The sequence below is a fragment of the Lujinxingia vulgaris genome, from assembly GCF_007997015.1.
GTDB lineage: Bacteria > Myxococcota_A > Bradymonadia > Bradymonadales > Bradymonadaceae > Lujinxingia > Lujinxingia vulgaris.
Genome location: NZ_VOSM01000010.1, coordinates 57,672 through 115,342, shown reverse-complemented (window position 1 = coordinate 115,342; position 57,671 = coordinate 57,672). Strand labels below are relative to the sequence as shown.

General features: G+C 65.4%; 37 protein-coding genes (2 of these 37 cut by a window edge). 25 read left to right on the top strand and 12 right to left on the bottom strand.

Translation table 11 applies throughout. The features are described from left to right. Window positions 1-61, top strand: partial view of a type I restriction endonuclease subunit R gene (locus tag FRC98_RS17145; RefSeq protein WP_146982653.1) — the final stretch only. The gene continues 3,137 nt to the left of window position 1, outside the view; 61 of the gene's 3,198 nt are visible here — the last part of the coding sequence; its start codon lies off the left edge, out of view; the stop codon is at window positions 59-61. Between the two features lie 455 nt (window positions 62-516). Here FRC98_RS17145 and FRC98_RS17140 read toward each other — a convergent pair whose 3' ends face one another. Next, entirely contained in the window at window positions 517-1,371 is an 855-nt protein-coding gene (locus FRC98_RS17140; protein WP_146982652.1) for a DUF6261 family protein, read from the bottom strand. Window positions 1,372-1,717: 346 nt separating this feature from the next. Between FRC98_RS17140 and FRC98_RS17135 the strand changes: the two genes are divergently transcribed. Next, a complete protein-coding gene (locus tag FRC98_RS17135; protein ID WP_146982651.1) occupies window positions 1,718-2,650 on the top strand; it encodes a DUF808 domain-containing protein in 933 nt (310 codons plus the stop codon). Between the two features lie 9 nt (window positions 2,651-2,659). Here FRC98_RS17135 and FRC98_RS17130 read toward each other — a convergent pair whose 3' ends face one another. Beyond that, entirely contained in the window at window positions 2,660-3,913 is a 1,254-nt protein-coding gene (locus FRC98_RS17130; protein WP_146982650.1) for a helix-turn-helix transcriptional regulator, read from the bottom strand. Window positions 3,914-4,199: 286 nt separating this feature from the next. Between FRC98_RS17130 and FRC98_RS21695 the strand changes: the two genes are divergently transcribed. The 4 genes from FRC98_RS21695 (at window position 4,200) to FRC98_RS17105 (ending at window position 11,788) form a co-directional block, all read left to right on the top strand. Next, window positions 4,200-5,258, top strand: a complete 1,059-nt coding sequence (locus FRC98_RS21695; RefSeq protein ID WP_230467726.1) for a hypothetical protein — start codon at window positions 4,200-4,202, stop codon at window positions 5,256-5,258. 255 nt (window positions 5,259-5,513) lie between these two features. Further along, on the top strand, window positions 5,514-7,499 hold the full coding sequence (locus FRC98_RS17120; RefSeq protein WP_230467725.1) for an FG-GAP repeat protein: 1,986 nt from the start codon (window positions 5,514-5,516) through the stop codon (window positions 7,497-7,499). A 97-nt stretch (window positions 7,500-7,596) separates the two neighbouring features. After that, window positions 7,597-10,557 carry an immunoglobulin domain-containing protein gene (locus FRC98_RS17115; protein WP_146982648.1) on the top strand — a complete coding sequence of 987 codons (2,961 nt, stop codon included), beginning with the start codon at window positions 7,597-7,599 and terminating at the stop codon, window positions 10,555-10,557. A gap of 91 nt (window positions 10,558-10,648) precedes the next feature. After that, window positions 10,649-11,788, top strand: coding sequence for an ICP22 family protein (locus tag FRC98_RS17105; protein WP_230467724.1), 1,140 nt, complete (start codon window positions 10,649-10,651; stop codon window positions 11,786-11,788). 67 nt (window positions 11,789-11,855) lie between these two features. On the opposite strand, the gene FRC98_RS17100 is transcribed toward FRC98_RS17105, so the two are convergent. The 3 genes from FRC98_RS17100 to FRC98_RS17095 all read right to left on the bottom strand — a co-directional run bounded on the left by FRC98_RS17100 (window position 11,856) and on the right by FRC98_RS17095 (window position 13,295). Further along, window positions 11,856-12,146 carry a hypothetical protein gene (locus FRC98_RS17100; RefSeq protein WP_146982646.1) on the bottom strand — a complete coding sequence of 97 codons (291 nt, stop codon included), beginning with the start codon at window positions 12,144-12,146 and terminating at the stop codon, window positions 11,856-11,858. A gap of 129 nt (window positions 12,147-12,275) precedes the next feature. After that, a complete protein-coding gene (locus FRC98_RS21690) occupies window positions 12,276-12,440 on the bottom strand; it encodes a hypothetical protein (protein ID WP_230467723.1) in 165 nt (54 codons plus the stop codon). An 87-nt stretch (window positions 12,441-12,527) separates the two neighbouring features. After that, the gene (locus FRC98_RS17095; RefSeq protein ID WP_146982645.1) at window positions 12,528-13,295 is read right to left on the bottom strand and encodes an IS4/Tn5 family transposase DNA-binding protein; all 768 of its coding nucleotides are present in this window, start codon (window positions 13,293-13,295) and stop codon (window positions 12,528-12,530) included. A gap of 303 nt (window positions 13,296-13,598) precedes the next feature. On the opposite strand from FRC98_RS17095, the gene FRC98_RS21685 reads away from it, so the two are divergent. Together FRC98_RS21685 and FRC98_RS21680 are read left to right on the top strand one after the other, a co-directional pair. Beyond that, on the top strand, window positions 13,599-14,756 hold the full coding sequence (locus FRC98_RS21685; RefSeq protein ID WP_230467722.1) for a hypothetical protein: 1,158 nt from the start codon (window positions 13,599-13,601) through the stop codon (window positions 14,754-14,756). Between the two features lie 162 nt (window positions 14,757-14,918). Further along, a complete protein-coding gene (locus FRC98_RS21680; protein ID WP_230467721.1) occupies window positions 14,919-16,109 on the top strand; it encodes a hypothetical protein in 1,191 nt (396 codons plus the stop codon). 91 nt (window positions 16,110-16,200) lie between these two features. On the opposite strand, the gene FRC98_RS17080 is transcribed toward FRC98_RS21680, so the two are convergent. Then, on the bottom strand, window positions 16,201-19,872 hold the full coding sequence (locus FRC98_RS17080; RefSeq protein ID WP_146982644.1) for a HEAT repeat domain-containing protein: 3,672 nt from the start codon (window positions 19,870-19,872) through the stop codon (window positions 16,201-16,203). Between the two features lie 253 nt (window positions 19,873-20,125). Between FRC98_RS17080 and FRC98_RS21675 the strand changes: the two genes are divergently transcribed. Together FRC98_RS21675 and FRC98_RS17070 are read left to right on the top strand one after the other, a co-directional pair. After that, complete coding sequence (locus FRC98_RS21675) at window positions 20,126-21,730, top strand: WGR domain-containing protein (RefSeq protein WP_230467720.1); 1,605 nt, start codon at window positions 20,126-20,128, stop codon at window positions 21,728-21,730. A 1-nt stretch (window position 21,731) separates the two neighbouring features. Continuing rightward, complete coding sequence (locus FRC98_RS17070) at window positions 21,732-22,622, top strand: WD40 repeat domain-containing protein (RefSeq protein WP_230467719.1); 891 nt, start codon at window positions 21,732-21,734, stop codon at window positions 22,620-22,622. Between the two features lie 111 nt (window positions 22,623-22,733). On the opposite strand, the gene FRC98_RS17065 is transcribed toward FRC98_RS17070, so the two are convergent. Then, window positions 22,734-24,722 (bottom strand): RCC1 domain-containing protein, encoded by a 1,989-nt coding sequence (locus tag FRC98_RS17065; protein WP_146982642.1) that lies wholly within the window; start codon window positions 24,720-24,722, stop codon window positions 22,734-22,736. A 427-nt stretch (window positions 24,723-25,149) separates the two neighbouring features. On the opposite strand from FRC98_RS17065, the gene FRC98_RS17060 reads away from it, so the two are divergent. From FRC98_RS17060 to FRC98_RS17025, 8 genes are all read left to right on the top strand, one after another. Further along, a complete protein-coding gene (locus tag FRC98_RS17060; protein ID WP_230467718.1) occupies window positions 25,150-27,300 on the top strand; it encodes a hypothetical protein in 2,151 nt (716 codons plus the stop codon). A gap of 54 nt (window positions 27,301-27,354) precedes the next feature. Continuing rightward, window positions 27,355-28,206: a hypothetical protein gene (locus FRC98_RS17055; protein WP_146982640.1), complete on the top strand. Its 852-nt coding sequence runs from the start codon at window positions 27,355-27,357 to the stop codon at window positions 28,204-28,206. Between the two features lie 683 nt (window positions 28,207-28,889). Next, on the top strand, window positions 28,890-29,294 hold the full coding sequence (locus tag FRC98_RS17050) for a YsnF/AvaK domain-containing protein (protein ID WP_146982639.1): 405 nt from the start codon (window positions 28,890-28,892) through the stop codon (window positions 29,292-29,294). A gap of 27 nt (window positions 29,295-29,321) precedes the next feature. Then, entirely contained in the window at window positions 29,322-30,476 is a 1,155-nt protein-coding gene (locus FRC98_RS17045) for a YsnF/AvaK domain-containing protein (RefSeq protein WP_146982638.1), read from the top strand. Window positions 30,477-30,593: 117 nt separating this feature from the next. After that, window positions 30,594-30,983, top strand: a complete 390-nt coding sequence (locus FRC98_RS21670) for a hypothetical protein (protein WP_230467717.1) — start codon at window positions 30,594-30,596, stop codon at window positions 30,981-30,983. Between the two features lie 99 nt (window positions 30,984-31,082). Continuing rightward, window positions 31,083-31,733 carry a peroxiredoxin gene (locus FRC98_RS17035; protein WP_146982637.1) on the top strand — a complete coding sequence of 217 codons (651 nt, stop codon included), beginning with the start codon at window positions 31,083-31,085 and terminating at the stop codon, window positions 31,731-31,733. Between the two features lie 366 nt (window positions 31,734-32,099). Continuing rightward, window positions 32,100-33,062 carry a hypothetical protein gene (locus tag FRC98_RS17030; RefSeq protein ID WP_146982636.1) on the top strand — a complete coding sequence of 321 codons (963 nt, stop codon included), beginning with the start codon at window positions 32,100-32,102 and terminating at the stop codon, window positions 33,060-33,062. A gap of 573 nt (window positions 33,063-33,635) precedes the next feature. Then, entirely contained in the window at window positions 33,636-39,197 is a 5,562-nt protein-coding gene (locus tag FRC98_RS17025; protein WP_146982635.1) for a protein kinase domain-containing protein, read from the top strand. Window positions 39,198-39,323: 126 nt separating this feature from the next. On the opposite strand, the gene FRC98_RS17020 is transcribed toward FRC98_RS17025, so the two are convergent. Then, on the bottom strand, window positions 39,324-40,559 hold the full coding sequence (locus FRC98_RS17020) for a DUF3089 domain-containing protein (RefSeq protein ID WP_146982634.1): 1,236 nt from the start codon (window positions 40,557-40,559) through the stop codon (window positions 39,324-39,326). A gap of 393 nt (window positions 40,560-40,952) precedes the next feature. On the opposite strand from FRC98_RS17020, the gene FRC98_RS17015 reads away from it, so the two are divergent. Then, window positions 40,953-42,314: a DUF8740 domain-containing protein gene (locus FRC98_RS17015; protein WP_146982633.1), complete on the top strand. Its 1,362-nt coding sequence runs from the start codon at window positions 40,953-40,955 to the stop codon at window positions 42,312-42,314. Between the two features lie 16 nt (window positions 42,315-42,330). Next, on the top strand, window positions 42,331-42,642 hold the full coding sequence (locus FRC98_RS17010) for a hypothetical protein (protein WP_146982632.1): 312 nt from the start codon (window positions 42,331-42,333) through the stop codon (window positions 42,640-42,642). 387 nt (window positions 42,643-43,029) lie between these two features. Here the strand turns inward: FRC98_RS17010 and FRC98_RS17005 are convergent, their stop codons facing one another. Beyond that, complete coding sequence (locus FRC98_RS17005; protein WP_146982631.1) at window positions 43,030-43,539, bottom strand: DUF2231 domain-containing protein; 510 nt, start codon at window positions 43,537-43,539, stop codon at window positions 43,030-43,032. A gap of 115 nt (window positions 43,540-43,654) precedes the next feature. Here FRC98_RS17005 and FRC98_RS17000 point away from each other — a divergent pair, with 115 nt between their 5' ends. Further along, window positions 43,655-44,293 carry a helix-turn-helix transcriptional regulator gene (locus FRC98_RS17000; protein ID WP_146982630.1) on the top strand — a complete coding sequence of 213 codons (639 nt, stop codon included), beginning with the start codon at window positions 43,655-43,657 and terminating at the stop codon, window positions 44,291-44,293. A 40-nt stretch (window positions 44,294-44,333) separates the two neighbouring features. Here the strand turns inward: FRC98_RS17000 and FRC98_RS16995 are convergent, their stop codons facing one another. After that, window positions 44,334-44,765, bottom strand: a complete 432-nt coding sequence (locus FRC98_RS16995) for a DUF4385 domain-containing protein (protein ID WP_146982708.1) — start codon at window positions 44,763-44,765, stop codon at window positions 44,334-44,336. A 756-nt stretch (window positions 44,766-45,521) separates the two neighbouring features. Between FRC98_RS16995 and FRC98_RS16990 the strand changes: the two genes are divergently transcribed. Continuing rightward, on the top strand, window positions 45,522-47,234 hold the full coding sequence (locus FRC98_RS16990) for a hypothetical protein (protein WP_146982629.1): 1,713 nt from the start codon (window positions 45,522-45,524) through the stop codon (window positions 47,232-47,234). A 52-nt stretch (window positions 47,235-47,286) separates the two neighbouring features. Here the strand turns inward: FRC98_RS16990 and FRC98_RS16985 are convergent, their stop codons facing one another. Together FRC98_RS16985 and FRC98_RS16980 are read right to left on the bottom strand one after the other, a co-directional pair. Beyond that, entirely contained in the window at window positions 47,287-47,601 is a 315-nt protein-coding gene (locus tag FRC98_RS16985) for a glycerophosphodiester phosphodiesterase (RefSeq protein WP_146982628.1), read from the bottom strand. A gap of 47 nt (window positions 47,602-47,648) precedes the next feature. Continuing rightward, window positions 47,649-48,203, bottom strand: a complete 555-nt coding sequence (locus FRC98_RS16980; RefSeq protein WP_146982627.1) for a hypothetical protein — start codon at window positions 48,201-48,203, stop codon at window positions 47,649-47,651. 637 nt (window positions 48,204-48,840) lie between these two features. On the opposite strand from FRC98_RS16980, the gene FRC98_RS16975 reads away from it, so the two are divergent. The 3 genes from FRC98_RS16975 to FRC98_RS16965 form a co-directional block, all read left to right on the top strand. Continuing rightward, window positions 48,841-51,900 carry a hypothetical protein gene (locus FRC98_RS16975; protein WP_146982626.1) on the top strand — a complete coding sequence of 1,020 codons (3,060 nt, stop codon included), beginning with the start codon at window positions 48,841-48,843 and terminating at the stop codon, window positions 51,898-51,900. Continuing rightward, the gene (locus FRC98_RS16970) at window positions 51,897-52,640 is read left to right on the top strand and encodes an esterase/lipase family protein (RefSeq protein WP_146982625.1); all 744 of its coding nucleotides are present in this window, start codon (window positions 51,897-51,899) and stop codon (window positions 52,638-52,640) included. Before FRC98_RS16975 ends, FRC98_RS16970 begins: the two co-directional genes overlap by 4 nt. A gap of 831 nt (window positions 52,641-53,471) precedes the next feature. Next, a protein-coding gene (locus FRC98_RS16965) for a hypothetical protein (RefSeq protein ID WP_146982624.1) crosses the window boundary here: on the top strand, window positions 53,472-57,671 show its 5' portion. Its footprint extends 102 nt past the window's final position; 4,200 of the gene's 4,302 nt are visible here — the first part of the coding sequence; the start codon lies at window positions 53,472-53,474; the stop codon falls past the right edge of the window.

Sequence of the window (57,671 nt, the reverse complement as noted above, 5' to 3'; positions counted from 1 at the left end):
GGTCTTGCGTTTGCTCAAAGACCCGAAATTTTTGGAGAGCGCGCAGCTGCTCAGCGCCTGATCGCCCCCCATACCCCCCCTCCCCCCCATCGCCATGCCCCCCCGCGCCCTCCCCGGCCACCGAGGGGGGGATCGGCATGGGGGGCGCGGCGCGCGGCTGGCGCAAAATTTGCGCCTTTATGGCGTCTTGAGGCCCCTGAGGCCACCCCACCCCCCATTCACATCCCCCCTGCGCGGCGGCGGTGGCTTTTTTGGGGGCATCTGCATGGGGGGGCCGCAGGGGTCGGGGCCCTGCGGCCGGCATAAAACGCCGGCTTGAGCCCCCCCGGGGGTCTCAAGGGGGCATCGGGATCCCCCTTTTCCGAAAAACGCGGGGGCGCAGGGGGCATCTGGATGGGGTGGCTGGAGGGGTCGGGGCCCTGCGGCTGGCATCCGATAGGAAACGCGCCCCAACGCAAAAACGCCCCGGGCCGCATCGAGCGGTCCGGGGCGCTGTTTGGGTGGGTCTGGCGCGGATTAGAGCGTATCAAGCGCGGGGCTGGGGTCGGCGACCGGCTCCGCCGGCTCCCCCGCGTTCGGGTCGCCCGCCACCTCGTCCAGCACCTCGCCAGTCTCCGGGTCGATCGGAGGGGCGATGCGCCGGCGCTTATAATACGCGCGCACGCGCTGCTCCTGCTCGTCGACCGGGGCCAGGAGCTTCGCGCGGGTGGCCGGGTCGTGCAGGTAGTCGTTCCACACCCGCAGAATCACGGCGAAATACGCCTCCAGCCCGACGCGGTGGGCCTCCTGCACCTGGTCGTAGGTGATGGCGTTGGTTTTGAGCCCCGAGAGACGCTCGGTGTACTCGGCGTTCACCGTGGTCAGCTGCGTGACATAGATCTGCAGGCCCAGCGCGTCGACCTGGCTGGCATAGTCGCTTTGAAGGCGCTCTAAAAGCTCATCGATGGCGGCGTTCTGGTCTTCGTAGCGCAGCGAGGTGGTCACCCCGACGCCCTCGGGGAAGAGCGCGGCCTGCATCGTGCGGGCCATCTGGCGGTTGGGGTGGTCGAGCTCAAGCTCGGCCCAGTTCGCGATGGCGCGCGCCAGCTGGCTGAGCGCGCGGTCGGCGCGGGCGTCGACCTCGGCGATGCCCTCGCGTTGCAGCGGGGCGGTCTGGCGCTGATTTCGCCAGTCGAAGGTCAGCGACCGGTTTTTGGTATTCACGGCGATGGCCTCTTCGACCATGCCTTTGAGCTCCGCATTGTCGATCTCGGCCGGCTGCCCGGCCTGCGGGCTCAGGCGCGCGTGCTGCTTTTGCAGCGCAAAGAGCATCGCGCCGGCGGTGGGTTGGCGATAGTTCAGAAGGTCCGTCAACTGCACATATGCGCTCATGGTTCTCTCCATGCAAAGGGACCGCCCCCACTGGGCGAGTCGACAGGTTTTTACTGCGAGTGGAGATACGTTAGGGCGCTCGGGGGTTCGGCGCAACCGGACTGCGTTGCTCGCCAGGCCTTGAAGCTCGGTCTCCTGGATTACGCGCGGGCGCCCACAAGGGGCGCCCCTACGAAAACGCCTCAAAGGCGCATAAATAAAGGGGATTATCCGACCCTGGGTCGGTCGCGAAGCTGACCCCGGGTCGAAGGCCGCGCCCACGCAGGGGTTGCAGTCTGCGCGACTTAAGGCGAGAGTCTGGCGCGCACGGCATATTTTAAAACGACTTTTTTCAGGATGGACTGCCATGGCCGGAACAAGCCTGCTTACGCTGATCGACGATATCGCCACGCTGCTCGACGACGTCTCGGTGATGACGAAGGTCGCCGCCAAAAAAACCGCCGGACTCATCGGCGACGACCTGGCGGTGAACGCCGAGCAGGTCACCGGCTTTGGTGCCGAGCGCGAGCTCCCGGTGATCTTCGCCGTCGCCAGAGGCGCGATGATCAACAAGGTGATCCTCATCCCGGCCGCCCTGCTGATCAGCGCGTTTTTACCCTGGCTGCTCGTCCCGCTTCTGCTCGTCGGCGGCGCCTTCCTGGCCTACGAGGGGGCGCATAAGGTCCACCACAAGCTCTTTCATAAAGAGGAAGAGGCCCACGAGAAGGAAGAGCTCGTCAAGGCCGCCCGCGACGAGAAGGTCGACCTGGTGGCCTTTGAGAAAGAGAAGATCAAGGGCGCCATCCGCACCGACTTCATCCTCTCGGCCGAGATCATCGTCATCGCCCTGGCCGCCGTCGCCGAACAATCCAGCGATTTTGTCACCCAGCTCGGCGCGCTCATCGCCATCAGCGTGATCGTGGTCGTGGGGGTCTACGGGCTGGTCGCGGGCATCGTGAAGATCGACGACCTGGGCCTCAAGCTCATCAAGAAAAACAATGGCGAGAGCGCCCTGGGCAGCTTCCTGCTCAACGCCTCCCCGAAGATCATGAAGGGGCTGGGGATCTTCGGCACCGTCGCGATGTTTTTGGTCGGCGGCGGGATTTTCTCACATAATATCGCGCCGATTGAGCACCTCTTCCACGACCTGGCGCACGCCGCCGGCCCGCTTGCCGGAGCGCTGCGCTACGGGCTCGACGGCATCCTGGGCGTGATCATCGGCGCGATCATCGTGGCGATTCTCAGCCTGGGGAGCCGGCTCAAGCCCTCCACAGATGAGGCGGCCGACGGCGCGGCGTAAGGCGAGGGCTCAGCTCGATTCGCCGCCGCCAAGCCGTCGCACGAGCTCTTCGCGCGAGTTGAACCCGAGTTTTGTGTAGATCGCGCGCAGCTGGTTGGCCACGGTTCGCACCGAGGTTTTTCGACGCGCGGCGATGGCCTCATTGCTAAGCCCCTCGTAGACCTGACGCGCCACATCGCGCTCGGCCTCGGTGAGCTGCGCCGGCAGATCGCAGGGCCGGTCGGCGAGCGCAAGCAGCGCGCTGTCCTCCATCGGGACGGGGCTCGGCGCTTCAAAGACCGAGCTGACCAGACGAATCAGCCCGGCGCGACCCTCGACATTGAGCTTGAGCATCGCCGAGCGCAGCTGCGAGCGCACCGTCGAGGGTGAGAGCCCCAGCTCATAGGCCACCAGCTTGGTGTGGTGGCCGCGTCCCACAAGATAGGCGACCTGCCGCTCTCGCTCGCTCAGGCGCACGGTGCTGCGCACATCGACGGCGTTCTCCCGCAGGATCGTGTAGGTGCGCCCGTCGCTGTCGACCACATCCAGCAACGACCAGCGCCCGGCCACCAGCCCCTGCCAGAGCGTCATCGCCTCCAGCGGTCGGTGCTCGGCCAGAGCGTCGGCCTGGCGTCGTGCGGCGATCATGGCGCGGATCGTCTCCCGGCGCGCGGCGGGTTTCAGCGTGGTTTCGCGAACCTCCAGGCGGTCGGTGCGAGGATCGTAGATGGCGGCGGCGCCATCGAGATCGGCCCGATCCAGGCGTTGACGCAGCCTGGCGCCGGCGGCGATATGCGCGGCGACATGCTCCCAGAGGGCACGGCGCGCCGGCTCCACACCGGCGACCTCGTCGCGCATCACGCTGAACATCCACCCCTGGCAGCGCGACTCATCGACCCGCAGCATCTCAAAGTCGATCACGTCGCGATCATGGGCCAGCCGCTGCATATCCGAGTCGTCGCGAAGATCCTCTAAGGCCGGGTGGGCCTGCGCGATCTCCGAGAGGCTGCGGTAGCAATAGGGTTGCTCGTAGGCCAGGCGCGCCCGGGTCGGGTCGAGGTTTTGCAACAAGGAACGAAACATCGTCTCGTCACCCTCCCAACCTCCGCGGGTGATGAACTCCTCGGGAATCACTCGCCCCTCTTCCACCCGCCAGCGAAACCCCACAAATCCTCGCCCCCGATCAAGCCGGGGCCCCATCATCTCGACCAGCTCGTTGAGCCACCCCTCGTCATCGCCATCGAGGCGGTAGGCGGCATGGGCAATCTGTACAACGTGACTCAAAACGCTCCTCGCATGATGCCGTAAGCTCGCCGCGCGCTCGTCGAACCACGCGGGTGAAGCTCCAGGGTGCTGTAGGTCCCTCATTATAGGCGTCGGCGGCGGCGCTGACAGCCGACGGCCCCCTGATAGACGAATTGACTATACGCGTGAATGGCCCTTTCGGACGCGCTCATCTGCATGCGGCGGTCGGCTGATGGACACGATGACTATGGCTCGCCAGGCGGCCCCTGCCCTTTGATACGAATTGTCACAACAACCCCAACGACGCTTTGTATCGAGGTGTTTCATGCGTGCAACTCCCTTCACGACCTTCGTTCTTGCGACGAGCCTGCTGCCGCTTCTTCTGCTCGCGCCGGCCTGTGGCGAGGATGCCCCGGCCGACGATGACCCCGCTCCCGTGCAGTCTGATGCAGGCGAAGACGCCGACGCCGGCGAGGACTCGGACGCCGGAGACGATCCCGACGCTGGCGAAGATACCGACGCCGGAGACGATCCCGACGCTGGCGAAGATACCGACGCCGGCGAAAACAACGACTGCACACCGGAGGGCGCGGGCACCTCGTCCTTCGACGCCCCCATCGCCACCGCGGTTGGCGAAGCCATCTCCGGAGTCGCCGACAGCGAGTGGGACTACTACCGCATCGAGGTCCCCGACCCCGAGGGCTTCTGGCAGTTTGAGCTCGTCGCCGACGACGATGACCTCGACGCGGCGGGCATCGAGATCGAACGCGTCGCCGGATACAGCGATGAGGCCGGCGAAGATCCCTACTGGGACAGCGAGGAGCTCGGCAAGACGCCGGAGGGCTCGGCCATCTGGCGAGGCGCCTACGATAACAAGACGTCTCCTGGCTGGTTCGAGCCCTGGTTTGGCGACGACCTGGAGCCCACCTTCATTCGCGTGCGCGCCGCTGAAGGCCAGAGCTGCACCCCCTACGAAATCAACATCACCTTCGACGACACCTACACCTGCTCGTCCAATACCCCCGGCGGCGGCCGCTCCCTCGACGCCGTTCCGCTGCCCGACTCGCCATTCTACGGCAGCTTCTACTCCCCCGACGTCGGCACCGATGACAACGACTGGTACAGCCACTTCGTCCCCTCCGGCACCGCCCGCTACTACGTCGTGCGCTCCCTCGTGCCCTACCGCTTCGCCCTCACCAACGCAGACGGCATCACCCTGGGCGCTGATTTTGGCGTCATCAACGCCCCCAGCCCCCTGACCCTGGGCATCGCCTATACCGAAGAGGGCACCTACGACTACCTGCTGCGCATGGAGCATATCCACAGCAGCTCGTTCGGGTGTGTGCCCTTCATCATCGACGTGATCGACGAGCCCCACCCCTGAGCGTCCGCTTCGTCTCCCCTCATCCTCGCCATCGATCCCGGGTGCCCGATCCCGGGTGCCAGCCGACCGGGGTGAGGGGCGGTGAATGCAAAGCTCGCACGCTCCAGCCCCCCTCGCCCTCCGGAGCCTTACCCTGCTTCGGCATGCCCCCCGCGTGGGATGGTGGGGGGGCTGGACGCAATGACCATTCAGGCCGAGGCGCACACCTGCTTTGATACATCTCGTCACAAAACCAACCTGTGTATGAGGTGTTTCATGCTCCATCCCAAGCCCTCCGGCTCACTCCTTCCGCTGCTCCTGACCGCCCTTCTCACGCTCTCCCCCACGTTGGGGTGTGGCGGCGAGGAGGAGGCCGATACCCCTGATGTTGACGCCGGCGATCCGGGCGACGTCGAAGACGCCTCGGATGGCGATGCGGACGCCGACGCCGGGGAGAACCCGGATGCCGATCCCGACACCGACGCGGGAAGCTCCCCGGATGCGGACGCCGGCGAAAACACCGACACCGATGAAGATTCGGACGTGCTCGATCCTCCCCCCTGTCCGGTTGACGAATACGTCGACGCCGGCACCTGCACCGCCTGCCCCGCGGGCACCACCAACGAAGCCGGCGACGACCCCGGCGGCGAAGACACCTCGTGCGACGCCATCCTCTGCGCCGCCGACGAGCGCGTGGACGCCAACGCCTGCGTCCCCTGCGGCGCCGATCTCACCAGCGTCGAAGGCGCTGACGCCTCCGGTCCCGACACCCAATGCTTCAGCGACGACGCCTGCTTCACCATCCTCGGCGTCGACTGCGACGCCTTCAACGGCACCTACTTCAAGGCCGCCGAACCCAATGGCGACGACCAGTTCGGCCAGGCCAACGCCATCAACGCCGACGCCACCGTCCTCGTCACCGCCGCCCCTTATGACGACGCCCCCGGCGCCACCGGCTTCGATCTCCTCTCTGAATACGGCGCCGTCCACATCTTTACCCGGGACGATGAGACCTGGTCGCTCCACTCCGAGATCACCGCCTCCAACCAGGGCGTGGGCGATAACTTCGGCCTCCACGCCCTCGCCATCGACGCCAGCGGCGACACCCTCATCGTCGGCGCGCCCAATGAGGACAGCGGCCCCGATAACCCCACCGAAAACACCCACCCCGACGCCGGGGCCGTCTACGTCTTTGAGCGTCAGACCACCGGAAGCGGTGATGCCTGGGTCGAGAGCGCCATCCTCAAAGCCTCCGACCTGATCGGCGGCGGCGATCGCTTCGGCTCTGCCGTCGACATCAGCCCCGACGGCAACACCATCGTCGTCGGCGCCCCGCTGGAAGACAGCCTCGACGACCCCGAAGATTTCAACGCCACCGACTCCGGCGCCGCCTACGTCTTCTTCCGCGACGACCAGGCCGACACGGGCTGGCGTGAGGTCGGGTTCTTAAAAGCCGACAACGCCAGCGGCGGCGACGGCTTCGGCGGCTACGTCGCCGTCGACGGCACCACCCTCGCGATCGGCGCGCAGTACGAAGACAGCACCGCCACCGGCGTCAACCCCACCGACACCACGAACCCCGAAGGGTTGGAGTACGACTCGGGCGCCGTCTACGTCTTCAGCTTTGAGCCCGGCGTCTCTTGCTGCACCCAGGAGGCCTATATCAAAGCCTCCAACACCGACACCCGCGACCGCTTCGGCTACCGCGTCGAGCTGGCGGGCGACGTCCTGGCCGTCAACGCCCCCATCGAAAAGAGCAACGCCAGCGGCATCGACGCCGAGCAGATGAACAACGGCCAGCAAAGCGGCGCCGTCTACGTCTTCCGCCGCACCAACGGCACCTGGGCCCAGGAGGCCTACATCAAATCCCCCCTCAACCGTCAGGGCCACAACCCCGCCTTCGGACAGGGTTTAGGCCTCAACGCCGACGGCTCCATGCTCGCCATTGGCGCCTTCCTCGACGACAGCAGCGCCGTCGGCCTCAATGGCGAGGAGCAGGATTGGGACCTCCCCGCCTCCGGCGCCGTCTTCCTCTTCGCCTTTGAGGGCGGGCAGTGGACCTACTCCGCGTTTCTCAAAGCGCCGAACTCCATCAACGGCATCCGCTACGGCCAGGACCCCGAGTTCAGCGCCAGCGGCGAACGCCTGGCCATCGGCGCCTACCACGAATCCGGCAACTCAAGCGGCATCGACGGCGACATGAACAGTTTTGGCACCACCCGCGCCGGCGCCCTCTTCATGCACCGCGTCGCGCCCTGGTAGCCGCCCCCCCGGGATGAGGCTGCGATGTCCTGTCGTGGCCTCATCACGCTCCATTCCCCTGTCTCACACCCTCAAAAGGCCGCCCTGGAAACCCGATATGATGATCAAAACCCCGCACTCCTTCGCCCCGATCACGGCCATCGCCGCGCTCGGACTCCTCACGACCGGCTGTCCCTCGGTCGACAACGACCTCGATGACAGACCTCCGATCGAAGATCCGGACGTGGGCACAGACGAGCCCGACGTCAGCCCGGACGCATTTGCTCTGTGCGAGGTTTCGTCCGTCTCGCCAGCGACCTACCCCCTCGACCAGGCGGAGCACGCCCTGCAGCTTCAGCTCCTCTGCGACACCCTGCCTCCGAATCGGCAGTTCGGTGAGTCCATCGCCTTTCGTGGGGAACGCACCCGCAGCGATGCGCCGCCCCTTCGCGTCGAGGCCTTCGACTGTGTGCCGGCCGAAGCGCTGCACGCCTGCTCGCTCAGCCTGGGCGGTCTCACTGCCCCCGAAGGCGTCGCCAACGAACATGTTGGCCCAGAGCGTTTGACCCTTGAAGACGCGTCGGGCCAACCGCTGGAAGTCCCCATCCGCTGGGCGCTTTCGGCGCAACAGATCGCTGACCTCATCCCGAACCGAGACATCTCGCGGCTGCCGGCTGCATTCTCGGAGCGCGGCCTCGACCTCTATGTCAGAGCGACCGAACAAGGCCGACTTATCGCCGGGACCATGCGCGCCGCCGAAGGCGGCGGCATCGAGATCGTTAGCGTCAACGACGAGGGCGAAGCCACGGTGCACGCGACCCTGGACGTCGATGACGAGGACCTCTCCGGTTCGACGATCTCCCGGGAGACGGGCCCTTATTTTGAATTGGATGCGTGGAGCTTTGACCCGGACGAGGGCGTCTTTACCGGCACGACCGTGCTTTTTGACGCTGCCGGAGACTTCGAGCGCAGCGCGGGAGTGGACTCGGGCAGCTACGAGGGCCCGCAGCTCACCGAACTTCTCGGGATCACCTTTACCCCCGGCGACGCTCCCGGCGGACGGCGCCAGCACGGCACCGCGCTGACGCGCACCGCCAACGCCACCCTCGCCATCGTCGGCCTCGGCTACGGCTTCGACCCCGACGCCGTCATCCTGAGCAACCAGCTCGACGCCCTGGGCACCACCCCGGCCGCCGAGCTTGCCGAGGGGCAGGTGGGCCTCACCTCCATCCAGAACACCCCGCGTGTCTGGTTTGTCGACGAGGACAGGCAATTCAACCTCCTCACCACCTCCGGCGAAGCCCTGGGCTCGGCCTCCCTCGCCAGCTTCGGCGTCCAGTACCCCTTCGAACTCAAGCTACTCGCCAGCACCGACACCCGACTTCTCGTCGAGATCACCCGGGAGAACCAGCGTGCCTTCGCGTCCGTTGAGGTCGATGGCGAAGGCATGGTCAACGGGAAGGTCGATCACCTCAACCTCCCCGAGAACTGCCGCCCCGACGGCCGCCAGTCCATCCTCGCCAGCAGCGCCTCCAGCCTCGCCATCCTCTGCAACGACTCCGCCACCGGCGCCCCCCTGCGCGTCGAATGGACGGGTCTTGGCGGCGAGGCTGCTGAGACGGCTGTAGCTCCCACCGCCGTGACGCCTCTGGTGCCCTCGCGACACTCTGGCCTCACCGCCGGTGACCTCGCCATGCGCACCCTCCTCCCGGACGGCACCATGCGCCTGGACAGGGTCAGCGACCTGAGCACCTCCTGCACCACCGCTGGCGACTGCAGCCTCCCCATCACGGACTTTACCCCCGATGGCTGGCGCATGAACCTGGCCCCCGGCACCAGGAGCTCCACCTGGTCCGTGGCCGCCTGCTGCGGCGGCGGAGATATCCTCATCGACGGTGTCCCCCTCTGCTGCGAGGGCCCGCCCTGGGAAGGCGAAGGGGGTGAGATCGACCTCAGCCTGACCGCCCCGCCCATCATCGTCGACGCTCCGGGTGCTTCCGCCGCCGACGACGTGGCCATGATCCTCATCAACGTCCACCACGAGCGGGCCACCCACGCCGTCTGGACCCTCAACGCCCAGGGCCAGATCTCCGAGCCCGGTCTGCTGCACATCGACACCGGCGACGCCAACACGGCCGTGGTCTTCCAGAACGCCGAGAGCGAGGACAACGATGACGACGAGGCTCAGGAGCAAAGCGGCTTTATTGAAATTGAGATTGTTGTCGAGTTCAGCGAGGGCGTCAGCGGCGACACCGTCGGGAGTACGTCCGGCACCTTCACCATCACCGCCGCCCGGCTCGCGCAGGCCATTGGCGCCGACGAGCCCCTGAGCTTCTCCCTCGACGACCCGGCCTTCGAGCTCTCCGACACGACCGTTCACACCGTCGTCAGCGCCCCGGCCACCCGCATCGCCACCGAAGACTTCAGCGATGGCGATAACCACGAGGTCCTCGCCACCCTCACCGCCGCCCAGGCTGCACACCCCCTGACCTTCACCTACAGCAGCGAGGGCCTCGTGATGCGCAGCGCCGGCGGCAATGGCGACGAGGGCGATGCCCCCCTCGACGTCCTCCTCGACGACGAACCGCTCTCCTCGGAGAACCCCATCTTCGTGGGCGGCCAGGGCCCCGGCTCCAACATCCTGCAACACTCCGCGGCCGCTGGCGGTGTTCCCTTCCGCGGCAAGATCAAACGCATCGCAATCAAGAAAAAACGTGTGGGGACGAACCTCCACGCCTCATCTCGCACCGATGGCGAGTCCGATGCCGTCATCTTCGAAGTCGTCCTCGAAGAGCTCACCCTCCCCGAAGCCCTGGCCGACCAGGAGCTCCGCCTCCTGGAGACCGGCGACTTCAACGGCGACGGCTTCGAAGACCTCGTCGTCCGCTCCGCCGCGCGCACGGGCTCCATCGTCCTCTTCGATGACGGTAACGGCGGACTCTCCCAGGAGTTTCTCGAAGTCCCCGGCGGCCCTACCACCGTGTTCCCTCCCGGCGCCAATGCCGCCGTCGAAGGCAACGGCAAAGGGACGCGCAAAGCCTCGTATATCAAACAGAGCATCCATATCGAGCTTCTCTAAGTCCACGACATCCGCCCGGGTGATGCATGACTTCACGTCGCTAAATCATCCGGCCTTAACGCTCACGCAGAACACACCTGGAGTGATACCCATGAACCCACGCGTACTGGCCCTTCTCATCACCTTTGCCCTGGCCATTTCGGCCTGCAGTGGCGACTCCGATCCCACCGACGCCGACACCACGTCCGACTCCGGCGACACATCCGACGCCGACGACACCCCCGACTCCGGCGACAACCCCGACTCCGGCGACAACCCCGACTCTGGAGACACCCCGGACTCCGGCGACAACCCCGACTCCGGCGACAACCCCGACTCCGGCGACAACCCCGACTCTGGAGACACCCCCGACTCTGGAGACACTCCGAGCTTTGATGCCTCCTGGTCCTGGGAGCTTATGATCGACAGCGCCCAGGCTGGCAGCCTGCAATTCGATGAGCACTATACAAACAGCACCATCGACGTGGCCTGCGAGATCGACGACGCCGGCCTGCGCCTTCAGGCCCGCGTCCCCAGCCCGGTCTCGGGCTGTGAAGACGAAGAAGACGTCCTCCCCCTGATGGTCTTCGACTACGACGAGAACGGGTCGGTCAACCAGACGGCCTACCCCGGCCCCTGGTCAGGCCTGGCCATCCCCCTCATCCATACCTTCAACGGCGACAACGGCACCTGCCACACTCGCCCCCTCTTCGAGCAGGACTATAGCGCCGACTTCACCACCGACGCCGAGGGCATCACCACCGTCGACATCGTCATCTCCGGCCAATTCGACGACAGCTTCGGCGGCACTTACGTCAACTTCGAGAGCACCTTCGTCTTTGACGCCGACGCCTGCCAGCCCTATGACTCCGGCGACCCGGCCTGTGGCGGCGGTCAGACCGAGTGCGCCTACCTCCCCGCAGGCGAGCTGTGCACGGACTCCGGCTGCAGCACCGGAAGTCGGTGCACCTACCCCACCCAGGAGGAATGTGCCGCTCTGGACGCCACCGCGTGCCAGCAAAACCAACAATGCGAGTATTTCAGTGCTCAGGATCGATGCATGTTAGGGACAGGCTTCTCCTTCTACCCGGAGAACTGCCAGCATCCTCAGGTCACCGACCAGGGCCAGGCGTTCTGCGAAAGCCAGGGATGTGTCTGGCGAGAGGCCTGCACCGGCAGCGCCATCTCCTGCCAGGATGTTGCCCTGGAAGACGACCTGATGTGCTCCGGAGTCTTCGGCTGCACCTGGTAACGCCCCACCCGGCCGCCTCCCTCAAAGGTGAATATCTCCGGGGAGGCGGCCGACGGCTCATGATTGATCACATCTCCTCCATCATCTGCTTCGCGATCAGAAAGCCCTGCTCCAACTCCAGCAGATGAGCCCAGCCGCGGCCGAGCACCTGCCAGCCCGCCGGGCCATTGTTCTTGATGTGCCCGCCGAGCGAGGCGACCGCCGCCATAATGCGTCCGGCGGTGGCTTTTCGCTTCATGATCTTGGGGCGTTTCATCCTCAAAATCGCGAGCTGTGCGGGGGTGATCCAGCCGCTGGCTTCGACGTCTTCGTGGTTGCGGCCCAGGTAGCGGATCACGAGCAGATTCCAGGCGACCATCGCCTTGACGCTCAACGCGGCAAGCAGCGTGTGGGCGCTCCGATGCTGCAATTTGGAGTAGGCCGCACCGGTCTTAAGTGCCTTAAATTACTCCTCAATCTGCCAGCGGGCGCGGTACCAATCGACGATTTACCAGCAGTCCTCGTCGGTGTCGATCGGGCGGTCGGTGACGAGCAGCCAGCGCACCGGATCTTCGCCTTTAGGCGCGCGGATCTCGCTGAGCTCGACGACGTTCACACCGAAGCGCGCCGGAGAGTTGGCCGCCGGCAGATTGTCGGGGCGACGAAGCTCCACCCGGGTGGCGCGGATCTTGAGACGAGCGCTGCGGAAACGGCGAGCGCGGTGCGACTTGCTGGCCTTGCGTTTGGGCCGGGCGGAGAGCTATATGGTGCGCATTGATTTCGACCATTCGACCTTATCGAGAACCGCCTCAAGCGGCGCTTTCTCGCTGCGTTTTGGGCCGGTGGAGACGCTGCGATCGCCGGTCATACGCACCACAAAACCGTAGCCGGAGAACACCATCGGAAAGAGCGTGTTGAAGTCATCGCCCTCGCGATCCATGACATGAATCACCTCGTCGACGTCTTTAAGCCGGGCCTCGGAGGCCTCGACAGCGTCAAGCCATCGGGTCTGCTCGTTGTCCAGAAGACCGTTCTGCGCGCGCCAGAAATCAAGCGCCTCCTGGCCCTCAATCTGCGAGGCGTGCACGTAGGGGCGACTGGCCACAAGTCCAAGCGGCGCGCGGGTTCCGTCGGCGCTCACCGCCAGCGAAGCGTGCCAGAGAAAGCCCTGCTGATTCGCCCGCAGACGCGCAAGATTCTCCCGAGATGGCTCGTCGTGAATGGCGTACGCAAACTCGGTGGTATCGTGCGCAACCAGCACGGTTTGCGACGCTTCGCTGCGCCGGGAAGTCTTGTCAAAATGCGGCTCAAGAAGGGTTTGGTGCTCGGCCGCATCGTTGCTCATCAGGCGATAATAGGCCTCAACCTCAGCGTGATTTTCCATCGCATCAGGAACCGATTTATCGGGTTGCGCGGCCAGTCGTCCGGCAATTCTGACGTAACGCTCGTTGCGCCGTTTATCGCCCAGATCCACGTCCTGGAGTTCATCGCTCAACGTCAGATCTGCCATCATCGTGGTCGCTTCCATCGCGCTCGTCCTTGTCTTCGAGTTTCATCGCTGTTGTCGGTGGCCAGTCGATCAAATTGAGGATGATTGCGCAAGGTGGGCCTGGGAGGGAAACGGGGAAGGCTGTGAGCGCGAGTGTTTATGCGGTGTTTAGGAGATGTGGGGGATCATGAGGGCCTCGGGCCTCCCCCTGGATTAACCTGGCCTATGGCATCGCCTCACGGCGTTTTAGACAGATTACCTATTGCCACACTCCAACTGTAATAATATGTTACCTCACCTCGTTTTTGAATGTTGATTCTGCCCCTTAAGAGTGAGAAGACCATGCTTCAACGCCCGAACTGCCCCCTCAGCCTCATCCTGCTGATCATGCTCGCCAGCCCCCTGGCCTGCTCCTCCGACGACGGTGAGACTGACACCTCGCCAGACACCGGAGTGGTCGACACGGACACCGACGCTGACACCACCCCCGACGCTGACACCACCCCCGACGCTGACACCACCCCCGACGCCGGCGACACCCCCGACGCCGACACCACCCCCGACGCCGACACCGACGCCGACCCCAACCCGAGCTGTTCGCAGAACGGTTTTGACGCCCTCACCCTGGAAGACGCCACCGTCTGGGCCCCCAACTATCTTAAGGCGTCCTTTCTGGGCGAAGCTAACGGCCAGGGCAAAGCCCGCGGCCTGATCATCAAATGGGACTTCAACGGCGGCGCCAGCAGCGACGTGGCCGACTACAACCCCTACGTGCTGCCCACCTTTGCCCACGGAAGCACCCACAACACGGTTGTGGTGATCGGCTACACCGGCTGCACCCCCGGCGTGCTTCCCTCGATCAACAGCTGCGAGGCCTCGTACTTCAACCAGTCGGGCAACCTGACCCTCAGCGCCCTGGGCACGCAGACTGGCGAGCAGCTCACCGGCGAGCTCTCCGAGCTGGTGATGGACGTTGTGGACTCCGAGGGTGAGACGAGCTGGTGCATCGACGCCTTCGACTTCGATCTTGGCGTCGTCTCCAACCTGCCCGCCCCTGGCGAGTGCCGCGTTGATGAGGACTGCGGCGGCAGCTCCTGCTTTGATCCGGAGGAGGCCCGGCGCTTTGCGATGTGCCCGCCGCAGAGCTGCAACCCCGAGCTGACCTCCTGCGTGGACGACGCGTCCTGCGGCGCCGGCGGCGTCTGCCGACCCGCGCCGATGGAGGCCTGCGCCTGCTCCCCGGGGATGCGCACCTGCCAGCCCGCCTGCCTCGAAGACATGGACTGCGAAACCGGCGAGGCCTGCGGCGATGACGGCCACTGCGGCCCGATCCCCTGCCAGGGTCTCGGCGCCAGCCCCGACTGCCCCGCGCACTACTCCTGCACCGTCGACAACATCTGCGAGCGCACCACCTGCATGATGGATGCTGACTGCGGCGACGGTCGTTGCGTCGAACGTCGCTGCTACGAGGACTTTGGCGCCTGCGCCTCCCAGTTCTGATTCCCGCTTCTCAACACCGAAAAGCCCGGCTGCCGCCCACGCAGCCGGGCTTTTTGATCGACGCCTACCCTTCGCTCACCTGCGCTTGAAGCAGGTGGGTGAAGGGCTGCGTGTCGTCATCACGCCGCACCCGCGCAAACCCACATCACACAGGTTCCAACCATGCACATCGTCACTCGCCACACCCTCGGCCTCCTCCTGCTGCTGATGCTCGCCAGCCCCCTGGCCTGCTCCTCCGACGACGGTGAGACTGACACCTCGCCAGACACCGGAGTGGTTGACACGGACACCGACGCCACCCCCGACGCCGACGCCACCCCCGACGCTGACACCACCCCCGACGCTGACGCCGACGACACCGACGCCGACACCACCCCCGACGCCGACGACACCGACGCCGACAACACCCCCGACGCCGACGACACCCCCGACGTCGGGGATGACGACCCCGTGCCCGGCTGCGACTTGAGCGGGTTTGGCCCTCGCACCCTTGAGGTGGCGCGCTATGACCACAACGGCATCAACGCCATCTTCCACGGCGAGCCCGACGAGAACGGCAAAACCCGCAGCCTGGTCATCTACTGGCCCCAGGGCGGCAGCACCGATCTGGCCGACTACGACCCCTTTGTGATGAGCACCCCCGAGCAGGACGTGCCGATCAACGCCTTTGTGAACGGATGGACCGGCTGTGATCCCGGCGCCGACCCCACCCCCTTCACCTGCGAAACCTTCTTCTACACCGCCTCTGGCGAGATGACGCTCAGCGCGATCGGCACCCGCGCCGGGGCCTCGGTCACCGGCCGAGTCAGCGACCTGGTCCTGCACCTGCTCGACTCCGATGGCGAGACCAAATGGTGTCTCAACGGCTTTGACTTCGACCTGACCCTGCCCGCTACCACCAACGATCTGGGCATGTGCAACGTCGAGGATGACTGCTACGCATTCGGGAGCAACTCCTGCCTGACGCCCGTGCAACATGAGCGCTACACCTACTGCGCGCCACGCACCTGCGTGCCCGCCGGTCAGATGACCGCCTGCGGCGACGACAGCGAATGCGGCACCGACGAGGTCTGCCGCCGCGCCGAAACGACCCGCTGCGCCTGCGACGGCTTTAATACCTTCTGCCTGCCCGGCTGCACCGCCGACGCCGATTGCGCCGAGGCCGAGTTCTGCGCCGCAGACGGCCACTGCAAAGCGATCGCCTGCGAGGATGGCGGCTGCCCCGATAACTTCTCCTGCTCTTCCGAGAACACCTGCCTGCGCACCTCCTGCACGACCGACGCCGAATGCGCCGGCGTGGGCTTCTGCGTAGAGGGCAAATGCCACGCCGAGATGGGGTACTGCGTCGACTAAGATCAGCGTTACACCCCCACAAAAAAGGGCCCCGCGGGGCCCTTTTTTGCGCTCTGTGCTCAGGGGTGCGAGCGCCCACCTCCCTACCGATTCACGCCGCGACCTCGACGATGACAAGCTCCCCATTCTTTCCACCGACCACAATCGTCGGCCCCGGCCCAACGCCAAGGGACTCGATGGCGATGCCCGTCTCGACCTCCTGAATGAGCTCAAAGGTGTGCTTGTCGAACACCTTAACCGTCGTGCCGCTGCTGGCGCTGACCAGGTGCTCCCCGACCACCCGGATCGTGTAGAGGCTCTTGTCGAAGACGCCGCGGCGAATCACCTCGCCATGCGCGTCGAACACCACCACCGAGTCATCGCGCCTGCTGACGAAGACCTCACCATCGGCCGCCGCCATGCTCCAGAGCCCGCCGTAGCCGCTGACCGGTGGTAGCTTCCACTGCGCCGTCACCTTCAACGTGAAGGGGTTGACGACGAGTAAGCGCTCCCCCTGGTATTTGGCGACCAAGAAGTGGTCGTCGTCCAGCCGGACCATGCGTTGGAGGCCGAAGAGCGTCTTGGAGGTGTAGATATCTTCGCCCGTATGACGGTTGAGGATCCGCAGGGTGTCGTAGGGCGGGCTGATGAAACGGTCTCCCATCAGCGCGATCCAGTAGTCGAAGACACCTTCGCGCTCCCAGACCACCTCGCCATCGAGCGTACGACAGGCGGCAAACTCGCCACTGATGGCGTAGACGTGCTCGTCGTCCATGAGCGCGTCGCGTAACCCGTCCTTAAACGCGTACTTCGCGAGAAGCGTGCCCTCGCGCGACCACCGAATCACCGACTTATCGTCGGAGGAGGTCAGCACCTGGTCGCCCAGGAGCTGCACCGATCGGATGCGCGAGGTGTGGCCTTCGGCGTGGGCAGAGGCGCCAAAGGGTCGCGCGGAGAGTCCGAGCCCTGCCTTTTTGGCCTCCGCGTTGGCTTTTGCTTCGGCCTCGGCAGCGAGCGCCGCTTCGACCTCGGCGGCGTAGGGCCGCATGCGGGCGTGCAAATCGTCGAAGTTGTGTTTGATGTACTCCGCGCCCCTGTAATGCGGGTTGCTCGACTTCCAGAGCCGACACAGACGCCGCAGCATCGCCTCGGTGTCCAACTTCGACATCGCCTCAATGAGATAATAGGTGCGTCGGTGCGCATCCCTCACATAGCCGTTGGTGTAGCCGGTGAAGCGACAGTAGAGGTCGGCCAGCGCGAGCACCTCGGCGTCGAGCGCGTCGCCGACGCCCTCTTCCGCGGCCTTGATCACGAGGTTATGGCGGAAGATGGCGTTGGGGTCGGCCAGCGCTTCGCGCAGGCCCTCCACACCACGGCTCTCCCAGATGAGCTCGACTGTCGGACGGTCCATCCAGCGCAACCCAAGGTCGACGCCCGGCGCCTCCAAACCTTCGATCGCCGCCGTGCGCACCACGGCATACTCGTGATGCAGGTACTCCCGCAGCCGCGCTTCTGCCACAGCGGCGTCGGGATGATGCCGATACAGCCTGGCGAGCGTCTCATGCAGCTCCCGGTCGTCGTAGGTGGAGTTCTCAACGATCAGGTTGAGCTCCGCCACGAGCGACCAGTCGACGGCGTCGGCGCCCCCGGTCTGGAAGGCCGCAAACTGCTGCATGCCTCGCTCGTAGGCCAGGTTGAGCAGCGATCCGTTATTTTTGGCAATATACGCATCGATGGCGGATCGGGCCTCCTCGGTGCCGATATGCGCCAGGGCAAAGAGCACGGGCCGCGTCGCCTCCGAATCGACGTACGCGATCAGCGTCTGGGTCGCCGCTGCGTCGCCGATGCGTCCCAATGAGACGGCCGCCCGGGGACGCACCTTATCGGGCCCCTTCTCCATCAGCTTCATGAGGACTTCGACCGCCTCACTGCCGCCCAACGCCCCGAGCGCTTCAATCGTCGCGAGCAAGGGGTCGCTCTTCGACATCTCCATCAAGAAGTTGCCGTTCGGCCACCACAACTCCTTGACCAGGGGGACAAGTTTGCCGACGTGCGCGGGATCGCCGAGCGCGGCAACCCCCCGCGCCGCCGCGGTCTGCGCGCGCCGGTACTCGTCGCGCGTATCGAGCGCCGCCAGCAGATGCGGCAACATCCGCTCACCCGCCGCCGCGGCCGCAAGCCCCAGGCGCTTCCAGTCGTGGCCGGTCCAGCTCTCCGGCTTTCCGAGCATCGGGCCGATAAGCTCCGAGGGCTCGCGCCAGATGATCTCGTGGAGCTCCTCGTCTTCGTAATCATGCCCCCGGCCATCGCGGCTGCTTCGATGTTCGTCGATGAAGTTCCACCGGCGCGCCCACACCTCGCCCTCGGGCGACGCCTCGACGACCCGGGCAAAGACGCGCTCGGCCGCCTCATCATCATCGAGTTCCCACAGCGCTTCTTTCATCGCGTCGACATCACCCGCGGCGATCAGCTGGTCGGCGCGCTCCATCGCAGCGTGGTGCGCCGCGTTCGCCAGCCGCTCGGCCTCTTCGACCTCGCGGGCGCGCTCCTCGGCCCGGTCGGGGTCGAGGTCGAGCGCCAGGAACTTCTCGCGCAGCGCGAAGATGTCGTCGATCGCGCCAAGCTCGGTGCGACCCTCCAAAAACGCTCGCACCAGCGCGACGCAATCGCGCACCACCGGCGAGTCATGCGATGCCACAAGCTGAAGACACTCGTTGAGTTCGGGCTTGTCGAACCAGAAGAGGCGCCAGATCCAGTAGAGCGCCGACGACGCATCAAAAGGCCTCGTCTTTGCCTGCTCGAAGCTCAGCTCGGCGTGCAGGCTTTCGTAAAAGACCTCCGCGAGCTCCTCAAATGCGCCGATGCTGTTGTTGCGCAAAAGATCGCTGATCCAGACGAACTTGTGGAAGAGGTAGAGCGCGTCGGACTTCGCCTCATAGCCCGACTCGAACTCCGTCCCCTCTTCCAACTCGTCGAAATGCCACGAGAGCGCGACGCGGCCCTCCAGCAGGCTCATATCCTCGGTCAGCTGCGCCAGGCCGGGCGCTTCGTCCTCCGCGTCCTCGTTGTCGAAGAAGGCCACATAGCAACGGTTGAGCCAGGCAAAGGACGAGAGCGAATCGGCGCAGACAAAGCTCGGCGAACTCGTCTCATGATCATAAAAAACCACCTCGACGCGCTGCGGATCGAGGTCGTCGACATGCGCGAAATACTGATCGCCGTTGCCCGCGCTGCCGATGCTCACCCAGCGGGCAAACTGGCCCATCATCGCCGTGGCCAGCACGTTTTCCTGATCCATGAGCACGAGCTGCTCAAAGAGGTTTCCCCGCTCCGGCTCCGGCAGCCAGACGTCCTCATCCCACATCCGCCACTCGCCGAAGTTGCAATAGCCAAACCGGTGCGAGGAGCGCCAGGTCAGGTACTGGTCCAGCTCATCCGGAAGCGGCTTAGCGAGGTACTCCTCCCACCGGTCGCGGTAGTCGATCGGGTCGGCCTCGGTCACGCCCATCGCTTTCCACACATCGAGGACGTCATCTTGCCAGTACGCTTTGACGCGCTCGTCCTGCGAGAAGCGCTCTTCGGGCGGCAGGCGCTGCACAAAACCGAGCAAAAGCTGCGCGCGGGCCCGCTCGCGCATCATCTCCAGCGCCTCATCTTCACCGGCGATTTCGTGTGTCTCGATGACAGAACCGGCTTCGCCTAGTGGGCCCGAGCAGACGGTCACGATGTCGTCTTGATAGTCGATGCTCCAGAATTCTTCAGCGTTCTCGAGGTAATACGTCATCGCGTCTCCAACACATGATGTCGCTCAAAGCGAGCGTTTGCGGCGTCAAAAGCAGTCGCCATTCCGGGGGAGTGCGCCGATTCTGGCCTACACCGCCAACATGCGCAAACACGTTCCGAGGGCGTAGAAGCTCAACTCTCGGTCGACCTGACCCCGCCCTATTGGTATACCCACGGCACACATCACCATTGCAGGCCCGATTCAGCTCGCCCTCCCATGCGCATCACCTGGATCCCCCTCATCGGAGCACACCATGACGCATTACCTTGAGTACGTGGACGACACATCCGCCAAGTTCTGGATGATCGAACTCCTCGGAAATTCGCACACCGTCACCTACGGAAAGATCGGCTCCGAGGGGCGCGCCAGCACCAAAGAATTCGACTCCGCCGAGGAGGCGCAGAAGAGCGCCGCCAAACTCATCGCGTCCAAAAAGAAGAAGGGCTACACGGCGAGCGCCCGGACCGACGCCAAACCCGCCGCTCAGCTCACCAATGACGAGGCCCGCGAGAAGTACGGACTCGCCGACCGCTACGTGGGAAACATCCGATTCGCCAAAGTCATCGTCTTCGAGGGGGATGTCGAGATCTACGGAGACGTCAACAAGAACACCGTGGAGTCCCTCTTCTTTGATGGCGAGCGCGAGCCCACCGACGAGCTGGTGATCATCGACGGCAACCTCACAGTCCACGGCAGCCTGGATCTGACCGAATATTACCCCTGCCTGCTCGTGCTCGGCGATCTTCACTGCGACTTTGTGACCAGCGTCAACTCCTACAAAGAAGTCACCGGCGACGCTTACATCACCACCGCCTTCATCGGGAACTACAATCACGGGCAGATGGTCGTGGAGGGGACCACCCACGTCCCGCTGATCCTCAACAGCGATCACGGCTGCACGATGACCCCCAACCCCAAAACGGTCTGCATCAACTATTTCAGCTACGACGACGACTTTTTTAAGTACGATTATTACGTCGACGAGCTAAAGAACCTTTTCCCCGACGAGCTCTTCGAATGGTTTGATGAAGATGATGAGGAGGACTTCGACTTCGAGTGGTGGTCGCTGGCGGCGACTCTGAAGTCGGGGGCCTCCCCCTTCCTGGAGGGTGCCGCGCCCGACCTCCTCTCCGCAGAAGAGATCCGCGCCATCGCATCGGGTGACGCGCCGGCCGGCGAAGCGCCGGCGAGCAACCCCAAACCGACCACGATGAGCCCGGCCGAGGCCAAAGAAGCGTTTGAAGCCTTTCGAGCCGAGCCGGCCCTGACCTTTTTGAGCATGTGCGGCGACGCCACGGTCTACCGCGGCAATGTCATAAGCGACGTGAGCGACATCCTCGATCTGGCGCTCACGCTTGGCGAGCAGGGCACGCCGATTGTCATCGACGGTGACCTCACGCTGAGCGCCGATTCCGTGGAATGGGGCTCGGAGTCGGAGTGCAACCTGCTGCTCGTCACCGGCGACCTCCGCGTCAATCACCTCGTCATGTCGGAAGTCGGCGACATCACCGTGCAGGGCGACCTCCACGCCAAAACGATCATCGGCATGTACGGCGACAACGGCGGCAGCCTCAACGTCGCCGGCGACGCCCAGGTCGAGGTCCTCGTCGCCACGACCTATTTCTGTTTCGGCTTCGGCGGCAACGTCCAGGCACAACACATCATCGGCGACGGAACCTACGCCACCGACTTCACCGACGACTACATCTCCACCGAATCGATCAACCTCTTTGTGCCCGAGATGATCGAAGGTGGCGAATTCTCAGCCTGGAAGCTCTTTGAGGCGCGCGTCGCCGGCAAAGAGGTCTTCGTCAACAATGGCAAGGCCCTTGAGGGCGCCTACGAACAGGAGTGGTAACATGAAGCGTCCATCTATGTCGGCCGTTCATGGCCTCGCGCTCAACCCGGACGGAACTCTCTTGGCCGCCGCCGGGCCGGGCAAGGGCATCATCTTCGACACCGCCAGCGGCACCGCCGTCACGAAGATTCCAGGCGCCACAGGCCACGCGTATGACGTCGACTTCGCCCCCGATAGCAAGAGTGTCGTGATCTGTTTCCACGGCGGGCATGTCCGCCAGTACGACGTGCAGAGTGGCGATGAGATCGCCAGTTACACCGGCCACTCCGGCGTCCCGCAGGGCGTGCGTAAAGTAAAATTCAGCCCCGATGGCAAGCAGTTGGCGTCGGTCGCCGAAGACTCCACGCTACGCATCTGGGACACCCAATCGACCGACGAGCTGCAGCGCTTCAAAGCCCGCGCCGACGTCAACACCGTGGCCTGGGGGCCCGGCGAAAGCCACATCACCTTCGCCACGGACGTCGGGCTGCACACCGTCGAGATCGCCTCGCGCCGCGGCAAGACTCTGGACACCGGCGCCATCGCCGACGTTCAAGTCGTCAATAACCAGATCCTGGCGGCCTGGGATGAGGCGATTCGCTTTCTCACTCCCGACCTCGAGATCACACGCACCCTCGAACAGAGCTCGGTCTCCCGGATGCGAGCCTACGAAGGCTATCTCTTCGCGGCCTCCTGGTCCGGCGCCGACGCCGGCGTCCACCGCTGGGATCTCTCCGACGGAACGCGCCAGCGGCTGCCGCTGCCCGCGCCCGTTGGCGATGGGCCCCACGCCGTCTGGGCCCTCGCCATCGACGCCGCTCGCGGGGTGCTCTACGCGGGCTGCAATCCCATGAAAGGTTCGTCGAATATTGTGGCCTGGGATTGCGCGTCGCTTGACCTACTCGATCTCTGAGCCTGAAAGACGGCGATCGTCATTATGGTCACAAAAAAGGGCCCCGCGGGGCCCTTTTTTGCGTTTTACACTCAGGGGTACGAGCGCTCGCCAGGAGTGAAAGAACCGTCGTTAGTAGTCCTCAAACTCGACCGCCGCCGGCGTTGCGCCGGCCCCCGGCGTCTGGCCCCAGCAGAAGACTTCCAGGGCCTCGGTCCACCCGCAGGTCACGCCGTCGCCGGCGTCGATCTGCACAAAACGCTGCGCAAAGCTCGCGGCCTCGGGGCTGGACTGGTCGGCGCTAAGCGCGCGGCCGAGGCGGCCGTCGTCGAACGCCCCCCAGCAGAGCGCCTGGCCGGCGTAAAGGCCGCAGGCGTGGTCGCGACCCACGGTCAGGGCCGTCAGGCCGCTTCCCACGGGCAGGGCGAGCGTGCGGGGCACGTTGACGTCGGCGGTGGCGCCGTTGCCGATCTGGCCGCGGTCGCCCGCTCCCCAGCACACCGGCAGCCCCGAGGGGCTTAAGCCACAGCTGAAGTCCTCGCCGGCCTCCAGGTAGGCGAAGGTGTAGCCGCCGTCGATAAATTTTGGCACCTCGCTCGGGGTGGCGGTGGTGGTGCCGTCGCCGAGCTGGCCGCGATCGCCCGCGCCCCAGCAGTAGGCAAAGTCATCGCTGGTCACGCCGCAGCTGTGGCGACTTCCGGCGGCAGCGAGCACAAAGTCATGGCCGCCGCCGACTTTTTGAATCAGGTGCGTCGACGCGCCAGCGTGGCCGGCCTGGCGGGCGTCATTGCGGCCCCAGCAGTGGATGTCGCCCTGATCGTCGACCGCGCAGGTATGCTCCGCGCCAGCCGACACCGAAAGAAACTCGGCGCGCCCGCCACCCGAGAGGCGCGCGCCCAGAATTTGCGCCGGGGCGAGCACCGGATCACCGGCGGAATCTCCAGCCTGCCCGTAATCATTGCGCCCCCAGCAATAAAGCTCGCCGGCCGCGTTGATCAAGCAGCCGTGCCCGCCGCCCAGGCTCACGTCGCGCAGGCCCGGGCCGTAGCCCAGACGCGCCGGCGCGGCGCGATCGTCGAGATCCCCCACCCCGAGCTGGCCCTGGCTGCCCTCGCCAAAGCAAGAAAGCTGCTCACCCGAGATCACACACCCCGCCCCCTCGCCAGCCATCACCTCCTGCACCGAGAAGATCACGTCGACCTCCACCTCATCCGTGAAGTCGCCGTACGACGCGGAGATCATCGCCGTGCCCGGCGCCACGCCGGTGATCACACCACCGTCCACCGTGGCCACCGAGGTGTCCGACGACGCCCAGCTCAGCTCGACCCAGGGCATCGGATCGCCCAGCTCGTCGAGCGCCGTCGCCTCCAGCGTCACACTCCCCAATGGGTAGATCGCTGCGGGGTTGCGCGGGCTTATCGCCACCGCGTCCACCGGGGCCTCCTCCACCGTAAGGGTGGCGCGCCCCTCAATGCCGTCGATGGTCGCGACCACCTCGACCGTCCCCACGCTCAGCGCGCGCGCGATGCCGCGGGTGTCGATCGAGGCCACCCCCATGTCGGTGGTCGTCCAGGTCGGCTCACCGGCGTCTTCGATCACCACGTCGCCGGCGTCGCGCGCCACGGCCACATACTCCACCGCCTCGCCAATCTGCAGCGTGTAGTTGGCCGGCACCACCTCCACGCTCGCCACGGGCGCCGAGACCACTCGCGCCGGCCACGCCTTCTGCACATCACCCGCCCGCGCCGTGAGCGTCACCGCCCCCAGCGCCCGCCCCACCGCGATGCCCGCCGACGAGATCTCCATCACCTCGGGATCGCTGCTCTCGAAGCTCACCCGCGCATCAAGCTCCTCGCCGGCCGCGTTCACCGCCTGCGCCTCGGGCCGCAGGATGGTGTCGAGCTGCACCACAAAGGTCTCGGTGGGAAAGAGAATATCGGCCACCACCCGGTCGGGCTGCGAGGTGACATCCGCGTCGCCCTCACCCCCGGCATCCTCCTCCACATCGGGGCCGCCCGCGTCGGGGTTGGAGGGTGGCGGCGAGTCGGACTGGCCGCAGCCTGTGGCGAGTAGGAGGGTGAGGAGGAGGGTGGGGAGGGGGCGGTGGGGGAGGGTCATCATCAGACTCAACGTTACGTGAAGGTTAGCGGGTTCTTCCGATCATCGGAGTGGCATGGCTCGTTATGCCACGTGCACCCATGAAAAGAAATTATCACCGATGCGTGCCCATGACCCGGCATACGCAGAGAAGCCATGAATATCTGTTTGAGTATGGAGTCTCATTCGCCACAACAGGTGAGTGAACGCGTAGAAGACGGCGAGCATCTTCTTCACAAATGGGCGCTGCAATTCAAACACACGCCCGACGACGCCCGCCTAACCCTCTAAAAACAAAGCACAATTCGTGTTTCACAACCACGACTCTAAGAACCCTCACAGAACCAAAACAAAGTTAAAACTCTCCTCCCCTTTGACACGTATCATGGCATTGACTACCTCTCATGCATCAACTCAAAGCCCGATCTTCCTCCCGAAAGGAGATTTTAAGATGCGCCCCCTTTCCTGGCCGCTACGCGCGCTCTGCCTCAGCCTTGCCGCTCAAGCGCTCGCCTGCGCAGATCCCCCCGCCCCTTCGGCGGACCCGCCAACCCACGCACGCCAGCAGGTCCTGGAGTATTCGGGCGCGCTTGAAAACGACGCCCCCCTGGGCGGCGCCCTCTATCGAAGCGATCGAGCGTGGCATGCGGCCCCGGCAGGCGTATGTCTGCCCGAGTTCTTCCCCAAAATCTCTCATCACTGGTCGGCCCCCCTCATCGCCGGATTTCTTCGCAGCGCGCAGGAGGTCGACTGGAAGGTCTCGGGCGCTTTAAACACTGTGATGAGCGATGAGGCCGACGCGATCGAGGCGTTGAAGGCCAGAGCGCGCTCGAGATTTGAAACCACCGACGTCTCCCACCTCCTTTTTTTGGTCTCGAAAATCACCACCGCGAGGCGCAGTGTGATCCCCAGCCGTGAGGGTGGATGGCCTCAGGGAGTCGAATCCCGATGCGCTGGCAGCGACGCGATATCCGAGCTTAACGATTTTGTGACCGACTGCGGCACCCATTATATCGATAAAGAAACTCTGGGAGGCTATGTTGTGATGTTGGCAGACATCACCTCACTTGATGAGCGTGATGTCGAGACCCTGGCCGACTACCTTCAAGTACAAAGTCCGCTTTCTGGCAACGAAGAACTTCCCCCTCTTTCTTTCGACTGGGCAATCGACGCCACGACCGGCCTGATTCTCAACGACGTGCCCCTCGACGTGTATGTGTATGGGCTGCCCTCTCCGCCCGTAGCGCGTGTGCATGAGCAGGCCTGGGGCACCACCGACCTGAAAGACTGGGGGCGCTATATCGCAAATCTCCGCCGGGCCGTTGAGGAGGCGATTCGCCAGGAATCCATCGACTCGCCAGAGTACGGCCGCCGCGTCGATGTCGACATTCTAAAATACACTCGAACTCGGCTTGAAGACTGTGAGGCTGTCTCGGAGAGCATCCACAGAGAATTATCCTGTGTTCAAGACCTCGATATGCACGAGGCTACGCTCATGGGACCGGACGTCCTCATCGATCACACCATCGCGATGTACGCGTGGATGCTGGAAAACCCGCACCTCGTCGTCTGGCCCAACCCGGGGTCAGGCCCCGAAGACACGCAAGCGCTGTATCGGAGCGCGAAAGAGCAGCTTGAGACCTGCTCAGCGGCCACCGACCGAGCCCGAGAAAACTGCCATGCGCGCTTAACGGACGAGGCGTCGGAAACCTCGTTGTGTGAAGCCTGCGCCATCCCGGAGGGCTGCAGCGAAGACGACCTCTCCACGCTGATCGACGGCCTCCCGCCACTCGACAGCACCGCGCTCACCGGGCCCCTGCTCGTCGAGCGTTTGGGCTCCGCCCACGAGGCGATCGCGGGCTACCGGCAGATGCAATGCGTCTTAACGGGGCTGGGCGGCAAGTTTGCCGGCGGAGGCGAAGGAGTGTTTCTGGAAACAGGCACCTTCCATTCACCTCAACACCATTGGATCCTGCATACCTACTCCCGGCAAGATGAAGCCGCTGAGCCGGTCTATTCACAATACAGCTGCGTGCGTCGCGACCGCTTTATCGGCCATGACCACTCCCTGTGGTTCACACACGGCACTCTCTCCATGGTGGATACACACACCCGGGGTGAACGTATCGAATACCATGGCAACCTATCGAACCTGGTGGCCTTAAGTGGAATTCGCGGCCGGCTGGCCGGACTTGGTGAGCGCGCCGAAGTCCATATGCCCGTCGACCGGCTGGACTGGAGAGTCGTCGCGAGCTCCCAGCAGGGTCCTCTTCAAGCGTCGTTTATGGAGTTTGGCCTGAGCTCCACGTACACCGGCATGCACCGGCTCTACGCGGACCCCGAGACTTACGTGGACGAGTTCACCGCCCACGCAAACCCTTACGGGAGCACACGTCCGCATGCTCAAACACGCATGGCCCCGCTCGACAGCGCGCTCTGCTATCTGACCGCCGTCGGCGGCCAATTTGATGGGGGCGCCGAACGCATCTGGATGTCGAAGAGCGAAGGCTACTGGATGCTGAACGCGCGGGCTTCTGCTGGAAAAGAAGTCAAAGCCTCCGCCTCCTGCGTCTATTACGATCAGCGCAGGCAGAGCCTGTGATCAGGCTTTCCCTCAACGCGTTCGCAGCCCAAAAACTCTCTATTGGATGCCATCATGACTCGCCACACCTACGCCCTCCTCGCATCTCTGGCGCTCCTCGTCACAGGCTGCACCGATCCCAACACAGTGGCCGCTGAGTGTTCACCGGGGCAGCTTCAAGACTGCTCGGAGAACCCGCCGGATTACGAGCCGCGAAGCGCCGAAGACATCCCTCTTTTATGTGAGGAGGGGTGCACCCACGTCGCGTTTTTTAATCTCGGAGGCCTGAGCGATGTCACCGAGCTGGATAGCTTCAATCATTTAACGCGGCTCGGCGAACTCTTCTATCTGTCGCAGTATGACCTGAAAGTTCTGGATGGATTTTCCTCGGTGGAGCGCCTGGGTGGGATTGCATTCGAAAACGGCACCACGCTCGAAGCGTTTCGAGGGTTCGACAGGCTGGAGCGTATCGATGGTCGTGTGGAGATAAAATCCCATCCCGAGCTTCGGGCGATCACGGCCTTCCAGAATGTTCGTGAGATTGGAGAGCTGGTTGAGCCACTGGACGAGCGCCTTCCTACCGAACAGCGTTTTCGCCTTGAGATCAGCAGCGCTAACAAGCTCACGGACTTGAGCGGCTTCTCCAGCCTGGAGGTCGTCAACTTCCTCGCGCTCCGCCATCTGGGGGCGCTGACATCAATGGATGATTTCGGATCGCTGCGGGAGACCAAGACCTTTGTATTGCAAGATCTGGCATCGTTGGAGTCAATCGAAGGCCTGGCGGCTATGGAGCATATCCATCAGGCCGCGCGTTTTCTGGATCTGCCCAATGTGAAGCGCTGTGAGATCGAGGCGTTTATTGATGGATTGGAGACGCAGCCGATCGATCTGATGATCGAGCGGGTGAGTGAAGATCCCTGCGACTGAGCGCATTAAGCGCGACGCAGAAGGCGGATCGGAGCGCGGGCGCGCCGGGGCATCTCGGAGGTGAGAGATGCGACGGAGCGCCCGCGTTGCTCTGGCTTGTTTCAGAACGTTCGTGGTCGAGGCAGGTCGGGGGTCGAGGGGGTCGCCCGCCTTTCGCGATAGGCTCGGGAGGGCGTCGACGGGGTCGACGGGTCCTTCTCGATAGGCTCGGCCAGGGGGCGACGGGGTCGACGGGTCCTTCGCGATAGGCTCGCCAGGGCGTCGACGGGGTCGACTGCTCGTTCGCGATAAGCTCGGGGGGGCGTCGACGGGGTCGACGGGTCCTTCGCGATAGGCTCGGGGGGGCGTCGACGGGGTCGACTGCTCGTTCGCGATAGGCTTCCGACCCCCTTTACGCCCCCTTCGGGGTATGGCGTTGGTGTTTTCCTGGCCCTGAGCGCCCCCGGAGCAGGCAGGCGGTGTGTTTCGCGCGCCCCTCGCCATCCTGGCACGCGGTCCTCGTGTCCCCTGGATGCCCCGTCTCGACGCCTCGAACTGGCGCCGGCGCAGGCGCGCCTCACCCCATTTAAACCATTGAAATCTTTGGGTGTTTCGTTCTCGCGCACACATTACGCCTGTGCTTCGATGAGCGCGGCCCCGGTGCCGTGCCGCGAGTTGGGACGCGTCTATGAGCGGGTTCGGTCATGAGTAAAGACGACGAGGTCAAACGCACGATTCTCCCGGTAGCACGGGAGGAGCTCCGGGTGGGGGTGCGCGAGGTGGAGGGGGCGAGTGTGCGCGTGACGAAGCGCGTTCACGAGCGTGACGAGGAGGTCGAAGTGCCTCTGGAGGCCACCGCCCTGGAGGTGGAGCGCGTGCCGGTGGGGCGAGTGGTGGAGGCGCGCGAAGGCGCGCGCCGGGAGGGGGAGACGACGATCATTCCGGTCTACGAGGAGGTCGCCGTCGTGGAGAAACGCCTCGTGCTCAAGGAGGAGCTTCATATCACGCGTCGCTACTCGCAGCGCGTGCATCACGAGGAGGTCACCCTCCGCCAGGAGGAGGCGATCATCGAGCATACAAGCCCCCCGCAAAGTCGGGAGTCATCGTAGTTGCACCTTCATGCAGACGAGGTAGGTATGAGCATGTCCGTCATCGCATTGTACGAAAACGTCGATCAGGCCAAGAGCACGGTCAAAGAGCTGAAAAACGCCGACATCAGCCGCTCGAACATCGACTTCATCAAAAACGCCGACGAGGATCATCAGGGCTTCTTTAAAGGGCTCTTTAGCGACGCCGACAGCGATCAGGCTGAGGCCAAAAAGTCGCTCAAAAAACTGCAAAAGATCGGCATCCAGCGTGAGGAGGCCGAGCGCTACGCCGCCGGGGTACGTGACGGTTGCTCGCTGATCATCGTGCACTCCGATGACAGCCGTAAAATCGAGCGGGCCCGCCAGATCATGAACCGCTACGCCCTCTCCGACGTGGACGATCGTTACGGCTCGGGTCGGAGTTCCACGCTCGAAGAGAGCCAGGCCGGGGCCACTTCGTCGGCCTCCTCATCGGCGGGCAGCTCCTCCGGGGTCGGGGCCGGGGCCGCCACGGGCTCCGAGGTTGGCCTCACCAACGCCGGCCCCTCGGGCAAAAAGCTGCAGGCCGCCGAAGAGGAGCTCAAGGTCGGCAAGCGCGAGGTGGAGACCGGCGGGGTGCGCGCCTCCACCCGGGTCAAAGAGACCCCGGTCGAGGAGAACATCAACCTGCGCGAGGAGAAGGTCGATGTGCAGCGCCGCAAGGTCGACCGCGCCGTCGACTCCGGCGACCACATCTTTGAAGAGGAGAGCGTGGAGTTCACCGAGCGCCACGAGGAGCCGGTCGTCAGCAAAGAGACCCACGTCACCGAGGAGGTGGTCATCAACCAGGAGGTCGAGGAGCATACCGAGACCATCCGCGAGACCGTGCGCAGCCAGGAGATCGACATCGAGGAGCTGAGCGCGCGCGGCAACACCGGGCGCTATGCGCAGTTCAAGGGCGACTTCGACCGCCACTACACCACGAACTACGCCGGGTCCGGCCACAGCAAAGAGGAGTACGAGCTGGGCTACCGCTACGGCATGGCGCTGGCCGAGCACGGCAACCACCGCAACCGCAAGTGGGACGACGTCGAGGCCCACGCCCGCAAGGGATGGGAGACGCGCAACAAGGGCACCTGGAACGATTTTCGCGACTCGATCCGCTACGGCTGGGATCGCATCCGCGGCGAGGAGGAGGGAAGGCGGCCGACCTCGGGGATGTGAGGCCGGGGATAAGAGACTGAGCTGAGAACCTGAGATGGCGTTGCCGGGGCGTCCGGCGCTCCCCTGTTGGGGGGGGCGTCGGGCGTTTTTTTTGTTTGGGGGGGTGGCGGGCTCGGGGTGGTGTTTGGGCTGGTGCTGGTGCTCGGGCTGGTGCTCGGGCTCGATCTCGATCTCGGGCTCGATCTCGGGCTCGGGCTGGTGCTCGTACTGGTACTCGGGCTGGTGCTCGTACTGGTACTCGTGCTGGTGCTCGTACTGGTGCTCGTACTGGTGCTGGTGCTCGTGCTGGTGCTGGTACTCGTGCTCGTGCTGGTGCTCGTACTGGTGCTGGTACTCGTGCTGGTGCTGGTGCTGGTGCTGGTGCTGGTGCTGGTGCTCGTGCTGGTGCTGGTGCTCGGGCTCGGGCTCGGGGTGGAGTTCGTATTCGACCCGGGGTTGGGGAGCGGGAGCGGGTTGGTTTTAGGGTTCTTTGAAACCTTTGGGGGGCAGGGGGCATCTCTGTCATGAAGCCCGCTCCCCCTTCTCGGGGGGCAGCTGGTGTCTATATCGAGGGCGGCAACACGCTGCCCGATTCATCTCTACTTCTTCCATTTACGAGGTCTGATCATGAGCCTTCGCATCAACGACATTGCTCCCGACTTTGAAGCCGATTCCACCGCAGGGAAGCTCTCGCTGCACGAATGGATCGGCGATGGTTACGCCATCATCTTCTCGCACCCCAAAGACTTTACCCCGGTGTGCACCACCGAGTTTGGCGCAGTCGCTCGCCTGGTGCCGGAGTTCAAGAAGCGCAACACGAAGGTGATGGGCGTCTCGGTCGACAGCGTGGAGGAGCACCACAAGTGGATCAAAGACATTGAGGCCTTCGCCGGAACCTCGGCGGACTTCCCCATCATCGACGACACCTCGCTCAACGTGGCCAAGCTCTACGACATGCTGCCGGCCGAGGCGTATATGCCCGACGGGCGCACTGCGGCCGACAGCGCGACGGTGCGCACCCTCTTCATCATTGGTCCCGACAAGAAGATCCGCCTGATGCTGACCTACCCGATGTCGGTGGGTCGTAACTTCGCTGAGGTGCTGCGCGCGCTCGACGCGGTGCAGGCCACCGACGGCAAGCCCCTGGCCACCCCCGCCGACTGGAAGCCCGGCGAAGACGTGATCGTGGGGCTGAGCCTGGATGATGACGCGGCGCGCGAGCGTTTTGGCGAGATCGACATCAAGCTGCCCTACCTGCGCCTGACCAAAGCTAAATAAGGTCAATGCGGCCGTGCGACGCCGCTCTAAGGGGGGTGTCGCACCGCGGCGCTTTGAAGGTCGGTGAACGTGATGCCGGGGTTTTTGCCCCGGCATTTTTTTATGGGTGATGGGCCGGAATGGTCTGACCCTGGGTCGCGCATCATCCTGGAATGGTCTGACCCTGGGTCGCGCATCATCCTTTATTTATGCGGCTTTCAGACGATCGGGGGCTTCGCTTAGCCCACAGACAACGCATGGTTCTTGGGAGGTTGAACGCGCCGAAGAGCGTCACCGCGCCTTCCCAACCCCGACTCGCCTGAATATCGCTCGCCATGCGTCGTCTACGCTCCCCCCATCGCCAACCCGTATCGCTGTGGAGCTCCGATGCGCCTTCAATTCCGGTTCACTTGCCAGATTCATCCCCTGCTGCTCGTTGCAGCGCTCACCTTCTCAAGCGCCGCCTGCTCGACTGCGGCCGACGTTGCGGATGACTCGCCAGCTGGCGAGCCCGAACATGCCGCGCCGTCGCCCGACGACGCCGAGGCCCATGCCTCGCCAGAGGTCGTGTCGCGTTGCGATGCCGACGCCTCGCTCCCCTGCGACCCGGTGCTCTGGATGGCCTGCCACCCGCGCCAGGAGATCGCCTCGCGCTACTGCGAGAGCTGCGCCGGCGAGCTGACCTGCCCCACCGAAGAGGCCCGGCTGGAGTCGCAGCTCACCTCCCGGGAGCGTCTGGCGGGCTTTGCCTGCGAGGAGTACGGCTATGCCATCAACGCAATTCTGGCATGGCACGGCCAACCCCTGGATGACGCCTCTTGGCAGGATTACCTGGCCGCCCAACCCTGGCAGGCGCAGCGATCTTCGGCGCCTCTGCCGACGGCGGCGCAGACCAACCTGCGCGAGCTTCGCGCCGAGCTTGAAACGTGCCAAACCGCCGAGCCCACCACCGCTGCCGATCGCGCCCTGGTCGCGGAGTGGTTCAGGATTTTTGAGAACACCGGGGCCCCACCTGCCTCCTCGATCTACGACTTCGACTTCGCGCCCACCTCAGCCGATACCTTCGCGTCGATCGCCGACCAGTTTTTGAGCGAGGGAGGATCTGAGTTCACGCGTCGCACCCCTGTGCAGACGCAGGCCGAGGGCGGCACGCTCACCCTGCGCCCGGCCGACGAGGGGAGCGCCGCCCCCGAGGGCATCCCTTACGCGCGCAAAATCGTAGTGAGCCCCCAGCTCAGCGCGAAGATGTCGTGCGCCGAACCCGAGCGTTGCGAAGGTTACGCGCGCCTCACGCTCTACCTCGACGCCGAGGGCGCGCTGCTCGCCCAGGGGATCACCGCGAGCGAGTGAAGCGGCGAGTCAGACTTTTTCCGCCCCCCCTAAAACGAAAACGGTCCGAAAACGGTCCGAAAACGATCCGAAAACGATCCGACCCGGGGTCGAACATCGCCCTTTGTTTATGCGGACTTCGCGCACTTCTCGGGGTGCGCGCCCTGCGTTCTGACAGACCTGTTTTGGGCCGCCATCGTTTGGCTCCAGTGGAGCGTCTCCCCGCCGCGATTGACACACACGCCTCACCTCGCTCCTCCGCTCTCTTTGCTCCTTTCTACAACCGGCCCCACCCGGGGCTCAGGCTCTGCGAGGGGCCTGCAGGTGGCGATGTCGCCGACCGGCGGGTGCCCATTGGCCTTGTTCGACGCGTCTTTGTGAGCATCGTGGGTCAGCCCATGAGGCGTTCTCGGGGCGACTGACGACGATCCACCGGGGTGGGCACCGGCAAGCGGCTCGCATCCCCCGACGATGGGAGTGCGGTGGGCGGCCGGCGGCGCTACTCTTTGTAAAGCAGGTTGAAAGATTCTCGATGGTGAGCGCCCCGGGACCTGTGGGGGGGGGCGTATCGACCACGCAGCGGTAGCAGGCATCATGACAAAAAGCAGCACCTCGGTATCCGGGTCATTTCCCGGCGTTCGCGTTCGTAAAGAGATCGGCCGCGGCGCCGAGAGCATCGTGTATCTGGCCAGCCGCGGCGTTGAGACCGTGGCGGTGAAGACCTCACGTGAGCCCGGGCAGCTGCTCGATGAGGAGCGCCGACGCCGTTTTTTGCGCGAAGGTTGTCTGCTGGGAGCTCTGACCCACCGGGCGCTGCCGCGCATCTTTGAGGTGGGCCAGGTCGAGAAGACGCCCTACATCATCCTGGAGCACGTCAATGGCGAGACGCTCGCCCGGGTGGTGGCCGACTCGGTGTTGGAGGAGGAGGTGATCTGGCGGGTGGCCCGCGAGGTGGCCGACGCGCTGGCGCAGGTCCATGAGAACGGGCTGCTGCACCGCGACATCCACCCGGCCAATATTCTGCTCGACGCCACGGGCCGAGCGCGGCTGATCGACTTCGGGCTTGCTGCCGAGGCCAGCGCGGATGATGCCCAGCGCCTCGAAGGCACGCTGCGATTTATGGCGCCGGAGCAGGGAGGGATGCTCAACCGCCTGGTCGACGCCCGCTCCGATCTCTACGCGCTGGGGGCGGTGCTGCATTTCTGCGCCACGGGTCGACCGCCCTACGAGGGCCGCGATCGTCGTGAGGTGCTGCGCCAGCACGCCACCGCCCCCATTCCTGATGTTCGAGAAACGCGCGCCGAGCTCAGTGAGACGCTCAGCGCGCTGATCCGGCGACTGCTGGCCAAAGACCCCGACGATCGCTTTGGCTCGGCGCGCGCGCTGGTCGAGCATATCGACCGACACCGTGGCGAGCAGAGCACACGGACGATTGAGGCGGCGACGCCCCGAGCGGGGCATCGCCGGCTGATCGGGCGACGCGCCGAGCTTCAGCAGCTGCTCGAGGTCTGGGATCGCGCCCGGGGTGGGCACACCGCCCTGGCGATGATCGACGGGCCGTCGGGAAGCGGCAAAACGCGGCTGATGCGCGAGCTGGAGATGCGCGCGCGCGCCGAAGGCGCGCTCGCGCTGAGCACGAGCGCTCAACTTCAGGAGCCGCACCCCTTCGCCGCGCTGCAGCGCCTGGTAGAGCCACTTTACGCACGCCTGAGCGCCGATATCTCCGATACGGACGGGCTTCGCGAGACGCTGCAACGCCGCCTCAGCGGCAAGGTTGATGCCCTGCACCGCGCGCTGCCCGGCCTGGCGAACCTGCTTCACGAAGACGTGGACGCTCGCCAGCACTCCGAGCTCCGAGCCAACGTCGAGCCCACTCCCTCCACCGAGTCCGACCGCTCCGACGTCGTCTACGACGCGGTCGCCGCAACCCTGGCCGAGTTCGCCCGAATCCTGGGCGCGCTTCTGGTCAGCGTCGACAACGCCCACCTTGTCGACGACGCCACCATGCGCGTGCTCGAACGCCTTGAACATTCCAGCCACGACGCCCCCTTGATGCTCCTGCTGGGCTTTGACCGCCGCGGCGACACCGCGCTTCGTGCCGGACACATCGCCTCGGCGATGCGCCGAACCCTGGCCGCCCGCGTGACCCTCAACCGTCTGGAGCCCCGCGAGGTCGACGCCTTTGTGCGCGCCCGCCTGGGTGATTCGGAGGTCGACCCGCGCCTGATCGAGCGCGTCATTGAGCTGAGCCACGGCAACGCCTACGCCATCGAGTCCTTTTTGCGGGCGATGCTCGACGCCGCCATCCTGCGCCCCTCCTGGGGACGCTGGAGCCTGGATCTGGAAGCGGCCGAGACCCTCACGCTGCCCTCAGACCTAAGCGATCTGATGCACTTTCAGCTCGATCATGTCAGCGCGCAGACCCGCGATTTGCTCGCCTGGATCGCGCTCTTTGGCGGGCTGGTCGACCCGGGAGATGTGGCCGCCTGCGCCGACATCGACCACCAGGCGCTCGACGAGGCCCTCACCCAGGCCACGTACGCCGGGCTTTTGCGTGAGACGGGTGAGTCGGGCCTGGCGCTTGTTCATGAATCGCTGCGCGAGAGCCTTCTGGAGCGGCTCAGCCCGGAGGAGCGCGCGCTCCGCCACCAGCGCGTGGCCACCATCCTCGATCGCAACACCGGCAGCCGCGCCCGCGACTTCGACCTGGCCCGCCACTATGCCCTGGGGCAGGCTCATACCGACCCACACCGCGCTGTGGAGGTGAACCACCAGGCCGGCCGCCTGGCGCAGCACGGCTTTGATTACGCCGGTGCCCTGGCGTTCCTCACGCAGGCCGCCCGCATCGCCGAGCAGCGGGGGTTGCCGATCGCCGTGGAGCTTGACCGTGACCTGGGGCATATCGCCGCGCGCACCGGCCAGCTGGAGCTCTCGCGCCACCACCTGGGCCGCGCCATCACGCACAGCAATGACCCCGTTGAGCGCGCCCACCTGCGCGGGGCGCTCAGCGCAGTCAGCGTCACCAACCTTGAGCTGCGCCGCGCCACCGAGGAGCTTCGGGGCGCGTTTGCTGAGATCGACGAGCACTTTCCCACGCTCCACCCCGCCGATCTGGCCAGCAGCCTGCGCCGCTTCGCCCGCAGCGAGCTTATCGGCACCCTCTCCCTGGCCCGACGCATCTTCGACAGCCCGCTCACCCCGGCCGAAGAGCGCCGCCTGCGCGTGCTTAAAGACCTCTACGACTACCTCTCGCGCGTGGCCTACTTCACGTTTGAAGACGAGCTGATGCTGCAGTCGGCGTTGCGTCAGCACGACATCGCCACGCGCCTGGGCGACGCTCGCTACCTGGCGCGAACCCTGGCGATGCTGGCCTTCATCGCGGCCATCCTCGGTCAGAAAAAGCTCAGCGACCTCTACCTCGCCCGCGCCGAAGTGGCCTGCGAGCAGGCCGGTGATCGCAGCGTGCGCGCGATGGTCGGCTGGTTCACCGCCTTCTGCCTCGACATGCTCAATGAGCCCCTGGCGGCCTGCGCGAAGCTGCGCGAGACGCTCCTGGAGCAGGGCCAGTGGCTGGAGGGCTGGGAGCTGAGCAACGGCACGCTCACCCTGGCCGAGAACTACATCCTGCGCGGCCACCACCGCCGCGCCACCACCGTACTGAGCGACGTCATGCGTGAGCTCAAGAGCCGGCTGGGCGATGAGGTCGCCGAGCGGCAGTTTGTGCTCACGCCGCTTCAGTCTCTGGCGATGAGCGCGGAGCTGGCCATCGGTCAGACCGAGAACCTGGAGCGCTACGCCGCCAACGCCGAGCGCTACTTCATCGAGAATCAGCAAAAGCTCTACTACCACGCCGAGATTCACCAGCGCCTGCTCCTCTACTGCCTGGAGAGTGGCCAGCTCGACGAGGAGGCCGACCGCCACATCCGCGGCTTTGAGTCGCTGCCGATGCCCACTCCCAACGTCAGCTACTACCTGCGCTACTTCTATGTGTGCAAAGCCTGGATCATGATCGAGCGCGCTGAGCGCACCCGCCGCCGCGGCGCTCCGGTCGATCTGGGCCAGGCACGCGCGGCGCTGGCGGAGCTTGAACCCGGGGCCACCACCTCGATGTTCAAAGCCTACGTCGCCCTCTTTAAGGCGCGTATCGCTGACTTGAGCGGCGAGTTGAAGGATGTTGAGGCGCTGCACAACCAGGCGCTTGCCCACGCCGATCGCGCCGACATGCCCCTGGTGCATTTTGAGGTGGCGCGCCACAAGGCCGCCCTGGCCCGCACCCGCCATCAGCGCCGCCTGAGCGATGCGCCGGAGACCCTCGATGTGCTCCTGCGCTACGTGCATCAGGCCCTCCACCTGGCCCAGAGTCAGGGCTGGAGCGGGCGCGCACGCGCCATCCGCGCCGACTTCGCCGACGAGCTTCGCCTGGCCGATCGCCACGGCTCCGAGCTGCATACGGCCTCATCGCTGACCAGCAGCGATACGATGACCTCGCGCATGCAGCAGCAGTTTGACGCCCTGTTGCGCATCCACCAGATCTTGAGCGAGGTCGGCAACCCCGACACCAAACTTCACCAGGTGCTCGACGAGCTCATCGCCATCTTCGGGGCCGAGCGTGGCTACTTTTTCCAGATCGACCAGGAGAGCCCGCAGCTCCAGGCCGCACGCTCCGCCCGACCATCGGGCTCCTCCCCAAAGGCCGCGGCCAGCGCCGACCTCCCCGACCCCCTTAAGAACTGGGCCCGGGGTATCATCGACCAGGTCTGCGCCACCCAGCGCCCTCTGCTGGTCAGCACCACCCGCGAGGGCGCGCGCTGGGATCAGCCGGCCTTCCTCGATCATCTTCGCAGCGCCATCGCCGTGCCCATGCACACCCGTGGCGAGCTGCGCGGGGTCGTCTACCTGGACAGCACGCTCAGTGAGGGTGTCTTCTCCCGGGCCGACATCCGCACCCTGCAGAGCCTGACCAACTCGCTCTCGATGCTGCTCGAAGCCGCGCGCACCTCCAGCCTGGAGGTCGAAGTGGCCCGCGCCTCCGAGAAGAGCGCCTCGCTTCTGGAGCACGCCACAAGCGCGGTGCAGCTTGGCCTTGCGATCATCTCCGCCGACGCCTCATTGATAAGTGCCAGCCCCACCCTCTACGCCATGGCCGAGCCCTGGGGCTCCATCGCCCGCTTCTGGCGCGAGGCCTGGGCGGCCTGCGACTGGCAGAGCGCCCCGGACCATCGCGTGGCCGGCCGCACCCTGAAGACTGCCCTGGCCGACCTGCGCACTCCGGAGGGCCACCGCCAGATCTTCGAGATCACCAACACCGGGGAGGCCCCCGAGCTCAGCGAGCACACCGACCACCAGGTCCTGCTCATCCGCGACGTCACCGCGAGCGTTATCGCCGGCGAAGAGCTCAAGCTGCTCAACGTCGAACTCAAACTCGCCAGCGAAGAGGCCATGAGCGCCAACCGCGCCAAGAGCGTCTTTCTGGCCAGCATGAGCCACGAGCTGCGCACCCCGCTCAACGCCATCATTGGCTACAGCGAGATGATCCTGGAGGAGCGCAGCGCCGAGGAGGAGCCGGAGCTCGTCGAAGACATCACCCGCATTCAACTCGCCGGCAAACACCTGCTGCGCCTGGTGAGTGACATCCTCGACATCTCCAAGATCGAGGCTGGCCACGTCACCCTGGCCCCCGGCGAGTTTAAATTACCGGCGTTGGTCGGCGAGCTGGAGCGGGCGGTCGCCCCGCTCCTCAACGACAACGCCAACACCCTGCACATCGGCCCCATCCCCGAGCTCACCCTCTTTAACGATGAGCTGCGCCTGCACCAGCTTCTGCTCAACCTTTTGAGCAACGCGGCCAAGTTCACCGAAGGCGGCGATGTGTTTTTTGATGTCGCGGTGGACGAGAAGGCGGGGCGTCTGGAGTTTGCGATCCGCGACACCGGCATCGGCATGGACGAGGCGGCGCTGGCGCGCGTCTTTGAGGCCTTCTACCAGGCCGGCCAGCACTCCATCTCCCGCCACGGGGGCACGGGGCTGGGCCTGACGATCGTACGCCGCTTCTGCGACCTGATGGGCGGCACCATCGACGTGCACAGCTCCCCGGGGGAGGGCACGACCTTTATGGTGAGTCTGCCGCAGCGGATCGCGCAGGCCGAGACGGCCTGAGCGCGGCGCCAGCGCACCGGACCTGCACCCTCCGAAACACCACGGCCTCATACCTCCTGGCCCGAGCTCATGAGGCGCCGGAGCCATGGCGAGCGCCGCCCCGGCGTACTCATTTTTTGGCTCTCCTCACTCTACCTGCGGCTCGACAACCTCTTCGGACGCCATCGTCTCCTCGCTCTTCTCAAGCTCCGACACCGAGGCACGCTGGCTCAACCACGCCTGCGTGCGCGCCCCCGCGTTGGCACGAATATCCATATAAAAGAGTTCAATATCGCCCAGGTGGTAGTTGCCCGAGGTCGTCTCCGAGAGCTCGTACTCCAGATCATCGAGGTCCGGCACAAAGAGCACTCCGCCCTGGCAGCGGGCCGACAAAAGCGCGGGCTGCGGCGCTTTTAGCCCGGTCACGTTCATCCCCATGGGGTCTTTCGAGCGCAGAATTCGGATAAAGGAGGGCGATTCCCCCTCATTGTTCAGCTGCACCGCACCGAGGTGAGCGGCGCGCGCGGAGGGCTGCTCATCCATGCGCCAGCTCACCGGGTTGGTGCACTGGCGCGGCTCGTCGACGGGGATGCGCACCAGCTCATCGCCCCGCCAGTGCAGCAAGTCTTGTGCGCCGTCGCCCGCATGGTCGTCGCGGTAGGTGTCCCAGGAGAGCACGCAGCCGGTCTGCTCGGGGCTGCGACAGGGCTCAAGATGCTCATAGGTGCTCTCATAGCGCGAGAGCGGCAGCGCGAAGCCCGGGATGTACGCCGCAATCATCCGCTCGTGAAGCTCCGGGTCGGCGTCGATGGTCTCCAGCAGGCGCATGGCGTGCATGCTCCCCTGACTGTGACCCGCCACGATGAAAGGGCGCCCCTGATTATGCTCTTCAATGAACACCTCAAAGGCGCGCGCGATATCTTCGTAGGCGACGTTGAAGCTGGGCCGGGACTCCCCGGGCTCGTTGAAGTAGGCGCCGATCGTCGTCTGCCGGTAGCGGGGCACGAAGACCCGGCAGCACGCGTTAAAGACGCTGGCCTGCCCGGCGAGGATCAGCTCGTTGAGCATCTCGTGGGACTTTGCGGCGTCCAGCGGGTCGTTCCAGCGCTTCCGGTCAAACCAGACGGTCGGGTAGATGAAGAAGACGTCCGCCGGCGCCTCCGCCGCGCGCTCGGCCGCGCCGGGTGGCGAGAGGCTGGCGTTGGTATCCTGCCCCGGCAAGGCGACCCAGGCGTCGGGCTCGGCGTAGTCGGGCGCCTCGGCCAGCGCTTCAGCGTCGTAGGGCTCGGTCGGCTTGAGAAAAAAGGCCGGAGAACAGGCCGCGCTCAACGTGGCGAGGGCGGTGAGAGTGACAAGCACGGGGGCGCAGCGAGGTGTTCGCATCAGCAGCTCCGAAAGGTTGATCTGGCCTGCGGGGAAACACGCGGCGCGCCCCGCCAGACACCGAGCACGCGTGGATGTTACGACCTCCACGATCGTCGTCGGGTTGAACCGAGACAAGAGGGCATCGTGTCGCAGGCGGGCTCTCTACATCCAGCACACGCTAGACCCTGCCCGCGTTGAAGTGCGCTCTTACCAGGCACCCATGCCATCCGAGCTTTCGGGCCTCCTGCGGGCACCACGATTGACACACACGCCCCACCGCGCTCATCCTCTCTTTGCAACTTTATACAACCGGCCCCATCCATGACTCGCGACCTCCGGTGGTCCTGCGGGTCGCACAGCTCCGTCATCGTGTCGGGGCTGCGCCAGTCCGGGGCAACGATGGAGAGCGTGATGAAACGACCCCCTCTAAAAACCTCCCTGCGGCTCTTTTGCCTGGCGCTTGCCATGGGCGCCACCACTCTGCTCGCCACGCCCGCCTTCGCCCAGGCGCCCACCACGCTGATGCAGCAGGGGCGCCTGCTCACGGATGATGGCGCGCCGATGATCGGCCTGATCGACATGCAGTTCACCATCTACAGCGCCGAGAGCGGCGGTGAGGTGCTCTGGCAAGATCAGGTCGAGGTGCAGCTCGACGACTCGGGCTTCTACTCGGTGGCGCTGGGCGACCAGGGAAGCCCGCTCGACGCGGCGATCTTCGCCGATGGCGAAGCCTACATCGCCGTGGCGATCGATGGCGGCGAGGAACTCAGCCCGCGCTTTAAGCTGCACTCGGTGCCTTTTGCGCTGAACAGCGCGGTGGCGGCGCGCGCCGCGGTGGCCGACCAGGTCCTGGCCGGCTCCATCACCCGCGAATCCCTCTCCGAAGACGTCTTTGACCAGACCGCCGCCGCCGTGAGCTGTGCGCCGGGGCAGGTGGCCGTGGCGTCGAGCACGGGCTGGGAGTGCGGTGATTTGAGCGGCGGACTGACCATGACTCAGGTGCGTGACGCCCTGGGCCAGACGCTTGGTGATTTGAGCTGCAGCCCCTCGCAGACGATCCTCTTTGATGGCAGCGCCTGGACCTGCACCGCCCCGGTCAGCTACCAGGCCGGCGCGCATCTGGCGCTCAACGGCAACACGTTTAGCGTGGACACCTCCAACCTCGACGCGGCCTCGCTCGGCGGCACCGACGCCTCGGGTTATCTGACCGCCTCCCAGGTGGACTCGACCTATTTGAGTCAGGCCGACGCCGCCAGCGACTACCTGGCGCTCTCCGGCGGCACGATGGCGGGCGACCTGACCGTGCGCGAATTTGAGATCGTCAAAGAGACCGACAACAGCGTCAGCACGGGCTTCCGCGAGCGCAACACCACACGCATGGTCATTCGCAACAAGCGCCGCCGCGAGACCGTAGCCATTCCCAGCGATCGCCTCGACGCGATGTGCAACGACGGCTGCACCTACACCATCGCCATGCGTTACTGGCGCAATGAGAATGTCGAGCTCTTGTCACGCGGCCCCTTTATGTTCTCCTACGACCAGGCTACCGGCCGCTGGCGCGACAGCCGCGACGCCAACGCCATCTCCGGAAACAGCAGCACTAACCACGTCATCAACCTCAGCGGCTGCTGCTACCTCACCGATGGCGAGTACGTGGCCGGCGCTAACCAGGGCGACAGCACCCGCGAGATGCATGTTCTCAACAACAACGACAGCTCCTGCCCGCTCAGCGACGCCTCCTCCCTGGAGTGCATCGTGACCTTCTACGACTGATCCCCTGGAGACGATCATGAGCTTTTCACATCACCATCGCCTCCTCGGCCTTCTGCTCGCCATGCTCTTTGTCGTGGTCGGCTGCAACGTCGACGACACCAACTCCGAGGTCGAAGAGCCGGTGGAGACCGACGCCGGCGACGACACAACCGAAGCGCCCGAGGTGCTGCCTGAGAGGGCGTCGCAGTGGTGCGCCGCAGGCGGCGAAGCCACCGGTGATGGCTACCGCCTGGTGCACTGCACCGCGCCGGCCAACGCCGCTGGAAACGTGGCCACCGGCCAGGGCGTGCGCCTGGAGATGGGCGCCTCGCAGGTGATCTTGCGCTAGAGTTTTCTGGCCAACGCCCACGCATAAAAAAGCCCGTCACCTGCACCCAGGTGGCGGGCTTTTTTATGCACTCCCCCTAACGCCCTCACGAACCTCCCCACATTGCGAACCTCCGGCGCCCCACAACCACCCCACCACCAGACCAACCACAAACCGCGAACCCCAACCGCCCATTACAAATCGACCCACATCGCGAACCTCCGGCGTCCCTCCCACGATTTTGCATTCTCCGCACGCCCCCCAACCCGAGCGCATCCAGGGCGAAGTCCAGCAAGGAGCCAGGAGGAGCGTGTAGCAGCGCTACCGCGACGACGCAGCGACGATGCTGGCTTCGTCCTGGGGCGCTCGGCGCCTGACAAGGAGGCAGGGACGATGCTTGTAGCAGCGCTACTGCGAATCCCTGTCGACGCCGTCAGCGGCGTCCTGGGGCGCTCGGGCACCCGGCTGAAACGCCTCCGCAGCCCCATGTTCATACACCAGATCGCCGCCCGCCTCCCCGACCCGGTAGCCCAGCCCGGCGACCACCACCGTGCCCACCAGCGCCGCCACTGCTGTGCCCTTCGCGATCGACTCTTTGCGAATCGCGCCCGAAGCCACAAAGACCCCCAGCACGATCACCACCGCCCAGAAAAACTGCTCGGCGGCCTCCTCATGCTCCTCAATGGCCTCATGAGGCACCACCCGCTCGGCGACCTCCTCGTCGACCTCGCCAGTCTGCAGGGCCGCAAAGCTCGTCACGCCCAGCACCAGCTGAAAGAGCAGCGCGATGACGAAGCTGCGCCGCGGCAACCACCCCCGCCACCACGCCAGCAAAAGCCCCGCCGTCAGCAGGGGCATCAGGATGGCCAGGGCCATCGGAAAATGAACCACCTTGGGATGAAGAAGGGAAAGTTCCATCGGGATGCTCCTTGCGCTTGAGATCAGACTGCTCTCGACCGACACCGGCCGGGGCTTAGTGTGGCCACGATGGCGACCCTCGCCGACAAACTCCATCCCACAGATGTGATACGCCATGAATATCAACACCTTAGCCCCCGAACACACCACAAATGAGAGACAGGAGCGCGGCCGCCTGGTCCTCTTTCTGGCGATCTTTTTGCTCGTCTCCACCCTGGCCGGCCTCGATCTCATCGCCGATCTTTCCCAGGACGCCGGCCCGGTTCACCTGGCCATCGAAGGGCTGCTGGTGCTCGGGGGCCTTTTTGGAAGTTTCAGCATGATGCGCGCCCTGCAGCAGACCACCGCGCGCAATCGCGCGCTTCAAACCAACGCCGACGCCCTGCGCGTCAAGCTGCGCGCCCGCACCCATGAAGCCCGCGCCCTCAACGAGGAGCTCTCCCAGACCCGCGCCCGCGCCCTGCAATGGCAACGCGAGGCCCGCGAGCTGATGCAGGGCTTAAGCGTGGCCATCGACCGGCAATTCGACCGCTGGGAGCTCACCGAGGCCGAAAAAGAAGTCGCGATGCTCCTGCTCAAAGGCCTCTCCCATAAAGAGATCGCCGCGCTGCGCCAGACCAGCGACGCCACCACCCGCCAGCAGGCCCGCGCCGTCTACAAAAAGGGCGACCTCTCCGGCCGAAACGAACTCGCCGCCTTCTTCCTCGAAGACCTCTTGCTCCCCCCCGACGCGGTGGAGAAGGAGGCATCCTGAGTCCGACCGGGGGTCGAACATCGGCCTGTGTTTATGCGCCTCAACCGCCTTTATGCGCCTCAACCCCCTCCCGATACGCCGCATCCTCACGCACCCGCTCCCAGGCCTCCCGAAACACCACCGCGGCGAGTCGCTTCTCGGCGTCGGCCCAGGTCTGCGCCTCCCTGACCTGTCCATTCTCATCGTATTTGCGGCCACCGGGATATTTGGCGTAGCGCATCGCCCGGGTAAACCCCATCTGCAAATACTTGCGCGCCATATCCATCCCTACAAAATCCCCGGCCTCCCGATACGCCCTGTAGCGCGCCTCAATCGCCTCCACCGAGGCCCGCGCCGCCGCCTCGTCGCGGTAGCGCCACAGGGGCAAAAGCTCGCTTTTATAAGGCTCCACCTTAAAGACGCCCTTCTCATCGGGAGAGTAACGGTAGGCCTCCGGATGCGCTCGAAAGTCGATGTCGTATTCGCCAGCCATGCTCGTCTCCGGGTGCAGAAGGGTCACGTCGCGCCGCAGGAGAAAGGTGCGCACAGCCACCTCACCTTCCTCAACTCGCCGACCCAGGGTCAGACATCACCCCGAGCGCATCCAGGGCGACAACACAGCGACGCAACCAGCGGCGTCCCTCAACCACCCAACCCAACCACCCAACCACCCAACCCCCCAACCACAAAACGCGAACCCCTACCCCCCATTACGAATCGACCCACATCGCGAACCACCGGCGTCCCACAACCACCCAACCACCTGACCACCTAACCACAAAACGCGCCCCCCCTACCGCCCACAGCAACTCCCAACATCGCGAACCACCGGCGTCCCTCAACCACCCAACCACCCAACCCCCCAACCACAAAACGCGGCCCCCTTAAAACCGACCGAGGGTCAGACATCCCTCTTTGTCTCTAAGGAAATCCCGCATCGCGATGAACGCCAAGACCGCCTATGCTTACACCTCCTCAGGCAAGATTGAGCCACCACGGCACAATGACATGTTGATCGATTTCAAGGATGCCCTCGATGGGATGTCGACGTTTATTCACTCCGTTCACTCCGTTTGCCGCGTCGATGAGCGTCGTGGCGTTGCTTCTCACTCAAAGTCTGGGGTGTCGGTCGTCATCGCCGGATAAGCCAGCTTCCGAGGCCTCGTTCGCTGGGAGTACGCCCTCCACGACGAGCGCGCCCTCCTCTGGCGAGCCGCAACCCGGGAGCTCCGAGCGTTGCGATGAGCCGATGCTGATCTCGGTGGCGGAGGAGATGTTCCTGCAGGCCGGAGGGAGCGACCCGGCCGCCGAGGCGCTGCGCCAATCCTGCGCGGGGGAGCACGGGGTGCAGGGCTGCTCCTGCGCCTCGTTGCGGGACTACTTAACGACCTCCGCCCTCGTGCAGACTCAACTCGACAGATGCTGCGAAAGCTCGGAGCTGTGCGCGCGCAACGGCCTCTGTCAGCCGGCAAATCCCGCTGGCGAGCGCTGGCTGGAGGAGTTGCAGATGGCCGTGAAGGTCACCCGCTCCCTCGGGCAGCTGGAGTTGGTCTGCGAGAGTCCGGCCTTATGCGAGGCTGCGGCGTCGGGCTGCGCGCAGACTGTGGGTTGCACGTACAGCGGCCGCTGCGGCGTCGACGACGAGGGGCAATGCGCGGCGACCCGGGTGGAGCATTGCCGGGAGAGCGGGGGCTGCATCGAGAGCGGGCGCTGCTCGCTTAGCCCCTCAGGTACCGGCTGCGTCATCGCCTCCGAGGAGGACTGCGCCCGAAGCGAGCGCTGCCGGGTGGATGGGCAATGCGCCTACAGCGACGCGTTTGGGTGCGAGGCCGCGACCGAAGCGCATTGCCTGAACTCGGCCGGATGCCGGGAGCAGGGGCGCTGCTCGCTGAGCGCCGCCCTCGAAGACCTGACGAGCGATAAGCGGGGACGAATCTGCTTCTCAGCGAGCAACCTCGCGGTCAAGCAGGCCCGTGTCGCGTTATCCGATGCGCTCGCCAGGGCCTCCCTGGCTCCTCTGCGCGAGGGTCTGGCGCGTGTCAAAACCGGAGAGGCCGAGCTTGAAGCCTTTCCCACATTCTCTCCTCGCCAGGTACACCCCGATCTGCCCTCGACCGAGCGCCGCAGGTACATCGTCGCGGTCGTCATAGAACCGGACCACGAGGCGACCTATGTGGTCCCCTGCGAGGAGTATCTGGCGCTGCAACGCGAGCTCATTCCCCCGACCCGGTGGCGCCGAGAAGGGTTTGTTCTTGAGGCCCAGGCACAGCGCCTGAGCGCCGGAGATCAGGTCGTGATCGACCGCTCCGCGGAGTACTGCAGCGGCGAGTCGTCCTCCGGGTGGCGCACCACCTCGCTGGAGTCGTGGGTCGGCCCCGTCGTCACCCTGCATGAGTACTCGGAGTTCACCGACAACGAGTACGAGCTGGTTCAGAACTCGTGGCGAACCCTCGACCTGCACCACGGAGAGCCGGCCTCCTTGACCCGGCTCGTCGAGGAAGCCTCGCTCGTCGAAGCCTTCAAAGACGACGTCTGGGTCAGCGACCAGATCGCCTCCTTTTTGCAGATCGCCGAGCGCCGCCTCGCTGAGGGCCACATCAGCCGCTCCGAGCTCGACGAAGCGCGTAAGTGGGTTGCCGACTTTGAAGCCGAAGCGTCCCTGGTCGAACTTCTCACCCTTTTTAACGAAAGACTCCGCGGCAGCGAGTTTATCGCGCTCAACCCACAGCAGGTTCCTTACGGCTTCGCCTACTTTGATCCAGCGCGCGGGCAGGTCGCCCTGCGCCTCGCCATCGCGCGCCTGGCCGGACCGGGGCTGACCGACTTCATCACCCTGGGCCTCATGGTCGACATACGCCCGGAGTACCGAGAGGCCTTCCAACGCGCCGACGACGAGGGCTGGCTTATCGGTGGTGAGCAGACCCCGTTTGAGCTCGACCTGCACGAACGCGAGCTTGAGTAGCCGCAGCCTCGATCTCGGATCACAGGTCCGACCGAGAGACGGACATCCCCCTTTATTTACGCCGCGCCACGAGCAGATCCGGGCGATCGCTGATGATGCCGTCGACCCCCAGATCGATCAGACGTTGCATCTCCAAAGGCTCGTTGACCGTCCAGGGATGCACCTGCAGCCCGGCCTCGCGGGCCTCGGCCATGGAGGTTTTGGTAACAAGCTCGGCCCTGGGTGACCAGATATGGGCGCCGCGGCGGGCGTAGTCGATGAGCGGGGCGCGACGCTCTTCCTCAAGCACCGACGGAGGATGAGGGTGGTCCGAGCGAGAGAGGGCCATCACTCGCCAGGAACGCGCAAAAAAGGCGACCAGACCCATCGTCTGGCCGCCTTCTCAGAGCATGCGCGTTGAGGGGTAGAAGCGCCTTAGATGCTGGTGATCTCCAGGGTTCCGCCATCGAGCATATCAAACGCGGCGCACCCACTTTGAACGGTCGTGAGGAGCTCCAGGCGCACGGTCACCTCCAGGCTTGCGATGGGGATCGCGTCGAGAATCTCCACCTGGATGGCCTCGGTGCCCTGGGAAACCGTGATGGTTTCATAGAGAGCTCCGTTGACGAAGACCCCGACATCGGCCTGCCCGCAACTGTCCAGGCTGTTTGCGAGATCGACCTCCAGGGCAACGCCCTGCAAGGTGCTGCCGTACGCCAGCTCACGGGTGCCCTCCACGTACTCCCCGTCGATCCAGAAGGTCGTGCCCTGAATCAAATAACGGGTGTCGCCGGGCCGGGGAAACGCAAACTCGTTGACGATCGGTGCATCCTGACCATCGGAGAAGGTCACCTCCGTGCCATCCTCGCAGCTCATCGTGTAGGTCCCGTCCTCGTTGTCGAACACCGAGCAGAACGAGCCGTCCTGACCGTCGAGGCCGGCTTCGCCGTCGAGGCCGTCGGTGCCAGAACATGCTCCCGTGAAGAGCAAAAGTGCCGCCAGTGTTGCCAGAGCAAAGCGCGATGATGTGGTAGGGGGGTAGCATGGCACCCTCCGATGAAAACAAGGGGTAAGGGTTGCGTGACATGTCGTAACAAACATGGAAACTCGCATCAATTCGCGAAAGCGCCTCCCTTACATGTTTCATTCAGGCCGAGGGTGCGGCGATCTTAATAAAACGCCCCCCAACCCGACCGCATCCAGGGCGTCGCCTGGCAAGGAGCAAGGATGAAGCTGTAGCAACGCTACCGCGAATCCGAAGCGACGCAGCCAGCGGCGTCCCGGGGCGGTCGGCATCTGGCAAGGAGCAAGGATGAAGGTTGTAGCAACGCTACCGCGAATCCGAAGCGACGCAGCCAGCGGCGTCCCGGGGCGGTCGGCATCTGGCAAGGAGCAAGGATGAAGGTTGTAGCAACGCTACCGCGAATCCGAAGCGACGCAGCCAGCGGCGTCCCGGGGCGGTCGGCATCTGGCAAGGAGCAAGGATGAAGGTTGTAGCAACGCTACCGCGAATCCGAAGCGACGCAGCCAGCGGCGTCCCGGGGCGGTCGGCGCCGAACATTTGGCGCTCCGACCCAACTCCTCTATAAGGCCCTGACTTCAACGATGACCTGCTCCGGGCCTCTTTATGTCTGTATGCCGTATCGCCACCTCCCTCCTCGCCATCCTCTTCATCGCCTCGTGCAGCAGCTCCAAACCCACCGAAGCGCCCGATCAAAACGAGCCCGAATCCGAGGTGACCGAAACGTCGCAGGCCGAGCGCCGCCCCGACCCCGGGCCGCGCTTTCCTCACGAGAGCGGCCAGCGAAAAGCGGAGCTTCGCGAGCCCTACGTCCTTGAGGCCACCGAGGTCTTTGCCGCTGGCGAGCACGTCTACCTCTCGGCGGTCTTGCCCGAGGCCTTTGGCGCGCCGGACCCGGTGCTCAGCGCGCAGCTCAAGCGTTTTGGTCATGAGGCCACCCCCCGCTGCGAGGTCGATGCGCTCCAGGTGGTCGGTGCGCGGCACGGGCGAGCTGTGATCGCGTGTGATCCGGCGCGGGTGGTGGTGCGGATGGTAGGTGAGGAGCTGCCGGAGAAGGTGCAGGTCGACCTCTTTTTCTGGGCCTATGGCGAGTCGGTCTCCGAGCTGGTCGACGTGCAGCAGCCGGTGATCATCGCGATCCCGGAAGCGCCCACCGACGCGCCGGAGCTCGCGCAGACCTTCAACGAGAGCCTCAGCGCCTACTTCAGGAAGCTGAGCTTCGGGCTCACTGGCGAGCCGAACTTTTTCACCTTCGCGCGCCATCGCCTCGATGCGCTGGAGCAGCAAAACGCCGCTGAAAACGGGCCGATGGCCATTCCGCAACGCACCACCCGCCAGCATATTCTCCACGAGACGATGGCCACCTACAGCGGCCTGCGCTCGGTGGAAGAGACCCTGCAGATCGACCGCGCCTTTTTCTCGCGCGCCGCGCCCGCCAGCGAGCAAACGATCGATCTGGAGACGATCGAGGGCGTGGGGCTGGCGGAGCATCCCTGGCAGGAGATGATCGCCGAGCTCGGCCAGCAGCCGACCATCGAGCCGCTCGCCAGCTCCGTGCCCGACGACATGGCCTACGTCCACGTCCACGATCTGCGCGCCTTTGTGCGCCTGGCGGGCGAAGTTGAGACCTGGATCGCGCCCATCATCCAGGCCCTGGAAAACAAGGCCGGAAGCCGCCACCTGATGCAGCGCTACGAGACGATGCTGGGCATTGAGCGCAGCGGCCTCTCGGAGCATCTGGGCCATCTGGCCGCCCACGGGGTGGCCGTGGCCACCACTGACCCATTCCTGCGCGAGGGCGGCGATCTCTCGCTCCTCTTCCATGTGCGCGACCGCGATCTTTTAAATCAGGCGCTCACGCGCTACGAGGCCGCGCTGCGCAAGACCCACCCCACGTTGAGTGAGCGCGTTGTCGAGGCCGGCGAGCATAGCGTGCGGGTGCTTTCGACGCCCGACGGTGCGGTGCGCCAGCATCGCCTGGAGCTCGGCGACGTGCTGATTCTGTCGACCTCGATGGACGCGTTGCAGCGCTTTATTGATGTGGCGGAAGGCCAGCGCGCCCCCCTCTCCGAGAGCGGCGATTTTCGCTACATGCGCGCGCTCTACCCCTTCGATAAAGCGGCCGAAGACGCTTTTGTCTTCATCGGCGATCGCTTTGTAGAACATACGGTCAGCCCGCGGGTGCGCATTCTTTTGGGACGGCGCATGCAGGCCCGCGCCGACCTCGCGGCGGTGAACAACGCCGCGCTCCTCTTCGGCTGGCTGGAGGGCCGCTCGCCAGCCGACGGCGCCGAGCTCGTCGCGAGCGGGCTTCTGCGGGAGACCGAGCTCGCGCATGCCGATGGTCAGCCCATCAGCTATACACCGGCCGTGGGAGCTTCTTCGGCCTGGGGCAACCTCGCCAGCATGACCCCGATCCTCGAGCTCTCGATCGACCGGGTCACCCCCGACGAGCAAGAGGTCTACGAGGCCTTCCGCCAGGGGTATCTGTCGAACTGGCAGACGCTGATCGACCCCATCGCCGCGCGCCTGACCTTCGATCAAGCGCAGGGCCACATCGGCGTCGACGCCCGCATGCTGCCCCTGGTCAACAACAGCGAGTACGAGCGTCTGGCCGAGCTCGTCGGCCAGCGCGCCGTGAGCGCCCCCGGCCTCGACGGCGCCCTGCAATGGACCCTGGCCGTGGGCGACGACGCCTCGCTGCGCCGCGACTTGAACCGCGCCGCCCTTCAGATGACGGGCAACAGCGACCTGGGCCTCGACTGGCTGGGCGATTGGGTCATGCTCGGCGCCTACGACCGCAGCGGCATCTGGGACCTGGCCACCCTTCAGCGCCTCATCCAGAGCGCCGACAACCGCCACTTCGGCTCCACCCGCTCCCCAAACGAAGAACTCCTGGAGATCCTACCCACCCTCCCCCTCTACCTCGGCGCGCACGTCGCCAACCCCGCGGTGCTTGCCGCCACCCTCAGTGCGCTGCGCGCCTTTGTGGAATCCACCGCCCCGGGGCTCTTGCGCTGGGAGCAGGCCGAGCCCTACCGCGAAACCCCCATCACCACGATCCGCACCGCCGAGGCCGCGGGGCCGGTCGGTCTCAACGACCTGAAGCTGCATTACACCGTGGCCGGCGGCGTGTTCCTGATGAGCTTCAACATGCCGACGCTCGAAGCGCTGATCGACGCCGGACTGGACGGAAACTTCTCCCAGGCCTCGCCAGAAAACGCCGACGAACTCCTGATGCAGACGATGTTCACCTACGACCCGGCCCCCGGCACAAGCTGGCTTGAGCGCACGCTGCTCGGCCTCCTGGAGACCCGGGCCATGGAGAGCGACAGGATGGCCTCGCGCTCCTGGTACCTGCTCGGCCAGGGCCTCGGCGAGCTGCCCGAAGCCGACCCCGCGCGCCGCGACATCGCGCTGCGCTACCTGGGCTACGAGCCTCAGGACCTGCACGATGGCGACTACGCGCTCGACGACGCGGGCCGCGTCACGCACACCCTCTACGGCCCCGGCCACGCCTACGCCATTCCGCCGCTGCCGGTCCAGCCCTCCTCGCTGACCCGGGCGGTGCAAGCGTTGCACTCGCTAAAACTGCACCTGGGCTTTGAGGGCGAAGGCGACCACCACGGCCTGCACTCGGTGGTGAGCTGGGAGCGAGGCGAATGATGCCCCCCGAAACCTCACCGACGCCGCGCTCCGCCGCCCTCGTCAGCGTCCTCGCGCTTATGCTGATCGCGGCCGCGGGCCTCACCAGCTGCTTCAGCTGGCAGCACGACGCCGAAGATCTCGACCCCCTCCAGGGCAAAGAGCTCGTGGTCATTGTGCACGGCCTCGGCCGCACCGAAGCCTCCATGATCCCGCTGAGCCACGCGCTGGAAGAGGCCGGCTACGAGGTGTTGAGCTGGGGCTACTCGAGCTTCTGCTGCCGCCTGGAGACGATCGGCCAGCAGCTCGCCAGCGAGCTTGAGCGCATCGAGGGCCCGCGCCCCACAAAAATTCATTTTGTCGGCCACAGCTTTGGAAACCTCGTCATCCGCCAGCTCCTCACCCACACCCCTCCCCCCGAACCCGGCCGCGTCGTCATGCTCGCCCCGCCCAACCAGGGCTCCACCAAAGCCGACCGCTGGGCCCCCTATTTTAGCTGGATGCTCGCCCCCCTCGACGATCTCGTCACCGACCCGAGCGGCGCGGCCGCCTCGTTGCCGCCAATCCGCGAGCGCGCGGTCGGCATCATCGCCGGCAGATACGACGGCAAGGTCAGCATCGACGAGACCCGCATGAAAGGCACCGACGCCCACATCGTCGTGCCCTCCGCCCACACCTTCATCATGGCCGACGGGCAGGTGCACGCGCTGGTGTTGAGTTTTCTGGAGACGGGCGTCTTTGAGGGCGCGACACCCGAGTAGTTTTTGTTGGTGTCTGTCCGGGGGTCGGACATCGGCCTACGGGTACTCGGGCTCGTACGGGTACTCGTAGCTCGTGCTGGTCCTCGTGCTCGACCTGGTACTCGTACTCGTAGCTCGTGCTGGTCCTCGTACTCGTAGCTCGTACTGGTCCTCGTACTCGTAGCTCGTACTGGTCCTCGTACTCGTAGCTCGTACTGGTCCTCGTGCTGGTCCTCGTACTCGTCGCTCGTACTCGACCTGGTACTCGTAGCTGGTACTCGTAGCTCGATCTCGGGCTCGATCTCGGACTCGTGAACCCCCAACCGCCCATTACGAATCGACCAACCTCGCGAACCCCCGGCGCCCCTCAACCACCCAACCACACAACCACCCAACCACAAAACGCACACCCCCCAACCGTCTATTACGAATCGACCAACCTCGCGAACCCCCGGCGCCCCACAACCACCCAACCACACAACCACCAGACCAACCACAACCCGCGAACCCCAACCGCCCATTACGAATCGACCAACTCCGCGAACCCCCGGCGCCCCACAACCACCCAACCACACAACCACCCAACCAACCACAACCCGCGAACCCCAACCGCCCATTACGAATCGACCAACGTCGCGAACCCCCGGCGCCCCACAACCACCCAACCACACAACCACCCAACCACAGAGCGAACCCGCCAACGCCCACACGAATCGACCAACCTCGCGAACCCCCGGCCCCCCCCGCCCCTCCCAAAAACTTTCCCCTTGTTAGATCCTTTTCCAAAGCGCACCGTTTCAACCACTGGACACATTTATCTCCCCCCTCCCACCGCTTACCCGGGGACAGGCCATGACGATGGTGATCTCTCGAATTCTTGCGATTCTCAGCCTCAGCGCGCTGCTCCTTCCCCTGGCGAGTGGCCAGGCCTATGCCCAGTCGGAGGTCCCCGACGCGCTGCGGCCCTGGGTGAGTTGGGCGATGGCGGATGTGGCTAACCACGGCTGCTCCCATTTTGAAGGCACGCTGAGGTGCGACTGGCCGGGCCGGCTGGAGCTTTCGGCCGGAGCGCAGGGGGCGAGCTTTGAGATGGAGGTCTGGCTGGACCGCGAGGGGGAGGTCGCGCTGCCCGGGGGGCGAGGGGCCTGGCCGCAGGAGGTGACGCGGGCGGGGCAGGCGCTGGTCGTCACCGGGGAGTCGGCGCCGGCGGTGAGGCTTGGGGCGGGCGCCCACACCCTGCGCGGCCGCTTTGTGTGGAGCGAGCTTCCGGAGGTGCTGCCCGTGCCGGGGCACCTGGGGATCATTGAGCTCGCTATCAACGATCAGTCCGTCGACCACCCGCGTCACGACGCCGAGGGGCGCCTCTGGCTCAAAGAGGGCCGCAGCGGCACGGTGACCGAGGCCGACAGCCTGCGCGCCTCGGTCTACCGCCGCTTCGATGACGGGGTTCCGCTGCGCATTAAAACGCGTCTGGAGCTCAACGTCGCCGGGCGCGCCCGTGAGGTCGAGCTTGGCCAGGTGCTGCTGGAGGGCTCGCGGGCCATCGCGCTGAGCTCCCCGCTGCCGGTGAAAGTCGAGTCCGGCGGCCAGCTCAGCGTCTACGTGCGGCCCGGCACCCACTTTATCGACATCGACGCCGTGATCGCGCAAAAGGGCGCTGGCAAAGGCGATGGCAGCCCGGGCACCGAGACCCTCAGCGTGCCTGACCGCGCCGAGGGCATTTTCGATGCGCAGGAGGTCTGGGCGTGGTTTCCCGATGAGCTCGTGCGCTCGGTGGAGCTCGAGGGCTTAAACGGCGTCGATCCCGACCGCACGACGCTTCCCGAAGAATGGCACGGCACCACCACCTTTCTGGCCGGCACCGGCGACGCCCTCACCCTTCGAGAGACGCGTCGCGGCCAACTCGACACCTCCCCCAACCTGCTGGAGCTCCATCGTCAGATCTGGCTCGATCTCGACGGCCAGGGCGCGACCACCCGCGACGCGCTCACCGGCACGATGTACCGGGGCTGGCGACTGAACTATGGCGAGGGCGCGGAGCTGGGGCGAGCGGCCCAGCGGGGTACTGACCTGCTGATCACGCGGGATGAGGGGGGGCAGGAGGGCGTGGAGGTCCGCGACGCCTCCCTCGACATCACCGCCGACATCCGCATCGAGGAGGGCATCTCCTCCTTCGATGTGGTCGGCTGGCAGCATGACCTGCAACGCCTCGGCGCCACCCTTCACACCCCGCCCGGATGGTCGGTGCTGGGTGGCCGCGGCGTCGACGCGATTGCCGGCTCCTGGCTGCACTCCTGGGATCTGCTGGCCTTTTTCTTTGTGCTCATCGTCGCGCTGAGTTTTGCCAAACTCTTCGGCTGGCCCTGGGGCGTGGCCGCGGCCGTCGCGCTGTGTCTGACCCACGGCATCGACGATGCCCCCCGCTGGATCTGGGTGCATCTGCTGGCCACCGGGGCGCTCTTGCGCGTGCTGACCTCGGGGCGCTTTCGCAAGATCGTGGTCCTCTACCGCGCCGTCGCCCTGATCACCCTGGCGATCATGCTCACCACCTTCACCCACCGTCAGATCCAGCAGGCCATCGCCCCCCAGGCCTACCAGCCGACCTACGCGACGAGCTGGCTGGAGACAGCCATGACCGGCGCGGCCGACTCCTCCTCGTATGCCGAGTACGAAGAAATGGCCGTCGCCGAGCAGGAGATGGCCCCGGAGCCCTACCTGCGCGGCGGCAAAGGCGCATCCATCATGAGCTCGGTGCCCGGCGACGCCAGCCAGTACCGCAAGGCCGAAAAGAGCGTTTTGCAGGTCGACCCCAACGCCGTGGTGCAGACCGGCCCCGGCGTTCCCTCCTGGGACTGGCAGAGCTGGCAGCTGATCTGGACCGGCCCGGTGCGCGCCGGCCACGAGGTCCGCATCTGGCTCATCTCCCCGGCCCAAAACGTGGTGCTGACCCTGCTGCGCCTTCTGCTTCTGATCGCCCTGGGGCTCCTGATCATCAGCCGTCGCGAGATGGTCTGGCAGGGCCCCGACGACGATGATCCCCGGGCGAAAAACCCCGACAATCGCCCCTCCGGCCCCACCCGAGGCGGCAAAAAAGCCGCGGCCGCCCTCGGCGCGCTCCTGGCCATGAGCGCGGCCCTGCTGCCCAACGCCCACGCCCAGGACTTCCCGCCCCAGGCGATGCTCGACGCCCTCAAAACCCGCCAGATCGCCGCCGCGAGCTGTCAGGGCCCCTGCGTCAGCGTGAGCCAGGCCACCATCGAGGTCGATGACCTCGACTTTGTGATGCGCGCAGACGTTCACGCCCGGAACGCCGCCGGCCTGCCGCTGCCCGGCCCCGACGATCCCCTGCGCATCACCGAGGTTCGCGTCAACGGGCAAATCTCCCACCAGCTGCGCCGCTCCTCCCAGGGCCTCATCAGCGTGCGACTGCCCGAAGGTGTGCACCGCCTGGAGGTGCGCGGCCGCCTGATGAACCGCGCCTCCCTCACCCTCCAGTTCGACCCGGCCACTCGCCCCCGACACACCACCTTTGAGAGCGAAGACTGGACGGCCGACGGCATCGATCCCCGCGGCGTCGTCGACGGCACCCTCCAGCTCACCCGCCAGGCCGACGCCACCGCCCCCGGCCAGGGCACCGAAGACCTGCTCGCCAGCCGCGACCTGGAGCCCTGGTTTGAAGTTCAACGCCACCTGGCCATGGGCGTCTCCTGGCAGATGCGCACCACCATCCTCCGCACCCAGACCGATCGCCCCCAGCCTCTGCGCTTCCCGCTCCTTCAAGGCGAAGCCGTCATCACCGAGGGCTTCCGCGTCGAAGAGGGCCACGTGCTGCTCGACTTCGCCCGCGGCGAAAGCAGCCTGAGCTTTGAGAGCGAGCTTCCCATTCAGCCCTCCTTCGAGCTCACCGCCGCCACCGAGAGCCCCTGGACCGAGATCTGGACCGCCGAATGCAGCGCGATCTGGCGCTGCGACTACGAGGGCATCGCCCCCATTGAGACGGTGCGCGACGGCCTCTACCAGCCCCGCTGGCTGCCCTGGCCCGGCGAAGCCCTCACCGTGGTGGCGATGCGCCCGGAAGGCTCTCCCGGCCAGGCCACCACCGTCGAGAACGTCACCTACCAGATCACCCCCGGCGAACGTCTCCTGCAGGCCAACCTCGAGCTGCGCATCCGCTCCTCGCGCGGCGACTGGCAGACCATCACGCTCCCGGAGGGCGCCGAGGTTCAAAAAATCCTGCGCGACGGCACCGAGACCGCCATCCGCCCCCGCGAAGGCCGGGTGCAGCTCCCCGTGCGCCCCGGCTCCCAGACCTACCGCATCGAATGGCAACAGCCCTGGGAGCGCACCCTCATCGAGCGCTTTCCCACGGTCGACATCGGCAGCGCCGCGGTCAACGTCACCCAGAGCATGCACCTGAACAACGAGCGCTGGCTCCTGTGGACCCTGGGCCCTGACTGGGGCCCCACCGTCCTCTTCTGGAGCCACCTCCTCATACTCATGATCCTGGCCGCGCTGCTGGGCCTGTGGAAATACTCGCCACTTCGCCGCCATGAGTGGCTGCTGCTCACCCTGGGCCTGGCCCCCCAGCCGGTGCCCGTGCTCATCCCGATCGTGGCCTTCTTCGTGCTCTTCCAGTGGCGCCGCCGTCACCCCTTAAGCCGCCCCTGGCAGTTCAACCTGGTGCAGCTCGCGCTCGTCGGCCTGACGCTGGTCGCCATCGTCTGCCTCTACGGCGCCATCCACGAAAACCTGCTCGTCGACGTCGACATGCAGGTCCGCGGCATGGACTCCCATACCTCCCACCTGCGCTGGTACACCGACCGCGTCGGCAACACCCTCCCCTCCGCCGGCATCCTCTCGCTGCCCATCTTCATCTGGCGCGGCCTGATGCTGCTGTGGGCGCTGTGGCTCTCCTGGAAGCTCCTCAAATGGGCGCCCTGGGCCTGGCAGGCGTTTAGCTTCGAGGGCATCTGGAAGGCCATGCCTAGCAAGTTCGCGCTGGCAACCCACGCCGCCGATGAGGTGCCTGAGGCGAAAACGTCGAAAAAGGCA

Excerpts from the sequence above, each read along its gene's own strand:
- FRC98_RS17140 (WP_146982652.1), bottom strand. The coding sequence starts at position 1,371 with ATGAGCGCATATGTGCAGTTGACGGACCTTCTGAACTATCGCCAACCC.
- FRC98_RS17135 (WP_146982651.1), top strand. The coding sequence starts at position 1,718 with ATGGCCGGAACAAGCCTGCTTACGCTGATCGACGATATCGCCACGCTG.
- FRC98_RS21695 (WP_230467726.1), top strand. The coding sequence starts at position 4,200 with ATGCGTGCAACTCCCTTCACGACCTTCGTTCTTGCGACGAGCCTGCTG.
- FRC98_RS17120 (WP_230467725.1), top strand. The coding sequence starts at position 5,514 with ATGCTCCATCCCAAGCCCTCCGGCTCACTCCTTCCGCTGCTCCTGACC.
- FRC98_RS17115 (WP_146982648.1), top strand. The coding sequence starts at position 7,597 with ATGATGATCAAAACCCCGCACTCCTTCGCCCCGATCACGGCCATCGCC.
- FRC98_RS17105 (WP_230467724.1), top strand. The coding sequence starts at position 10,649 with ATGAACCCACGCGTACTGGCCCTTCTCATCACCTTTGCCCTGGCCATT.
- FRC98_RS17100 (WP_146982646.1), bottom strand. The coding sequence starts at position 12,146 with ATGGTCGCCTGGAATCTGCTCGTGATCCGCTACCTGGGCCGCAACCAC.
- FRC98_RS17095 (WP_146982645.1), bottom strand. The coding sequence starts at position 13,295 with ATGGAAGCGACCACGATGATGGCAGATCTGACGTTGAGCGATGAACTC.
- FRC98_RS21685 (WP_230467722.1), top strand. The coding sequence starts at position 13,599 with ATGCTTCAACGCCCGAACTGCCCCCTCAGCCTCATCCTGCTGATCATG.
- FRC98_RS21680 (WP_230467721.1), top strand. The coding sequence starts at position 14,919 with ATGCACATCGTCACTCGCCACACCCTCGGCCTCCTCCTGCTGCTGATG.
- FRC98_RS17080 (WP_146982644.1), bottom strand. The coding sequence starts at position 19,872 with ATGACGTATTACCTCGAGAACGCTGAAGAATTCTGGAGCATCGACTAT.
- FRC98_RS21675 (WP_230467720.1), top strand. The coding sequence starts at position 20,126 with ATGACGCATTACCTTGAGTACGTGGACGACACATCCGCCAAGTTCTGG.
- FRC98_RS17070 (WP_230467719.1), top strand. The coding sequence starts at position 21,732 with ATGAAGCGTCCATCTATGTCGGCCGTTCATGGCCTCGCGCTCAACCCG.
- FRC98_RS17065 (WP_146982642.1), bottom strand. The coding sequence starts at position 24,722 with ATGATGACCCTCCCCCACCGCCCCCTCCCCACCCTCCTCCTCACCCTC.
- FRC98_RS17060 (WP_230467718.1), top strand. The coding sequence starts at position 25,150 with ATGCGCCCCCTTTCCTGGCCGCTACGCGCGCTCTGCCTCAGCCTTGCC.
- FRC98_RS17055 (WP_146982640.1), top strand. The coding sequence starts at position 27,355 with ATGACTCGCCACACCTACGCCCTCCTCGCATCTCTGGCGCTCCTCGTC.
- FRC98_RS17050 (WP_146982639.1), top strand. The coding sequence starts at position 28,890 with ATGAGTAAAGACGACGAGGTCAAACGCACGATTCTCCCGGTAGCACGG.
- FRC98_RS17045 (WP_146982638.1), top strand. The coding sequence starts at position 29,322 with ATGAGCATGTCCGTCATCGCATTGTACGAAAACGTCGATCAGGCCAAG.
- FRC98_RS17035 (WP_146982637.1), top strand. The coding sequence starts at position 31,083 with ATGAGCCTTCGCATCAACGACATTGCTCCCGACTTTGAAGCCGATTCC.
- FRC98_RS17030 (WP_146982636.1), top strand. The coding sequence starts at position 32,100 with ATGCGCCTTCAATTCCGGTTCACTTGCCAGATTCATCCCCTGCTGCTC.
- FRC98_RS17025 (WP_146982635.1), top strand. The coding sequence starts at position 33,636 with ATGACAAAAAGCAGCACCTCGGTATCCGGGTCATTTCCCGGCGTTCGC.
- FRC98_RS17020 (WP_146982634.1), bottom strand. The coding sequence starts at position 40,559 with ATGCGAACACCTCGCTGCGCCCCCGTGCTTGTCACTCTCACCGCCCTC.
- FRC98_RS17015 (WP_146982633.1), top strand. The coding sequence starts at position 40,953 with ATGAAACGACCCCCTCTAAAAACCTCCCTGCGGCTCTTTTGCCTGGCG.
- FRC98_RS17010 (WP_146982632.1), top strand. The coding sequence starts at position 42,331 with ATGAGCTTTTCACATCACCATCGCCTCCTCGGCCTTCTGCTCGCCATG.
- FRC98_RS17005 (WP_146982631.1), bottom strand. The coding sequence starts at position 43,539 with ATGGAACTTTCCCTTCTTCATCCCAAGGTGGTTCATTTTCCGATGGCC.
- FRC98_RS17000 (WP_146982630.1), top strand. The coding sequence starts at position 43,655 with ATGAATATCAACACCTTAGCCCCCGAACACACCACAAATGAGAGACAG.
- FRC98_RS16995 (WP_146982708.1), bottom strand. The coding sequence starts at position 44,765 with ATGGCTGGCGAATACGACATCGACTTTCGAGCGCATCCGGAGGCCTAC.
- FRC98_RS16990 (WP_146982629.1), top strand. The coding sequence starts at position 45,522 with ATGCTGATCTCGGTGGCGGAGGAGATGTTCCTGCAGGCCGGAGGGAGC.
- FRC98_RS16985 (WP_146982628.1), bottom strand. The coding sequence starts at position 47,601 with ATGGGTCTGGTCGCCTTTTTTGCGCGTTCCTGGCGAGTGATGGCCCTC.
- FRC98_RS16975 (WP_146982626.1), top strand. The coding sequence starts at position 48,841 with ATGTCTGTATGCCGTATCGCCACCTCCCTCCTCGCCATCCTCTTCATC.
- FRC98_RS16970 (WP_146982625.1), top strand. The coding sequence starts at position 51,897 with ATGATGCCCCCCGAAACCTCACCGACGCCGCGCTCCGCCGCCCTCGTC.